Here is a 57,671-nt window from a genome sequence, read left to right on the forward strand (position 1 = left end):
ACCGAGCGCTCGGCCATCGAGCACGAGCTGCATCACTACGAAGACCCGCGCGCGGCGTCGATCGAAGCCTTGAAGATCGTCCAGAAGGAACGTGGCTGGGTGCCCGACGGCGCGCTCTACGCCATTGGCGAAATCCTCGGCATCCCGGCGAGCGACGTTGAAGGGGTGGCGACGTTCTATAGCCAGATCTTCCGTCAGCCGGTCGGCCGCCACATCATTCGCGTCTGCGACAGCATGGTCTGCTTCATCGGCGGCCACGAGTCGGTGGTCAGCGAAATCCAGAGCAAGCTCGGCATCGGCCTGGGTGAAACCACCGCCGACGGTCGTTTCACCCTGCTGCCGGTCTGCTGCCTCGGCAACTGCGACAAGGCGCCGGCGTTGATGATCGACGACGACACATTCGGTGATGTGCAGCCTGCTGGCGTCGCCAACTTGCTCGAGGGCTACGTATGACCCTGACTTCCTTCGGTCCTGCCAACCGCATCAAGCGTTCGGCCGAGACTCACCCGCTGACCTGGCGCCTGCGTGACGACGGCGAGGCCGTGTGGCTCGACGAGTACCAGGCCAAGAACGGTTACGCGGCGGCGCGCAAGGCTTTCGCCGACATGGCCCAGGACGACATCGTCCAGACCGTGAAAGACGCCGGCCTGAAAGGTCGCGGCGGTGCAGGCTTCCCCACGGGCGTGAAGTGGGGCCTGATGCCCAAAGACGAATCCATCAACATCCGCTACCTGCTGTGCAACGCGGATGAAATGGAGCCAAACACCTGGAAAGACCGCATGCTGATGGAGCAACTGCCCCATCTGCTGATCGAAGGCATGCTGATCAGTGCCCGCGCGCTGAAAACCTACCGTGGCTACATCTTCCTGCGTGGCGAATACACCACCGCCGCCAAGCACCTGAACCGTGCCGTGGAAGAAGCCAAGGCAGCCGGTCTGCTGGGCAAGAACATCCTGGGTAGCGGCTTCGATTTCGAGCTGTTCGTCCACACTGGCGCCGGGCGTTACATCTGCGGTGAAGAAACCGCACTGATCAACTCCCTCGAAGGCCGCCGCGCCAACCCGCGCTCCAAGCCGCCCTTCCCTGCCGCCGTTGGCGTGTGGGGCAAGCCGACTTGCGTGAACAACGTTGAAACCCTGTGCAACGTCCCGGCGATCATTGCCGACGGCGTGGACTGGTACAAATCGTTGGCCCGCGAAGGCAGCGAAGACATGGGCACCAAGCTCATGGGCTTCTCCGGCAAGGTCAAGAACCCGGGCCTGTGGGAATTGCCGTTCGGCATCACCGGTCGCGAGCTGTTCGAAGACTACGCCGGCGGCATGCGCGACGGCTTCACGCTCAAGGCCTGGCAACCAGGCGGCGCCGGTACCGGCTTCCTGTTGCCGGAACACCTCGACGCACAAATGTACGCCGGCGGCATCGCCAAAGTGGGCACCCGTATGGGTACCGGCCTGGCCATGGCGGTGGACGACAGCGTCAACATGGTGTCCCTGCTGCGCAACATGGAAGAGTTCTTCTCCCGCGAGTCGTGCGGCTTCTGCACCCCGTGCCGTGACGGTCTGCCATGGAGCGTCAAGCTCCTGCGCGCCATCGAGAACGGTGAAGGGCAAGCCGGCGATATCGAGACCCTGCTGGGTCTGGTCGGTTTCCTCGGCCCTGGCAAGACCTTCTGTGCTCACGCACCGGGCGCCGTGGAGCCATTGGGCAGCGCAATCAAATACTTCCGCCATGAGTTCGAAGCCGGCATCGCGCCAACCAGCGCCGTCGTCCCGCCTCTGGCAAGGCCGATCGTAGTCGGCGCGTAAACGCTTAAAAAGGCGAAGGGTCCGTGCCCTTCGCCTTCTCGTTCGATGACGCCTTTATGGGCTGTTTGGATTCGGACGAATAACAAGATTCCATTAGCCACGCCCGCTGACACCGGGCCAACGAAGAACTTTGAACCATGGCCACTATCCACGTAGACGGCAAAGAGCTCGAAGTCGATGGGGCAGACAACCTGTTACAGGCATGTCTGTCGCTAGGCCTCGATATCCCTTATTTCTGCTGGCACCCCGCCCTTGGCAGCGTTGGCGCTTGCCGCCAGTGCGCGGTCAAGCAGTACACCGACGCCAACGACACCCGTGGTCGGATCGTCATGTCCTGCATGACCCCCGCCACCGACGGCAGCTGGATCTCCATCGAAGACGAAGAGGCGAAAGTATTCCGCGCCAGCGTCGTCGAATGGTTGATGACCAACCACCCCCACGACTGCCCGGTCTGTGAGGAAGGCGGTCACTGCCACCTGCAAGACATGACGGTAATGACCGGCCACAACGAGCGCCGTTACCGCTTCACCAAGCGTACCCACCAGAACCAGGATCTCGGCCCGTTCATTGGTCACGAGATGAACCGCTGCATCGCTTGCTACCGCTGCGTGCGCTTCTATAAGGACTACGCCGGCGGCACCGACCTCGGCGTGTTCGGCGCCCACGACAACGTGTACTTCGGTCGCGTTGAAGACGGCACCCTGGAAAGCGAGTTCTCCGGCAACCTCACCGAGGTCTGCCCGACCGGTGTGTTCACCGACAAGACTCACTCCGAGCGCTACAACCGCAAGTGGGACATGCAGTTCTCGCCGAGCATCTGCCATGGCTGCTCCAGCGGTTGCAACATCTCCCCGGGCGAACGCTACGGTGAACTGCGTCGGATCGAAAACCGTTTCAACGGTTCGGTCAACCAGTACTTCCTGTGCGACCGTGGCCGTTTCGGTTACGGCTACGTCAACCGCGAAGACCGCCCGCGTCAGCCATTGCTGGCCAATGGCGCCAAGCTGAGCCTCGACGAAGCGCTGGATAAAGCCGCCGACCTGCTGCGCGGTCGCAACATCGTCGGTATCGGTTCGCCCCGCGCCAGCCTCGAAAGCAACTTCGCGTTGCGCGAACTGGTCGGCGCCGAGCACTTCTACTCCGGTATCGAAGCCGCCGAGCTGGAACGCATTCGCCTGGTGATGCAGGTGCTGAAAGACAGCCCGCTGCCGATCCCGAACATGCGCGACATCGAAGACCACGACGCGATCTTCGTCCTCGGTGAAGACCTGACCCAGACCGCTGCCCGTATGGCGCTGTCCCTGCGTCAATCGGTCAAGGGCAAGGCCGAAGACATGGCCGACGCCATGCGCGTTCAGCCGTGGCTCGACGCTGCGGTGAAGAACATCGGTCAGAAAGAACTGAACCCGCTGTTCATCGCCAGCCTGGCTGAAACCAAGCTCGACGACATCGCCGAAGAATGTGTCCACGCTGCCCCGGACGATCTGGCCCGCATCGGTTTCGCCGTGGCTCACGCCCTCGACGCCAGCGCACCAGCGGTTGAAGGCCTCGATACTGAAGCCCTCGACCTGGCCAAGCGCATTGCCGACGCCCTGCTCGCTGCCAAGCGTCCGCTGATCATCGCCGGTACTTCGTTGGGCTCCAAAGCCTTGATCGAAGCTGCCGCGAACATCGCGAAAGCCTTGAAGCTGCGCGAGAAGAACGGTTCCATCAGCCTGATCGTGCCAGAGGCCAACAGCCTCGGCCTGGCCATGCTCGGTGGCAACTCAGTCGATGACGCGCTGCAAGCGGTGATCGATGGCAAGGCCGACGCCATCGTCGTGCTGGAAAACGATCTGTACACCCGTACCGACAAAGCCAAGGTTGATGCTGCCCTGAACGCCGCGAAAGTGGTGATCGTGGCGGACCATCAGAAAACCGCCACCAGCGATCGCGCGCACCTGGTTCTGCCAGCCGCCAGCTTCGCTGAAGGCGACGGTACCTTGGTCAGCCAGGAAGGCCGCGCCCAGCGCTTCTTCCAGGTCTTCGACCCGAAATACATGGACGCGAGCATCCTGGTTCACGAAGGCTGGCGCTGGCTGCACGCCCTGCGCGCAACCCTGTTGAACCAGCCGATCGACTGGACCCAACTGGACCACGTCACCGCTGCCGTCGCTTCGAGCACGCCGCAACTGGCGCGTATCGTTGATGCCGCACCGTCCGCCGCGTTCCGCATCAAGGGCATGAAGCTGGCCCGCGAACCGCTGCGTTACTCCGGTCGTACCGCCATGCGCGCTGACATCAGCGTGCATGAACCGCGTACCCCGCAAGACAACGACACCGCGTTCAACTTCTCGATGGAAGGTTACTCGGGCTCGGTCGAACCGCGTCAGCAAGTGCCATTTGCCTGGTCTCCGGGCTGGAACTCGCCGCAGGCCTGGAACAAGTTCCAGGACGAAGTCGGTGGTCACATCCGCGCTGGCGACCCGGGCACCCGCCTGATCGAAAGCACCGGTGACTCGCTGAACTGGTTCGCCAGTGTTCCACGTGCGTTCAACCCGGCGCCGGGCACCTGGCAAGTCGTGCCGTTCTTCCACCTGCTCGGCAGCGAAGAGAACTCTTCCAAAGCCGCACCGGTTCAGGAACGCATCCCGGCCGCCTACGTCGCCCTGGCCAAATCCGAAGCCGATCGCCTGGGTGTCAATGACGGTGCCCTGCTCAGCGTGAACGTGGATGGCCAGACCTTGCGTCTGCCGCTGCGTATCAACGAAGAGTTGGGCGCTGGCCTGGTGGCGTTGCCTGCGGGTATCGCCGGCATTCCAGCGGCGATCTTTGGCAAAACCGTTGACGGTCTGCAGGAGGCAGCTCAATGACCTGGTTCACGCCTGAAGTGATTGACGTGATCATCGCGGTCCTCAAGGCCATCGTGATTCTGCTCGCCGTGGTGGTGTGCGGCGCGCTGCTGAGCTGGGTCGAGCGTCGTCTGCTCGCCCTCTGGCAGGACCGTTACGGTCCGAACCGCGTCGGCCCGTTCGGCGCGTTTCAGATCGCGGCCGACATGATCAAGATGTTCTTCAAGGAAGACTGGACCCCGCCGTTCGCCGACAAGATGATCTTCACCCTGGCACCGGTAGTCGCCATGAGCGCCCTGCTGATTGCCTTCGCGATCATCCCGATCACCCCGACCTGGGGCGTGGCGGACATCAACATCGGCATCCTGTTCTTCTTCGCCATGGCCGGTCTGTCGGTCTACGCGGTGTTGTTCGCCGGCTGGTCGAGTAACAACAAGTTCGCCCTGCTGGGCAGCTTGCGGGCCTCGGCACAAACCGTGTCGTACGAAGTGTTCATGGGCCTGTCGCTGATGGGCATCGTGATCCAGGTCGGCTCGTTCAACATGCGCGACATCGTTGAATATCAAGCGCAGAACCTGTGGTTCATCATCCCGCAGATCTTCGGTTTCCTGACCTTCTTCATCGCTGGCGTCGCCGTGACTCACCGTCACCCGTTCGACCAGCCGGAAGCGGAACAGGAACTGGCCGACGGTTACCACATTGAATACGCCGGCATGAAATGGGGCATGTTCTTCGTGGGTGAGTACATCGGCATCGTGTTGATTTCGGCGCTGCTGGTGACCCTGTTCTTCGGTGGCTGGCACGGTCCGTTCGGCATTCTGCCGCAGATCCCGTTCATCTGGTTCGCGCTCAAAACCGCGTTCTTCATCATGATCTTCATCCTGCTGCGCGCCTCGATCCCGCGCCCACGGTATGACCAAGTGATGGATTTCAGCTGGAAGTTCTGCCTGCCGCTGACCCTCGTCAACATGCTGGTGACCGCTGCGATCGTGTTGCTCAACACGCCCGCCGTCGCGGCTCAGTGAGGATAGAGAATCATGAAGTACATATTTGACATCGTGCATGGCTTCTTCACCCAGCTTCGCAGCCTGGTGATGATCTTCGGCCACGCCTTCCGCAAGCGCGACACGCTGCAGTACCCGGAAGAAGCCGTGTACCTGCCGCCGCGCTACCGTGGCCGTATCGTCCTGACCCGCGACCCTGATGGCGAAGAGCGTTGTGTTGCCTGCAACCTGTGCGCCGTGGCGTGCCCGGTCGGTTGCATCTCGCTGCAGAAAGCCGAAACCGAAGACGGTCGCTGGTACCCGGACTTCTTCCGCATCAACTTCTCGCGCTGCATCTTTTGCGGCCTCTGCGAGGAAGCCTGCCCGACCACTGCGATCCAGCTGACACCGGATTTCGAGATGGCCGAGTTCAAACGTCAGGACCTGGTTTACGAGAAAGAAGATCTGCTGATCTCCGGCCCCGGCAAAAACCCTGATTACAACTTCTATCGTGTTGCAGGTATGGCGATTGCCGGGAAGCCGAAAGGCTCCGCGCAGAACGAAGCCCAGCCGATCAACGTGAAGAGCTTGCTGCCTTAAGGAAGAAAGATGGAATTCGCTTTCTATTTCGCATCGGGTATCGCGGTTGTGGCCACGCTTCGCGTGATCACCAACACCAACCCTGTGCACGCCCTGCTCTACCTGATCATTTCGCTGATTGCCGTGGCGATGACCTTTTTCGCCCTCGGCGCGCCGTTTGCCGGTGTGCTGGAAGTGATCGCCTACGCTGGCGCCATCATGGTGCTGTTCGTGTTCGTGGTAATGATGCTCAACCTTGGCCCGGCCTCGGTTCAGCAAGAGCGCGTCTGGCTCAAGCCCGGCATCTGGCTCGGTCCGGTGATTCTCGGCGCCCTGCTGCTGGCTGAACTGCTGTACGTCCTGTTCAGCCACTCCAGCGGTCAGGCCGTCGGCCACACCACCGTAGACGCGAAGGCCGTGGGCATCAGCCTGTTCGGTCCGTACCTGCTGGTGGTCGAACTCGCCTCGATGTTGCTGCTCGCCGCAGCCGTCACGGCGTTCCACTTGGGCCGCAACGAAGCCAAGGAGCAATGACGATGCCTGCTATCCCTATGGAGCATGGTCTGGCGGTCGCCGGCATCCTGTTCTGCCTCGGTCTGGTCGGCCTGATGGTCCGGCGCAACATTCTCTTCGTGCTGATGAGCCTGGAGGTCATGATGAATGCCTCCGCGTTAGCGTTCATCGTCGCCGGTAGCCGCTGGGGCCAGCCGGATGGACAGATCATGTTCATCCTGGTGATCAGCCTGGCAGCCGCCGAGGCCAGTATTGGCCTGGCGATTCTGTTGCAGCTGTATCGCCGCTTCCACACTCTCGATATCGACGCTGCCAGCGAGATGCGCGGATGAATCTTCTCTATCTGACTTTCGTATTCCCTCTCATAGGTTTCCTGCTGCTGTCGTTCTCTCGCGGCCGCTTCTCGGAAAACCTGTCGGCGCTGATTGGCGTCGGCTCCATCGGTCTGTCGGCGATTGTCGCCGCTTACGTGATCTGGCAATTCAACGTCGCCCCGCCGGAAGGCGGCCACTACACGCAAGTGTTGTGGCAGTGGATGGCGGTTGAAGGCTTCACGCCGAACTTCGCCCTGTACCTGGATGGCCTGTCGGTCACCATGCTCGGTGTGGTGGTCGGCGTCGGCTTCCTGATCCACCTGTTCGCGTCCTGGTACATGCGCGGTGAAGACGGTTACTCGCGCTTCTTCGCCTACACCAACCTGTTTATCGCCAGCATGCTGTTCCTGATCCTGGGCGATAACCTGTTGTTCCTGTACTTCGGCTGGGAAGGCGTGGGCCTGTGCTCGTACCTGTTGATCGGTTTCTACTACAGCAACCGCAACAACGGTAACGCGGCACTCAAAGCCTTTATCGTGACCCGGATCGGCGACGTGTTCATGGCCATCGGCCTGTTCATCCTGTTCCAACAGTTGGGCACGCTGAACGTCCAGGAACTGCTGGTGCTGGCACCGCAGAAGTTCCAGGTCGGCGACTTCTGGATCGTCCTGGCGACCCTGATGCTGCTGGGCGGCGCTGTGGGTAAATCCGCGCAACTGCCGCTGCAAACCTGGCTGGCGGATGCGATGGCCGGTCCTACCCCGGTTTCGGCACTGATCCACGCCGCAACCATGGTGACCGCAGGCGTCTACCTGATTGCCCGGACCCACGGCTTGTTCGCCCTGGCTCCGGATATCCTGCACCTGGTCGGCGTTGTCGGTGGCGTGACCCTGGTTCTCGCCGGTTTTGCCGCGCTGGTCCAGACCGACATCAAACGTATCCTCGCCTACTCGACCATGAGCCAGATCGGCTACATGTTCCTGGCACTGGGCGTTGGCGCATGGGATGGCGCGATTTTCCACCTGATGACCCACGCCTTCTTCAAGGCGCTGCTGTTCCTGGCGTCCGGCGCGGTGATCGTTGCCTGCCACCACGAGCAGAACATCTTCAAGATGGGCGGCCTGTGGAAGAAACTGCCGCTGGCCTACACCAGTTTCATCGTCGGCGGCGCGGCCCTGTCTGCCCTGCCACTGGTGACCGCAGGCTTCTACTCCAAGGACGAAATCCTCTGGGAAGCGTTCGCCAGCGGCAACCACGGTCTGCTCTACGCAGGTCTGGTCGGCGCGTTCATGACTTCGCTGTACACCTTCCGCCTGATCTTCATCGCGTTCCACGGTGAAGCGAAGACCGAAGCCCACGCCGGTCACGGCATCGCTCACTGGCTGCCACTGTCGGTGCTGATCGTGCTGTCGACCTTCGTCGGCGCGATGATCGTGCCACCGCTGCACGGCGTGTTGCCAGAGAGCGTCGGCCATGCCGGCGGCGAAGCCAAGCACAGTCTGGAAATCGCCTCGGGCGCCATCGCCCTGGCCGGGATCCTGCTGGCCGCGCTGCTGTTCCTCGGCAAGCGTCGTTTCGTCACTGCAATCGCCAACAGCGGCATCGGCCGCTTCCTTTCGGCCTGGTGGTTCGCTGCCTGGGGCTTCGACTGGATCTACGACAAACTGTTCGTCAAGCCATACCTTGCGATCAGCCACGCACTGCGCAAAGACCCGCTCGATCAGACCATCGGTTTGATCCCGCGTATGGCCAAGGGCGGCCACACCGCCCTGAGCCGTACCGAAACCGGTCAACTGCGTTGGTACGCGGCCTCGATGGCAGCCGGCTCCGTGCTGGTCATCGGCGCCATCGTGCTGGTAGCGGTCTGAATATGAACCTTGCGAACTTGCGAAAGGAATTGAGCCCGTCATGATTCTGCCTTGGCTAATCCTGATCCCCTTCATCGGCGGCCTGCTGTGCTGGATGGGTGAGCGCTTCGGCGCCACCCTCCCCCGCTGGATTGCGCTGTTGACCATGACCCTGGAACTCGCACTCGGCCTCTGGCTGTGGGCCCACGGTAACTATTCATTTGCTCCGGCGCCTGGCGCCGATCCGGTCTGGGCGCTTGAGTTCAAGCACATCTGGATCCAGCGCTTCGGCATCAGCGTGCACCTGGCCCTCGATGGCCTGTCGCTGCTGATGATCCTGCTGACCGGTTTGCTGGGTATCCTCTCGGTACTCTGCTCGTGGAAAGAGATCCAGCGTCACGTCGGCTTCTTCCACTTGAACCTGATGTGGATCCTGGGCGGTGTGGTCGGCGTGTTCCTCGCCCTCGACCTGTTCATGTTCTTCTTCTTCTGGGAAATGATGCTGGTGCCGATGTACTTCCTCATCGCGCTCTGGGGTCACAGTTCTTCGGACGGCAAGAAAACCCGGATCTACGCGGCGACCAAGTTCTTCATCTTCACCCAGGCTTCCGGCCTGATCATGTTGGTGGCGATCCTGGGTCTGGTGCTGGTCAACTTCAACAGCACCGGCGTGATCACGTTCAACTACGCCGACCTGCTGAAAACCAAGATGTCGCTCACCACCGAGTACATCCTGATGCTCGGCTTCTTCATCGCCTTCGCGGTGAAGCTGCCGGTCGTACCGTTCCACTCCTGGCTGCCTGATGCTCACGCCCAGGCGCCAACGGCGGGTTCGGTCGACCTGGCCGGTATCCTGTTGAAGACGGCGGCTTACGGTCTGCTGCGTTTCGCCCTGCCGCTGTTCCCGAATGCCTCGGCCGAGTTCGCGCCGATCGCCATGACCCTCGGTCTGGTCGGGATCTTCTACGGTGCGTTCCTGGCCTTCGCCCAAACCGACATCAAGCGTCTGATCGCCTATTCCTCCGTTTCCCACATGGGCTTCGTGTTGATTGGCATCTACTCCGGCAGCCAACTGGCGCTGCAGGGCGCGGTCATGCAGATGCTGGCGCACGGTGTTTCGGCGGCAGCACTCTTTATCCTCAGTGGTCAGTTGTACGAACGCACCCACACCCGCGACATGCGTGAGATGGGTGGCCTGTGGTCGAAGATCGCTTACCTGCCGGCTATCAGCCTGTTCTTCGCGGCCGCGTCCCTGGGCTTGCCGGGTACCGGTAACTTCGTCGGTGAGTTCCTGATCCTGATCGGCACCTTTGCCGCTGCGCCGTGGATCACCGCGATCGCGACGTCGGGCCTGGTGTTCGGTTCGGTCTACTCGCTGATCATGATCCACCGTGCCTACTTCGGCCCGTCCAAGTCGGACGCGGTGTTGCACGGCATGGATGGTCGCGAACTGATCATGGTGGTCGGCCTGGCGGTACTGCTGATTTACATCGGCGTGTACCCGCAGCCGTTCCTCGACACTTCTGCCGCGACGATGCATGGCGTGCAGCAGTGGCTCGGTACCGCCTTCACTCAACTCGCTTCGGCCCGGTAAGAGCGCTATGGAATTCACGACTCAACACTTTATCGCGCTCGCGCCGTTGTTGATCACCACCGCCACGATCATCGTGGTGATGCTGGCCATCGCCTGGCGCCGCAACCACTCGCAGACCTTCCTGATTTCCGTGGCGGGTTTGAACCTGGCGTTGCTGTCGATCCTGCCAGCCTTGAAGGTCGCGCCCCTGGCCGTGACCCCGCTGCTGCAGATCGATAACTTCGCTTGCTTGTATATGGCGCTGATCCTGGTCGCCACCCTCGCTTGTGTGACCCTCGCCCACGCCTACCTCGGCGATGGCGGCACGGGTTACCCGGGCAACCGCGAAGAACTGTACCTGCTGATCCTGATGGCCGCCGCCGGTGGCCTGGTTCTGGTCAGCGCGCAACACCTGGCCGGGTTGTTCATCGGTCTGGAACTGTTGTCGGTGCCGGTCTACGGTCTGGTGGCGTATGCCTTCTTCAACAAGCGTTCGCTGGAAGCCGGTATCAAGTACATGGTGCTGTCGGCCGCCGGCTCTGCGTTCCTGTTGTTCGGTATGGCCCTGCTCTACGCCGACTCCGGCAGCCTGAGCTTCGTCGGTATCGGTCAAGCGCTGGCGGCCACTGGCCTGCCAAGCTCCCTGGCGCAAATGGGCCTGGGCATGATGTTGATCGGCCTGGCGTTCAAGCTGTCGCTGGTACCGTTCCACCTCTGGACCCCGGACGTTTACGAAGGGGCTCCGGCACCGGTTGCAGCGTTCCTCGCGACCGCTTCGAAAGTCGCCGTGTTTGCCGTGATGGTGCGTCTGTTCCAGATCTCCCCTGCCGCAAGCAGCGGTGTCCTGAGCGACGTGCTGACCATCATCGCCATTGCGTCGATCCTGTTCGGCAACCTGCTGGCACTGACCCAGAGCAACCTCAAGCGTCTGCTGGGTTACTCGTCCATTGCCCACTTCGGTTACCTGCTGATCGCCCTCGTGGCGAGCAAGGGTCTGGCCGTGGAAGCCATCGGCGTGTACCTGGTCACCTACGTGATCACCAGCCTTGGTGCGTTCGGTGTAATCACCCTGATGTCCTCGCCGTACAAAGGCCGTGACGCTGACGCCCTGTACGAATACCGCGGCCTGTTCTGGCGTCGTCCGTACCTGACCGCCGTGCTGACCGTGATGATGCTGTCCCTGGCCGGCATCCCGCTGACCGCGGGCTTCATCGGCAAGTTCTACATCATCGCCACCGGCGTCGAGTCGCACCAATGGTGGCTGGTGGGTTCCCTGGTACTGGGCAGCGCCATCGGCGTCTTCTACTACCTGCGCGTGATGGTCACCCTGTACCTGATCGAGCCGAACCTGCGTCGCCACGATGCGCAACTGCACTGGGAACAAAAGGCAGGCGGCGTGATGCTGCTGGCCATCGCCGCCCTGGCGTTCTTCCTGGGGCTGTATCCGCAGCCGTTGCTGGTCCTGGTTCAACAGGCTGGGTTGGCGGGTTGATCGTTTAGCGGTAATCGGTAGAAAACAGAAACGGCACCTTCGGGTGCCGTTTTTGCGTTTTAGGGTTTCAAGATCAAAAGATCGCAGCCTTTGGCAGCTCCTACAGAACGCACGCCGTCCCTATGTAGGAGCTGCCGCAGGCTGCGATCTTTTGATCTTATTGCTCTCCCCTCTCTCGGAAAATGCCTGCGTGGCAGTAGGCATCGGCTGACATCCGACTCAAGGCATTTGCCATTAACTTCGTTGATTGGATATCGAGAGAGATCAAACAATGAAGCGTGATATTTTTGCCGAACTCATGGACGGCTTGGAGTTTCTTGCAAAAAATCGGCAACAACAGGTGATCAGTGTTTTTGAGGATAGGGTTCGAGCAGGAGAAGTCTGTTGCCTGTGCCGCAGCCTTCGCGAGCAAGCCCGCTCCCACAGTGGTTCTGTGGCGAACATATTATTTGTGACAACCCCGAACCACTGTGGGAGCGGGCTTGCTCGCGAACGCGGTCCATCAACCACAAATAAAAACGGCACCTTCCGGTGCCGTTCGCCTTTCTCAGTACAGAAGCTTACTTACGCGCATCCGCCCACGATTTCAGCAGTTCGTTGTAGCTGACCGTCTCACCTTTAGGCTTCTCATTCGCCAACTTAGGCTTCGGCGCCCCCGGTTGATCGAACCAGTACTGCGCATCCCGTTCCGGGTTCATTTTCGGGCCGCACACCGGTTGCACCTTGGAGCGTTCAAGCCGCGTCATGATGGCGTCCTGGTCCTTGGCCAGACCATCGAGTGCCTGTTGCGGGGTTTTCTCGCCGCTGGCGGCTTCGGCGATGTGGCTCCACCACAGTTGTGCCAAACGTGGATAATCCGGCACGTTGGTCCCGGTCGGGGTCCATTGCACACGGGCCGGGCTGCGGTAGAACTCGACCAGGCCACCGAGTTTCGGCGCCAGATCGGTCATGGCTTGCGAGTTGATGTCCGACTCGCGAATCGGCGTCAGGCCGACGATGGTTTTCTTCAGGGATACGGTTTTCGAGGTCACAAACTGCGCGTAGAGCCAGGCTGCGAGTTTCTGTTTCTCAGGCGTGGACTTCATGAACGTCCAGGAACCCACGTCCTGATAGCCCAGTTTCATACCCTCCTCCCAATACGGTCCGCGCGGGGACGGCGCCATGCGCCATTTCGGCGAGCCATCGGCGTTGACTACGGGCAGACCCGGCTTGGTCATGTCGGCGGTAAACGCGGTGTACCAGAAGATTTGCTGGGCGATGTTGCCCTGGGACGGCACCGGCCCGGACTCGGAGAAGGTCATGCCCGCCGCTTCCGGTGGCGCGTAGGCCTTGAGCCAGTCGACGTATTTCTGCGTCGCGTAGACCGCCGCCGGGCCGTTGGTGTCGCCGCCACGGGTGATGCTGGAACCCACCGGGTGGCAGTCCTCGACGCGAATCCCCCACTCGTCCACCGGCAAGCCGTTCGGGATGCCTTTGTCGCCGGCACCGGCCATGGAGAACCAGGCATCGGTGAAGCGCCAGCCCAGGGACGGGTCTTTCTTGCCGTAGTCCATGTGCCCGTAGATGCGTTTGCCGTCGATTTCCTTGACGTCTTCGCTGAAGAACTTGGCGATGTCTTCATAGGCCGACCAGTTCACCGGCACGCCCAATTCGTAACCGTACTTTTCCTTGAACTTGGCTTTCAGCTCCGGCCGCTCGAACCAGTCGGCGCGGAACCAGTAAAGGTTGGCGAATTGCTGGTCGGGCAGCTGATAGATCTTGCCGTCCGGCGCGGTGGTGAAGGAAATGCCGATGAAGTCCTTGATGTCCAGGGTCGGCGAGGTGAAGTCCTTGCCTTCGTTGGCCATCAGGTCGGTGATCGCCTCGGTCTTGCCGTAGCGAAAGTGCGTACCGATCAGGTCCGAGTCGTTGACCCAGCCGTCATAGATGCTCTTGTCCGACTGCATCACGGTTTGCAGCTTCTCCACCACGTCGCCTTCTTGCAGCAAATCGTGGGTGACCTTGATCCCGGTGATCTCGGTAAAGGCCTTGGCCAGGACCTTGGACTCATATTCGTGAGTGGTCAGGGTTTCCGAGACGACCTTGATGTTCATCCCGCGAAACGGCTGGGCGGCTTTGATGAACCACTTCAATTCCTCGAGCTGCTGATCGGCCGTCAGGGTGGACGGTTTGAATTCGCTGCCGATCCATTTTTTTGCCGCGTCTTCGTAGGCATCGGCCCAGGCCGTCGCGCTCAAACCGCTGAGTGCCAGCAGGGCTGCCAATGAAATGCTATGTCGCAGCTTATTGTTTTTGTCGAACATAGAGACCTCCTGTTTAAGTTTCGGAGCAACTTTGCCGAGCGATTCGACTAGCCCCAACGCATCACAGCCAACAGCCACACCAGGGACAACGCGGACGCCACCCAGATGCTCCAGTCGGTGACGCCGATTACCAGCAGATGCAGGTAGGCGCTGCCGAGAAGACCGATAAATAAGCGATCGCCACGGGTGGTGGCAATCGGCAACAAACCTCGCCGAAGGATGCTCGGCGAGCGCAACTCCCAGGTCGTCATGCCCACCAGAATCAGGCCAATGACGATGAAAAACACCGCTGTCGGGGCGGTCCAGCTCATCCATTCCATCATCAGTTCCTCAGACCCGGCCCAGGGCAAAGCCCTTGGCCACGTGGTTGCGAACAAACCAGATCACCAGCATGCCCGGCAGGATGGTCAACACCCCTGCCGCCGCCAGTACGCCCCAATCGATGCCGGACGCCGAGACCGTGCGCGTCATCACCGCCGCGATGGGTTTGGCGTTGACCGACGTCAGGGTCCGCGCCAGCAGCAACTCGACCCAGGAGAACATGAAGCAGAAAAACGCCGTGACACCGATCCCGGAACCGATCAGCGGGATGAAAATCTTCACGAAGAACTTCGGAAAACTGTAGCCATCGATGTAGGCCGTTTCGTCGATTTCCTTGGGCACCCCGGACATGAAGCCTTCGAGGATCCACACCGCCAACGGCACGTTGAACAAGCAGTGCGCCAGGGCCACGGCGATGTGGGTATCGAACAACCCGATGGACGAATACAGCTGGAAGAACGGCAGCAAAAACACCGCCGGAGGCGCCATGCGGTTGGTCAGCAGCCAGAAAAACAGGTGCTTGTCGCCGAGGAAGCGATACCGCGAGAACGCATAAGCCGCCGGCAGCGCCACGCTCAGGGAAATCACCGTGTTCAGGCTCACGTAGTACAGCGAGTTCAGGTAACCGGTGTACCAACTCGGGTCGGTGAAAATCACCTTGTAGTTGGCCAAGGTGAAATCCTGAGGAAACAGCGTCAAACCGCCGAGGATTTCGGTGTTGCTCTTGAAGGACATGTTCAGCAGCCAGTAGATCGGCACCAGCAGGAACAGGATGTAGATCAGCAATGGAATGAGCTTTCTTTTACTCATGGCAGACCTCAGCGGTTGGCGTCAGAGTGAGTCATGGCCGTGTAGAACAGCCAGGACACCAACAGGATGATCAGGAAATACACCAGCGAGAAAGCCGCCGCCGGGCCGAGGTCGAATTGTCCTACGGCCATTTGGGTCAAGGTCTGACTCAAGAAGGTCGTGGCATTCCCCGGACCGCCGCCGGTCAGCACGAACGGCTCGGTGTAGATCATGAAACTGTCCATGAAGCGCAACATCACCGCGATCAGCAGCACGCTCTTGAGCTTGGGCAACTGGATATGCCGGAACACCGCCCAGGACGACGCGCGGTCAATCCGCGCGGCTTGGTAGTACACGTCGGGAATGGCCCGCAACCCGGAGAAACACAACAGCGCCACCAGCGAGGTCCAGTGCCAGACGTCCATCACCAGCACCGTGACCCAGGCGTCCATGGTGTTCGACGCGTAGTTGTAGTTAATGCCCATGGCATTCAGGCTGGAACCGAGCAAACCAATATCGGCGCGGCCGAAGATCTGCCAAATGGTGCCGACCACGTTCCACGGGATCAGCAGCGGAATCGCCAGGATGATCAGCACCAGCGACGACCAGCGGCCCTTGGTGGGCATGGTCAGGGCGATGGCGATGCCCAGGGGGATTTCGATCAGCAGCACGCAGCCGGAATAGATGAACTGGCGCAGCAATGAGTCGTGCAACCGAGGATCGAGCAGCACCTGCTTGTACCAGTCGGCACCGACGAAGTAGCGGCTGGACTGGTCGAAGATGTCCTGTACCGAGTAGTTGACCACGGTCATCATCGGGATCACCGCACTGAATGCCACCAGCAGGAACACCGGCAGGACCAACCACCAGGCCTTGTTGTTTTGCACCTTGTTCATGGCTGCACCTCCAGTAGGTAATCGTCGGCATAGACCATCAACCACTGCGCCGGAAAACTGATGTACGCCGTGCCTTCGGGCACCGGTTTGTCTTCGGCCAGGCGCACTTTCAGCGGTGCGCCGTCGAGGTTCAGGGTCATGATCTTGTAGGTGCCGAGGTCTTCGATGTGTACGACTTGTGCCTGCATCGCGTCATCAAACGGCTCGTCCCACACATGCACGAACTCCGGGCGGATGCCGACCTTCAGGGTTTTCCACGGCTTGTCGGCGATTTGTTGCTGCATCGCGTCAGACAAAGGCAAGTGCGTCGAGGCGAAACCGACCCCACCGGGTTGCGGCTTCACGTCGATCAGGTTCATCCCCGGGCTGCCGATGAAATAGCCGACAAAGGTGTGGCTCGGCCGTTCGAACAATTCCCGTGGCGTGCCGAACTGTACGATCTGCCCGCCGTACATCACCGCGATCTTGTCGGCGAAGGTCGAGGCTTCGAGCTGGTCGTGGGTGACGTAGACCATGGTGATGTTGAATTGCTCGTGGATCTGCTTGAGCTTGCGCCGCAGTTTCCACTTCAGGTGCGGGTCGATCACGGTCAGTGGTTCGTCGAACAGGATCGCCGACACGTCATCGCGCACCAGCCCACGACCCATGGAGACTTTCTGTTTTTCGTCGGCGGTGAGGTTACGTGCCTTTTTGCTGAGCAGGGCCTGGAGGTCGAGCACCTCGGCAATTTCCTGCACCTTGCTGTGAATTTTCGCCTCGTTCATGCCCTGGTTTCGCAGGGGGAAGGCCAGATTGTCGAACACCGTCATGGTGTCGTAGACCACCGGAAACTGAAAAACCTGGGCGATGTTGCGCTTTTCCGGGGTCAGGTCGTTGACCACTTTGCTGTCGAACAGCACCTGGCCCTGGGACGGGCTGAGCAGCCCGGAAATGATGTTGAGCAAGGTCGACTTGCCGCAGCCCGACGGACCCAGCAAGGCATAGGCGCCACCCTGCTCCCAGATGTGGTCCATCTCGCGAATCGCGTAATCCTCGGGACCTGTCGGCGTGCGGGTGTAGCTGTGGGCGAGGTTCTGCAAACGGATTTCGGCCATCAGGCAACCCTCGCGATACGGCGACCGGGCGCCTGGACCAGCCGCCCCTGCGTATCGAACACAAACAGTTTATGGGTCGGGATATAGATGCGAATCGGCGCATCAACGTCGTATTCGTGGACGCCCGGCAAGTGCAGCACCAACAGGAAATGCTCGTTGCGTACGTGCAGGAAGGTTTCCGAACCGCTGATCTCGGCCACCTCGACCGTCACGGCGAGTTCCAGGTCGTCGTCGTTGCTCGGCACCAGCGAGATATGGCTGGGGCGCACACCAAAGCGGAACTCGCCCTCGCCCACCGGGCGCAGGTCGACGTTCAGCGGGAAGTGCACGAAGTTGGCGAAACTGACTTCGTTGCCGGCAATCCGCCCCGGCATCAGGTTGATCGGCGGTTCGGAGAACAACTCCGCCGCCAGCACCGTTTGTGGTTGGTGATAGACCTCGGAGGACTTGCCGCTCTGGATCACCCGGCCTTCGTGAAGAATGGTGGTGGTGCCGCCCAGGGCCAGGGCTTCGTTGGGCTCGGTGGTGGCGTAGATGGCGATGGTGTGCCGCGCCTTGAACAGCTCGCGCATTTCCTGGCGCAGTTCTTCGCGCAATTTGTAGTCGAGGTTGACCAGCGGTTCGTCGAACAGGATCAGCTCCGCATCCTTGACCAGCGCCCGGGCCATGGCCGTGCGTTGCTGCTGGCCGCCGGACAGTTCCAGCGGATGGCGCTGGAGGAATTTTTCGATGCGCAGCATCTTCGCGGTTTCCAGCACTTTGCTCTGGATCACTTCGTTGGAGACACCGCCCTGGCGCAACGGCGAGGCGATGTTCTCGAACACCGTCATGGTCGGGTAGTTGATGAACTGCTGGTAGACCATCGACACGTTGCGCAGGCGCACCGGGCGTTGGGTGACGTCGACGCCGTTCATCAGGATGCGCCCGCTGTCGGGCTTGTCCAGACCGGCCATCAGGCGCATGAGGCTGGTTTTGCCGGACAGCGTGCGCCCGAGCAAAACGTTGAAGGATCCGGGTTCGAAAACAAGGCACGCATCGTCGATCCAGGTCTGGCCCTCGACGGTACGGCTGACGTGCTCCAGGGTGAGTGACATGGCTCGGCCTTTTTTATTATTTGGAGTCAAGCGACCGTAGCGATAGAGCGACATTCGTGCCAGAAATCACAAGCCTTTGATCCGGCTTGAAAATCCTGAAAAACCGGCAAAAACCGCGTTCGTTGCTGAACAGAAATGAACAATCCGGACTGAACAATTGAACAGTTCGACGGTTGACAATGAACAATAGTGAACAACACTCTATTAGCACTTTTGTGCCATCTGTTGCCCTTGTAGGAGCCAGGCTTGCCGGCGAAGGCGATCTCCCTGACGCCTTCGCGGGCAAGCCTCGCTCCTACAGGGTGATGTGGCGCATCAAATGCTTTGTAACACCCATAAAAACAATAAAAGCTTTGCTCAGAGATCGACTGCCATGGCCGTACCTGCCTCGCCGCTCTCCCACGACGCCATCATCCAGGACTCCTGGTCCCGTTGCCGCGCGTTCGGGCTTGATCACCACAGCGTGCCCACCTTCGATCAACTGCCCGCCGACGGCATCGCGCAGTTGCTGGAGAGCCAGCACTCGCTGGTGCAGACCACCCATCAGGAAGTCCTGCCGTATTACGAGAACATCCTGAGCAACTCCAATTGCCTGATCATGCTCGCCGACAACCAGGGCCAGGTGCTGACGTCCTGGGGCACCCAGCGCTTTATCGAGCCGAGCCTGACCCGAGGTTTCAGCGCCGGGGCCAGTTGGATGGAGCGTTGCAGCGGCACCAATGCCATCGGCACCGCCCTGGCCTGCGAGCAAGCGGTGCACATTGAGCACGATGAACATTTCCTCAAGGCCAACCGTTTCATGACCGGTTCCGCCGCGCCGATTTTCGATGCCGAGCGCAAGGTGATCGCGGTGCTGGATGTGTCCAGCGACAGCTACCTGCCGCCGTCCCACACCCTGGGCATGGTCAAGATGATGAGCCAGACCGTGGAAAACCGGCTGATCCTCAATCTGTTCCATGGCCAGCATTTCCAACTGACGTTCAATACCGGGTTGAGCAACCTCGACAGCCAGTGGGCCGGGCTACTGATTTTCGATGAGACCGGGCAAGTGCTGTCGGCCAATCGCCGGGCTGACAATCTGCTGGGGATCAGCCTGTCGCGGGTCAGTGTCGAAAGCTTGTTTAAAGTCTCGCTGCTTGAGTTGTTGAACCAGCCCGACGGCCTGCCGTTTGCCTTGCAAGCCTCGGGGCGCAACCGTTTCCAGTGCTTGTTGAAGCGGCCGAAACAGGTGCCGATTCAGCCGCGAGTGTTTGCAGAACCAAGCGTTGCAACGCCAACAGCGATCAACCTGAACACCCTGCACTTCGGCGACAGTCGCGTGGAAAAAGCCGTGCGTCAGGCAGAACGTTTATTGGAGAAAGACATTCCGCTGCTGATCCACGGCGAAACCGGGGTCGGCAAGGAAGTCTTCGTCAAAGCCCTGCACCAGGCCAGTTCCCGCAGCAAACAACCGTTCATCGCCGTCAACTGTGCGGCGATCCCCGCCGAACTGGTCGAGTCCGAGCTGTTTGGCTATGAGAAAGGCGCGTTCACCGGTGCCAACCAGAAAGGCAGCATCGGGCTGATCCGCAAGGCTGACAAAGGCACCCTCTTCCTCGATGAAATCGGTGACATGCCGCTGCCGACTCAGGCTCGGCTACTCAGGGTTTTGCAGGAACGTTGCGTGCAACCAGTGGGCAGCAGCGAGTTGTTCCCGGTGGATATCCGGATTATTTCCGCAACCAACCGTTCGTTGCGCGAACAGGTCCAGCTCGGGCGCTTCAGGGAAGATCTCTACTACCGGATCGGCGGTTTAACTCTGGAACTGCCGCCATTACGGGAACGCAGCGACAAACAGGCACTGTTCAAGCGCTTGTGGGAGCAGCACCGGGAGCCGTCGCAATGGGCCGGATTAAGCCGTGAAGTCATGGAATTGTTCAGCCGCCATCCATGGCCGGGGAATTTGCGCCAAGTCAGCAGCGTGATGCAGGTGGCGCTGGCCATGGCCGAGGAGCAACCGGTGCGGCCCGAGCATTTACCGGATGATTTTTTTGTCGATCTGGAGATGGAACCGGTGGAGACGCCGGAGCCGTTAGCGGCGGATTTGAATGATGCCGAGGATTTGAATCGGTTGTTGCAGGCGGCCGGGGGGAATATTTCGCATTTGGCTCGCAGGTTAGGCGTTAGCCGAAACACTTTGTACAAGCGTCTGCGGCAGTGATCGTTCCCACGCGCGCGTGGGAACGATCAACGACACAATTGTAGGAGCGAGGCTTGCCCGCGAAGGCGTCAGCCCTGCCACCACCGCACTTGGAACCTGCACATAAACAAAAACCCGCACAAGGCGGGTTTTGTTCGTAACGAATTTGATCGTTCCCACGCTCTGCGTGGGAATGCAGCCCGGGACGCTCCGCGTCCCTTCCAAAGCCGAACGCAGAGCGTCCGTTGAGGCATTCCCACGCAGAGCGCGGGAACGATCATCAGTCGGCCAACCGCCAGGTCGTGCCGCCCTTGCCGTCTTCCAGCACCACGCCCATGGCGGTGAGCTGGTCGCGGATGCGGTCGGATTCGGCCCAGTCTTTACCGGCACGCGCCGCCAGACGCGCGGCAATCAGCGCATCAACCTCAGCCGCATCCACCCGGCCTTCAGCGCCGGCCTGCAAGAAGTCATCGGCTTCGAGCTGCAACACGCCCAGCACACTGGCCAGTTCTTTCAAACGCGCCGCCAGACCGGCCGCTGCATTGAGATCGCTCTCACGCAAACGGTTGATCTCGCGCACCATCTCGAACAGCACCGCGCAGGCTTCCGGCGTGCCGAAGTCGTCGTTCATCACCTGGGTGAAGCGCTCGACAAAGGCTTCGCCGCCGGCCGGCGCCACGCTCGGCAGGCCTTTCAACGCGTGGTAGAAACGTTCGAGTGCGCCCTTGGCGTCCTTGAGGTTGTCTTCCGAGTAGTTGATCGCGCTGCGGTAGTGGCTCGACACCAGCAGGTAACGCACGACTTCCGGGTGGTACTTTTCCAGCACGTCGCGAATGGTGAAGAAGTTGTTCAAGGACTTGGACATCTTCTCGCCATTGATGCGAATCATGCCGCAATGCATCCACGCGTTGGCGTAGGTCTTGCCGGTGGCCGCTTCGCTCTGGGCGATTTCGTTTTCGTGGTGCGGAAACTCCAGGTCACTGCCGCCACCATGAATGTCGAAAGTCTCGCCCAGGCAGCAGGTCGACATCACCGAGCACTCGATGTGCCAGCCCGGACGACCGTCGCCCCACGGCGAAGGCCAGCTCGGCTCGCCCGGCTTGGCGCCTTTCCACAGCACGAAGTCCAGCGGGTCCTGCTTGGACTCGTCGACTTCGATCCGCGCACCGATACGCAGGTCTTCAATTTTCTTGCGCGACAGCTTGCCGTAGCCCATGAACTTGGCGACGCGGTAGTACACGTCGCCATTGCCCGGGGCGTAGGCGTAACCCTTGTCGATCAGGGTCTGGATCATGGTCTGCATGCCAGCGATGTGATCGGTGGCCCGCGGCTCCATGTCCGGCTTGAGGATGTTGAGGCGCGCCTCGTCCTCGTGCATCGCGGTGATCATGCGTTCGGTCAGCACGTCGAACGGCTCGCCGTTCTCCTTGGCCCGATTGATGATCTTGTCTTCAATGTCGGTGATGTTGCGCACATACGTCAGGTTATAACCGCTAAAACGCAACCAGCGGGTCACCAGGTCAAACGCGACCATGCTGCGGCCGTGGCCAATGTGGCAGTAGTCGTACACGGTCATCCCGCAGACGTACATGCGCACATTGTTGCCATCCAGCGGCTTGAACACTTCTTTGCTCTTGGTGAGCGTGTTGTAGATCGTTAGCACTTTATTTGTTTCCTTGAATCACTGGCCCCACGAATCACGCAAGGTCACGGTACGGTTGAAAACCGGAGCGCCCGGTTTCGAGTCCTTGATATCCGCGCAGAAGTAACCTTCGCGCTCGAACTGGAAACGGTCTTCCGGCTGTGCATTGCCCAGCAAGGGTTCAGCACGACAACCGGTGAGAACTTGCAGCGAGTCAGGGTTGATGTTGTCCAGGAAACTGGCGCTGTCTTCCGCCTTTTCAGGGTTCGGCGAACGGAACAGACGATCGTACAGGCGCACTTCGCACTCGATGCTGGCCGCTGCCGGCACCCAGTGCACCACGCCTTTGACCTTGCGGCCTTCAGGATTCTTGCCCAGTGTTTCCGGATCGTAGGAGCAACGCAGTTCGACGATGTTGCCATCGGCGTCCTTGATCGCTTCATCGGCACGGATCACGTAGCTGCCGCGCAGACGCACTTCGCCGTTCGGCTCCAGGCGCTTGTAGCCTTTTGGCGGCTCTTCCATGAAGTCATCGTGGTCGATGTAGATTTCACGGGCGAACGGCAACTGGCGCACGCCCAGTTCTTCTTTCTGCGGATGACGCGGCAGTTCGAGGTTCTCGACCTGGTCTTCCGGATAATTGGTAATCACCACTTTCAACGGACGCAGCACGCACATGGCGCGCGGAGCGTTCTGGTCCAGATCCTGACGGATGCTGAACTCGAGCATGCCGAAATCGACGACGCCGTCAGAACGGTTGGTGCCGACCATGTCGCAGAAATTGCGGATCGACGCAGGCGTGTAGCCACGGCGGCGGAAGCCCGACAGCGTGGACATGCGCGGATCGTCCCAGCCGAACACGTGCTTTTCATCGACCAGTTGCTTGAGCTTGCGCTTGCTGGTGATGGTGTAGTTCAGGTTCAAACGGCTGAATTCGTACTGGCGCGGGTGCGCCGGCACTGGCAGCGCGTCGAGGAACCAGTCGTACAGCGGACGGTGGCTTTCGAACTCCAGGGTGCAGATCGAGTGGGTGATGCCTTCGATGGCGTCCGACTGACCGTGGGTGAAGTCGTAGTTCGGGTAGATGCACCACTTGTCGCCGGTCTGGTGGTGATGGGCGTGGCGGATGCGGTACATGATCGGATCGCGCAGGTTCATGTTCGGCGAGGCCATGTCGATCTTGGCCCGCAGCACGCGTGCGCCGTCCTGGAATTCGCCGGCCTTCATGCGGGCGAACCAATCCAGGTTTTCTTCCACGGAACGGTCACGGAACGGGCTGTTCTTGCCCGGCTCGGTCAGGGAGCCGCGGTATTCCTTGGCTTGCTCCGGGCTCAGGTCATCGACGTAGGCCTTGCCGGCCTTGATCAGCTCGACGGCCCAGTCGTGCAACTGGTCGAAATACTGCGAGGCGTAGCGCACTTCACCGGACCATTCGAAGCCCAGCCATTTGATGTCGCTTTCGATCGCGTCGATGTATTCCTGGTCTTCCTTGGCCGGGTTGGTGTCGTCGAAACGCAGGTGCGTGACGCCGCCAAATTCCTGGGCCAGGCCGAAGTTCACGCAAATCGACTTGGCGTGACCGATGTGCAGGTAGCCGTTGGGCTCAGGCGGGAAACGGGTGACGATCTGCGTGTGCTTACCCGAGTCCAGGTCCGCCTGGATGATCGGGCGCAGGAAATTGACCGGCACGGCAGGGCCAGTCTTGGAATTCGAGGTAGGGTCGACAGTGGGCTTGCTCATAGGATCCTTGAACGTACGAGTGCGCGGCCGGAACTAAAGGCCTGACAAAACAAAGCCGCTATCATAGCCGATGCTGTCAAGCCGCTGACAGAGCAGGCCCTAAATCAGGTGCGTTTAATCCACCTGTTTTGAAAAACTGCCTCGAAATTAACGCCTGTCGCGCTAAACTGCGCACCTTGGTTGATACCGACCAGACCGGTTGCGGGCTCAAATGCCCCGAAACCCACGAATTTCTTGAAAGAGTGCCGATCATGACCCAAGTCAAACTGACCACCAACCACGGCGACATCGTCCTGGAACTGAACGCTGAAAAAGCACCGGTTACCGTTGCCAACTTCATCGAATACGTCAAAGCCGGCCACTACGAAAACACCGTTTTCCACCGTGTAATCGGCAACTTCATGATCCAGGGCGGCGGTTTCGAGCCAGGCATGAAAGAAAAGAAAGACAAGCGCCCAAGCATCCAGAACGAAGCCGACAACGGTCTGCCGAACGAGAAGTACAGCGTGGCCATGGCTCGCACCATGGAGCCGCATTCGGCGTCCGCCCAGTTCTTCATCAACGTGGCTGACAACAGCTTCCTGAACCACAGCGCCAAGACCACTCAGGGCTGGGGCTACGCGGTCTTCGCCAAAGTGGTTGCCGGCACTGAAGTCGTGGACAAGATCAAAGGTGTTTCCACCACCATGAAATCCGGTCACCAAGACGTACCAGCAGACGACGTGATCATCGAGAAAGCCGAGATCATCGAAGCGTGATACTGCTGATTTCAGACTTGCATCTGGAAGAGGAGCGCCCGGACATTACCCGGGCGTTTCTGGATTTGCTCGCCGGACGCGCCCGCTCGGCGAGTGCGTTGTACATCTTGGGTGACTTTTTCGAGGCGTGGATTGGCGACGATGCCATGACGCCCTTTCAGCGTTCCATCTGCCAGGCCCTGCGCGATCTCAGCGACAGCGGCACGGCCATTTTTCTGATGCACGGCAATCGCGACTTCATGCTCGGCAAGGCCTTTTGCAAACAGGCCGGCTGCACGCTGTTGAAGGACCCGAGTGTCGTGCCGTTTTACGGCGAGCCGGTGCTGTTAATGCACGGCGACAGCCTCTGCACCCGCGACGTCGGCTATATGAAGCTGCGTCGCTATCTGCGTAACCCCGTCACCCTCTTTATCCTCCGGCACCTGCCCCTGAGCACCCGGCATAAACTGGCGCGCAAACTGCGTAGCGAAAGCCGGGCGCAGACGCGGATGAAGGCCAATGACATTGTCGATGTCACGCCCGAGGAAGTGCCGCGGGTCATGCAGGCGTTCGGCGTGAAAACCCTGATTCACGGGCATACCCACCGTCCCGCGATTCACAAGCTGCAGATTGGCGAACAAGCGGCCAAGCGCATTGTGCTGGGGGATTGGGATCGTCAGGGGTGGGCGTTGCAGGTGGATGAGCAAGGGTTTGCGCTGGCGCCCTTCGACTTCGCCCCGCCACCGCAATTGGCAGCCCCTTCTGTGTGATCGTTCCCACGCAGAGCGTGGGAACGATCATCCGCGGCGTGCTTAGTGACCGCTGGCAGCAGGCCCGGCTTTCGCCGCAAACGGTGGCTTGGCCAGCCACACAATCAGCATCAACCCCATGAACCCCCACCCAAGCAACGTGAAGTAATCCACGGTGGAGAGCATGTACGCCTGGCTGGTCAGCACGTGATCGAGCTGCGCATACGCCGGGGTACTCGCCCCGCCCAGGGTGTTCAAGGCATCCCGGGTCGGTTGGTCGTAGGTAGTGATGCTTTCGCTCAAGTAAGCGTGGTGTTGATCCGCCCGACGAATCCAGATCCACGTAGTCAACGACGCCGCAAAACTACCGCCCAAGGTCCGCAGGAAGGTCGCCAGGCCCGCGCCGTCGGCGATCTGGCTCGGCGGCAGGTCCGACATCAAAATGCTCAAGGTCGGCATAAAGAACAACGCCACGCCAATCCCCATGAACAGTTGCACTAGGGCGATGTGCTGGAAGTCCACTTCGTTGGTGAAGCCGGCGCGCATGAAGCAGCTCAAGCCAATCGCCAGGAACGCCAGCCCGGCCAGCAGGCGCAGGTCGAATTTGTGCGCGTACTTGCCGACAAACGGCGACATCAGCACCGGCAGAATCCCGATCGGCGCCACCGCCAGGCCCGCCCAGGTGGCGGTGTAGCCCATCTGGGTTTGCAACCATTGCGGCAGGATCAGGTTGATGCCAAAGAACCCGGCGTAGCCCAGCACCAACACGATGGTGCCGATGCGGAAGTTGCGATAAGCGAACAACCGCAGGTTCACCACCGGGTGCTTGTCGGTCATTTCCCAGATGATGAACACCGCCAGGGCAATCACCGAAATCGCCGCACCTATGATGATGAAGTTCGATTCGAACCAATCCAGGTCGTTGCCTTTATCGAGGATCACCTGCAACGCGCCGACGCCAATGATCAGCGTGATCAACCCCACGTAATCCATCGGCTGGCGACTGGTTTCCACCGGACGCGCCTTGAGCTGGGACCGCACCACCATCACCGCGAAAATCCCGATCGGCACGTTGATAAAGAAGATCCACGGCCAGCTGTAACTGTCAGTAATCCAGCCACCCAGGATCGGACCGGCAATCGGCGCCACCACCGTGACCATCGCCAGCAACGCCAGGGCCATGCCGCGCCTGGCCGGGGGGTACACCGCGATCAGCAGCGTCTGGGTCATCGGGTACAACGGCCCGGCCACCAGGCCTTGCAGCACACGGAAACCGATCAGTTCCGGCATCGAGGTCGAGATACCGCAGAGAAACGAGGCCAGCACAAACAGAATCGTGGCCCAGAGAAACAGTTTCACTTCGCCGAAACGCCGACTGAGCCACCCGGTCAGCGGCAGCGCAATCGCGTTGCTCACGGCAAACGAAGTGATCACCCAGGTGCCCTGCTCCGAACTCACGCCCAGGTTGCCGGAAATCGTCGGCAAGGCCACGTTGGCGATGGTGGTGTCGAGCACTTGCATGAAAGTCGCCAGCGACAAGCCAATGGTGCTGAGCAGCAGGCTGGGCGGCGTGAAAGACGCGTTATTGCTCATCGCTAATCCTATGGAACCGGGTGGGCGCGGCGCCTGTTAAAGTCGCAGCTGACCTTGTGGGAGCCTTTGTGGCGAGGGAGCTTGCTCCCGCTGGGTCGCGAAGCGGCCCCAAAAGCTTTACGACTGCTTCGCAGTCGAGCGGGAGCAAGCTCCCTCGCCACAAAAGCCTGCTCCCACAGGGTTAGTGTCAGCGTTGCGCGGTCTTGCTGACCGCTGCGCTGTTGTCGTGGATCAACTGCGTGATCATCGCGTCGGCCTCGGCCAACTGACGGTCATAGACGTTGGTGCTGAACGAGGCCTTTTGTGGTGGCTGTTGCGCCAGCACCGGGCCGCTCTGGTCGTGCAGGTTCACATCCACCTGAGTCGACAGGCCAACCCGCAATGGATGCTTGGCCAGTTCTTCGGCGTTGATATGAATCCGCACCGGCACACGCTGCACGATCTTGATCCAGTTACCGGTGGCGTTCTGCGCGGGCAGCAAGGCAAACGCACTGCCGGTGCCGGCACCGAGGCTGTCGATGGTGCCGCTGAACTTCACGTCGCTGCCGTACAGGTCGGCTTCGATGTCCACCGGTTGCCCGATGCGCATGTCACGCAGTTGGGTTTCCTTGAAGTTGGCGTCGATCCACAGTTGATCCAGCGGGATCACCGCCATCAGCGCGGTACCTGGTTGAACTCGCTGACCCAGTTGCACCGAGCGCTTGGCCACGTAACCGGTGACCGGCGCAATCAAGGTGCTGCGGGAGTTGTTCAAGTAGGCCTGACGCAATTGCGCGGCGGCGGACATCACGTCCGGGTGCGAGGAAACCACCGTGTCATCCACCAAAGCGCTGGTGGTCTTGAGCTGTTGCTGAGCATTGGCCAGGGCGTTTTGCGCCGAGGTCAGGTCGTCGCGGGCGTGGGACAGTTCTTCCTGGGAAATCGCGCCGCCGGCGGCGAGGTTTTTCCGGCGGTTGAAGTTGTCCTGGGCTTTTTGCACGTTGGCCTGCTGGGCATTGACCTGGGCGCGCATGCCGTCGACGTTGCTGTACAAGCCACGCACCTGACGTACGGTGCGGGCCAGGTTGGCCTGGGCACTTTGCAAACCGACTTCGGCGTCGTTCGGGTCGAAGTTGACCAGCACCTGGCCTTCGTGGACCAGATCGCCATCATCGGCGCCGATGCTGACCACGGTGCCGGTGACCAGCGGCGTGATTTCCACCACGTTACCGTTCACATAGGCGTCGTCGGTGCTCTCGTTCCAGCGCCCGTAGAGTTCGTGATAAGCCCAGACGCCGAGGCCCGCGAGGATCACCAGGATCGCCAGCACGGTCAGCATGACTTTGCGTTTGCGTGGGTTGCTCGTGTCTTGAGCGTTTTCAGGAGCATTTGTAGTTTCGGCAGTGGCCATGACAAGTACCTTGAATTAGTTGTTCAGCTTGGCTGAAGCTGGATTGGCCGAGGCGAGGGTTTCAGCCTGGAAGCCGCCACCGAGCGCCTGCATCAGTTGGATCGACAGGTCGATCTGCTCGGCATTCAGGTTCGCCAGTTGGCGCTGGGCCTGGAGCAATTGCTGTTCGATGCTGAGCACGTCCAGGTAATTGCCGATGCCGGAACCGTAGCGCTGGACCACGGTGTTGTAAGAGTCCTGGGCAATTTCGGTGGCGTGTTGCTGGGCACCGATCTGCCGGCCGATATCGCGCAACTGGTTGATGGTGTCGCTGACATCCCCCAGCGCCTTGACCAGGCTCTTGTTGTACTGCGCCACCGCCAGGTCGTAATCGGCATCGCGGGCATCGAGGTTGGCGCGCAGGCGGCCGCCGTCGAAGATCGGCACCGAAATGGTCGGGGCAATGTTGAAGAAGCGACTGGCCGAACCGAACATCGCGTCACCCAATAAGGATTCGGCACCGGCGGCCGCCGTCAGGTTCAAGTTGGGATAGAACTGGGTCTTGCTCGCGGCGATGTCCTTGCTCGCGGCTTCGACCCGCCAGCGTGCGGCGACCAAGTCCGGGCGACGACCGAGCAATTCCGCCGGCAGCACCGACGGCAACGCCACGGCGCTGGCCTGAAGGATTTTCGGCCGGGCGATTTCATTGCCGCGATCCGGGCCTTTACCGAGCAGCACGGCCAAGGCGATTTTCGCGCTGTTCAGGCGTTTTTCCGCATCGATCAGGCTGGCTTCGGAGCTGGCTTCCAGGCTTTCGGTTTGCTGGAACTGGTACTGGCTGTCAATCCCGGAACTCAGGCGCCGCTGGCTCAGGTCGAGCATTTGTTTGGTGCGCTTGAGGTCTTCGCTGGCCAGGTCATACACGATGTGCGCCTGGCCCAGATCGCTGTAGGCGCGGGCGACGTCGGCGGACAAGGTCAGTTGCGCGGCCTGCTGGTCGACTTCGGCAGCGCGGGCCTGGCCCAACGCGGCTTCCCAGGCGTCACGCTGACCGCCCCAGAGGTCGAAGTTGTAATTGAAACTGGCGCTGATGTTACGCACGGTGGCGTAGGCATCGCCCTGCCCGCGCGGGTCTTGATCCTTGGCCAGACGCGAGCGGCTGACACCGGCGCTGGCATCGAGGGTCGGCATGCGCGCAGCATCGGCAGCATAGGCAGCGGCGCTGGCCTGGTGCGCGCGGGCTTCGGCGATTTGCATGTCCGGGCTGTCGTGCAGGGCTTCGCGGATCAGGCCGTCGAGCTGTGGGTCGCCGAGGCTTTTCCACCAGTCGCTTTTCGGCCAGGCTGCCGGGGACAGGGTCACGCCGCTCAGGGATTGCCCGGCCTTAAGGGTTTTCGCATCGACACTTTTGCCTTCGGTGTTCAGGCCGCTGTAGCTGGCGCAACCGGCCAGGATCATCGAGACCAGCACCAGGCTCAGGCCTGTACGCAAGGTTTTACTGCTCATTTGTCACCTACCCGCAGCAAAGTGATCGAGTCACCGGCTGCCACCAAGATTTTCTTCAGGATCCGTTCCAGGGTTTGCAACTCGTCCGGGGTGATGGCGCCGGCCAGTTCGTTCATGGCATCGGCGCCGATGTCCGGCAGGCGGTCAGTCAACTGCTGGCCTTGTTCGGTCAGCACCAGTTGCACCTGTCGGCGGTCGGCTTCGGAGCGTTGGCGGGCGAGGAAACCTTTCTGTTCCAGGCGATCAAGCATGCGCGTCATCGAACCGCTGTCCAGGGACAGGTGCCGGCAGAGTTCGGCCGGGGTATCGACGCCGAACTGGGCCATGATGATCAGCACTTTGAACTGCGCGGCGGTGATGCCGTGGGGTTCCATGTGCGTGTCGATGATCCGGTCCTTGAGCAACGCGGCGCGCCCGAGCAGGAGGCCGAGATGGCAATGCTTGAATTGTTCAGGGGTGAAATGCTTCATCTGACCACCAATTAGCTGCCTAGGCAGAGAATGTATGTCGAGATGTTACTGCCTAGGCAGCGAATGTCAACGTAATAGTTAGGATGCTTTGTATTTAGCTGATAAATGGCAGACGTGCAGACGCCGCAAACACCCGTGGCGAGGGGGCTCGCCCCCGTTCGGCTGCGCAGCAGTCGTCGCTTTGATCGTTCCCACGCTCTGCGTGGGAATGCAGCCAGTGACGCTCTGCGTCACGATTCAAGAACGGAACGCGGAGCGTCCCGGGAGGCATTCCCACGCAGAGCGTGGGAACGATCAGGTGTGAGGGGTTTAGAAATCCCGTTTGTAGAAGATGTCCAGCGAACTCGCCACGCCACCGGCGGCTTCGAGATACACCTTCTTGCTCAGCTTGTAACGCAGGGCAATGGTGTTGGCCGGCTCAAACACGCCAACGCCATAGCGCAAGCTGAGCTTCTCGGAGATGTTGCCGCTGGCCACCACGCTGGTGGTGTTGCCGCTGCCCTGGGTGTCGAGCTGGAAGTCCTGAATGCCCAGGTCCTTGGCCAAACCGCTGGTCACCCCCGAACTGCCCATCAACCCTAAGCCAAGGGCGGCCTGGGCGAGCATGTTGTTGTCTTCGCCGGTGGTGCTCAACGGACGCCCGAGCACCAGATAGGACAACGCCTGCTCCTGGCTCATGGCCGGTTCGGAGAAGATCTGGGTGGTCGGCTGCTCGGCGCTGCCGCTCAGGCGAATACCGGCGATCACATCATCCGTCTGGCGAATTGCTTCGATGTCCAGGTACGGTTGATCCAGCGGCCCGGCAAACAGCAGTCGCGCACGTCGCACCGTCAGGCGCTGGCCATACGCGCGATACCGACCATCGTTGAGCCAGAGTTCGCCGCGAGTGTCCATGTTGTCGCCGATGTGCACGTGCCCTTGCAGGTTCGCGGTCAGGCCAAACCCGGCAAAGCTGAGTTTGTCCTCGCCAACCACCACATCGATGTCCATTTTCATGGCGACGGGCGGTTTGCCTTCCTCGGTCTGCGCACCGACGATGATCGTGTCGTCGGAGACTTTGACCGTCGATGGCGGCAACTCGCGCACGGTGATTTCGCCCTTGGGCACCAGCACTTTGCCGGCGATGGCCAGTTCGTCGCCTTTCATCGAAATCTTCAAATCCGGTGCCACTTCGAGCTTGGCGTAAGGCTCGACGATGACCGGCAATTGCGTGCCTTTGAGCGCCAGATCCACCACCAGCGCCTGACCCCAGGCGATGTTGCCGTTCAAGCTGCCCTGCCCGCTCTTGCCGCTTTTCCAGCCGCCATTCAATTGCACGGTTTCGCCGGCAATCACCGCTTTCACCTGCAAGTCTTGCAGCTCCATCGGCAATTCAGCCCCGGATACTTCGCCATCACTGAGCAGCAGATTGCCGTTGACCAGCGGCGCCAGCAGCCCGCCGGACAAGGTGCCGCTGCCATTCAAACGCCCGGTGAGCTTCTCGACCATCGGCACAAACGGCCGCGCCACCGAGAGGTCCAGACCGTTGAGGCGGAACGAGCCGGTCAGCGGTTTGTTCTTGGCCAGCGGGTTGATCTGCGCCTGCACCATCAACTCGCCGAGCTTGCCGCCAACGAAGTTGAGGTCGGTGTCGATGCGTTTTGGCGTGAGTTTGCTGGTGAGTTTCAGGGTCTGGTACGGGAAGTCCAGCCACTGATCCTTCTCTTTCATGCGCAAGGTGCCGCCGCTGGCATCGATGCTGATTTGGCCGTTGGGCCCGCTGGCCGGCAGGTCCAGTTGCAGGTCGGCGTTGAGTTTGCCCTTCCAGGCAAAGTCCTTGGGCAACCACTGGGCGAGGCTGTCGATCGGGAATTGCTTGAGGTGATAACGCAGCTTCGGTTCCGGCATCAGCCGTTGGTCTTCACCGCAAAAGCTGGCCGGACCGGACATCCAGCAATGGGCGCCGAAGTTGATTTTGCCGTCGGCCAATCGCTCAAGCTTGGCCGGGCCTTGCAGCTTCCAGTCCTGGCCGCCGGCCTGGATATCGCCGCTGGCCAGGCGTCCGCGCCAGCTACCCTTGTCCAGCGCGCCGTCGAGGCCGAGGGCCAGTTTCAACTGGGGGCCTCGCAGGTCGAGGCTGAGTTTCTGGTTCTTGATATCGCCCTGGCCGCTGGCGGTCAGCGTCCCGAGCGAAGTTTCACCCGCCTGAATGCCGCTGCCCTTGAGGTCGATCTTCGCCCGTTGGGCACTGTCGAGGGTGGCGTCGAGGTTCAGGCTTTGCAGGCGATTGTCTTCGAAGGCCAGTTGCGAACCTTGCAGGCCGAGCTTGCCTTGAGGTGCCTTGAGTGTGCCGGCGACATCGACCCGGCCGTTGAGCTGACCGCGCAGTTGCGGCCAGAGCTGAGCCAGGCGCGGCAGCTTGATATCGATCTGCCCGGCGAGTTTCTGTTGCAGACTGCCCTTGCCGTTGATGCTGTTGTCACCGAGGCGAATCTGCAAGGCATTGAGGTTCCACTGCTCGCCGGCGCCATCGGCCTTGGCCTGGATCACCGCCGGTTGGCCGCGCAGTTTGCCTTTCAAATCGAGGTCAGCGCTCAGGCTGAGTTGTTCATTCTTCATCTCGCCTTTACTGCGCAACGGCCCGGCCAACGTACCCGGCAATTCCGCCATCCAGTACGCCGGGTTGATCGCCGACAGGTCCAGCGCCGTGTCCCAGGCAATGCCATCGGCAAATTGCAGGTTCAGGTGCCCTTCGGCCTTGCCCTGCCCGGCTTCGAGCTGGAATTGTTGCAGGTAGATTTTCGTCAGGTCGCCGGCGAACGGACTGCTCATCGTGAACGCCCCGGCCGGGCCATCCAGTGCGGCTTTGAAGTTACCCAGGTATTGGCCGTCGGTGTAGGAGACTTCGCCGTTGAAGCTGCGCAACGCGACTTGCGGCTCGTCGATCAGCGGATAGAGGCGATGCCACGGGAAGTCCAGCCAGTCGATTTTCGCTTGCGCGGTAAGCCCTTTGCTCCAGTCGAGGTTGCCCGTGAGCTTGAGACTTTGCTTGTCGTTGGCGGTCAGGTCGAGCCCGGCAATCTGCGCGCCCTTGGCGTCGACCTTGCCTTGCAACAACAGCGCGACCGGGCCTTGTTCGGCGGGCAGCGTGGCTTTGCCGAGCAGTTGATAACCGTTTTTCAAGTCACCGACCCCGGTGAGTTCCAGTTGATTGAGTTGCAAGGTGTCCGGCAGATCGGCGGCGGGTTTGAAGCCGTCGGCGGTGATTCGCACCTTGGCCGGCAGGTTTTCCACCAGCGGTTGCAGTTCGCCGGTCAGTTGCCCGTCCAGATAACCGCTGCTGTCAGCTTTCAGGTTCAGGGTTTTCAGCAGATCGCCGTCGACTTTAAGCGCCAGGGTCCAGGGCGCGGGGGTGGCCAGGGTCAGTTTGCCTTCAGCGCTCAACGGCCAGTTACCGCCGGGTTGCAGCGAACCGGAGAGGTTCAGGCTCAGGTCGTCGCGCTGCAATTGCACCGAGTCGATCTGCATGCCCTTTTCGGTCCAGTGCGCCGCCAGTTGCAAGCCCCGCAGTTCTTCGCTGCCGTTGAACAGCAGGCTGCCAACCTTGACGTCGCCCAGCTCAATCGCCAGCGGCAGTTTCAAATCCGGAAGCGTGATCGGGCCGCTGCTTTCTTCCTCGGCGCCCGGCGGGAATTGCAGGCTAACCTGATCGGCCTGCAATTGCTCGATGCACAGGGTCATGCGCGTCAGGCACAGCGGCGACCAGGCGAAAATCACCTGCTTCAGCTCAACCCGGCTGCTGTCCTGCTGCCACAGCAGATGATCGGCGCTCCACTGCCCGCCCAAGCGGCCCTGGAAATTCTCCACGGTCAAACCCGGCACAAAACCCAGTGCCCAGCGACTGCCGGTCGCCGTGCCGAGCACCGTGGCGATGGCCAACACGATCAGCATCAGCAGCGCCAGGAGCGCGGCCAACGATATTTTCAAACCACGCTTCACAACTCAGGCCCCATGGAAAAGTGCAGTCGAATGCCGCCGTCGTCGTCCATCGCGTGGGCCAGGTCGAGGCGGATCGGCCCTACCGGCGAGACCCAGCGCACGCCGATACCGACACCGGTCTTGAGGTTCGGCAATTCGAGTGTGTTGAAGGAGTTGCCCTGGTCGATGAACGTCGCGACCCGCCATTTTTCGGCGATGGAATATTGATACTCGACGCTGCCGGCAATCATGTAACGACCACCGATGCGGTCGCCCTCGGAGTTTTCCGGGGACAGGCTTTGATAGTCGTAGCCGCGCACGCTCTGGTCGCCACCGGCGAAGAAGCGCAACGACGGCGGCACCGATTTGTAGCCGTTGGTGGCGCTGCCGCCGACCTGAACTCGCCCGAGGAATCGGTGTTTGTCGAACACCGTGGTCAAGCCTTTGACCAGCGCGGTGCCGTACAGCAGGTTGGTGTCCGAGCCCAGCCCTTCCTTGGCGACTTTGGTTTCGAAAGTCAGGCGATAGCCGTTGTGCGGGTCGATGCGGTTATCGCTTTTCAGATAGGAATAGCTGACGCCCGGCATCAGCAAGGTGCTCAGGCCCGAGTCATCGCCGAGGGTGTATTCCTCGCGCTGCCATTTGAGCGACACCACCCGTTGCCAGCCGCTGGGCAACTTGCTGTGCCACTCGGGGCCGAGGGTCAGCAGCTTGCTCAGGCTGTCGGTGTCGGCGATTTCTTCATATTGATAACCGGCGGCCCAGCGCAGTTTGTCGGTGAGCGGTGGGTCCAGGGGAATGTCGTAGAACACCCCGACGTTCTGCCGTGGCGCCGACAGTTCGGCTTCCCAGCCATAGCTGTCGCCCTGGGGGTTGACCCAGTGCCGGGTCCAGTTGGCCTTGATGCGTGGGCCGACGTCGGTGGAGTAACCCAGGCCGAGGCCCATGGTGCGCGGCTTGCGGGTGTCGAGTTTGACCGCCACCGGGATCACATCGTCCTTGGACGCCGTCGGTGCTGCGTCCACCCGCACGCCTTCGAAATAGCCGCTCGATTGCAGGGCCTGGTTGAGTTCGGCGATCAGTTCGGAGTCATAGGGCGCGCCGGCCTTGAATGGGACCATGCGTTGCAGCAGGTCTTCGTCGAACGGCGTGTCGCCTTCGAACGTGACTTTGCCCAGGGCGTAGCGCGGGCCGCTGTCGTAGATCAGCTCGACGTCGGCCACACCGGCACGCGGGTCCACCAATAGTTTCTGGCTGGTGAAGCGTCCGCTGAAAAAGCCGAAGCGCGAGGCCTGGTTCTGGATCAGGCGCTTGGCGTCTTCGTAATGACCGTGATTGAGCACCGCGCCCGGCTTGAGCAGCTCCGGGGGCGGTGCACGAAAAGATTTGAGCGAGGCGGCAGGCCCGTCGATGCGCACGGTAACGTTGCGCAAATGGATCGGTTCGCCGGGATCGATGTTCAGGGTCAGGCGCGGCTTCTCGCCGCCCTTCACTTCGCTGTCGATTTGCGGCTGGTAATAGCCCAAGGCCTGGGCGGCCTTGCGCGCCTGTTCCTCGGCGCCGCGACTGAAGCGCAGCAAAGCTTCTTCGTCACGATCGCCGAGGCTGCCGATATAGCCCTCTATATTGGCTTTCAGTTCATCGTTGGACGGTTTGATCCGCACCGCCAATTCACTTTGCGCCAGCGCCGTGCAGCTGGATAACAGCATGAGCACGCCACTGGTAAATCTTCCTGGAAACTTCATAGGCGCGGATGCTATCACGAGCTTGGGAGCGTGATAGAGCCTGGGGTGCCGGGAAAGTTCTACCGTTAAGCCGTTGCTGTTTGTAACACCTGGGGATTGGCGTGAAAAAACACGTGCTCGCGGATCGGTCCTACCGCCACTTCGCCGATTTCCTCATAGCCCTGACGCTTATAGAACTCCAGATAGCGAGGATTCCCAGTGTCGAGGATCACACCTTGAGAGTTTTCATCCACGGCGCACCAGTTGTGGACGGCTTGCAGCAGTTGTTCGCCGAAGTGTTTGCCCTGGAATTGCGGGTGAATCCCCAGCAATGGCAGCATGTGCACCGCATCGGATGGCGCGCAGGCGCTGACGGCTTCGTGGTATTCGAGGTAGCGTCGGGTGCAGCGAAAACCGGTGCTGAGCACCATGCGCAGGCGCCAGGCCCAGCTTTCGGTGATGCCCAGGCGACGTTGCGGCGGCGCGATCAGGGCGATGCCGATCAAGCGGTCATTGACCAGCAGGCCGATGGCGGGCAGATCCTGGAGAAAATGTTGTTTGACCAGTTCGCGCACGGTGGCACGTACGCGCTGTTCGTAGCCGGGGCGCTCGGCTTCGAACAGGTAGCCGAAAGTCGGCTCATGCCGGTAAGCCTGGTACAGCAAGGAGCGCGCTTCGCGGGAGTAGCCGCTGTCGAGCATGTGGATATCGGCAATGGCGGTCGAGGTTTCAGGCATATCGGTAAATCTCCCCGGGGCACCGTTCAAATGACGGCACTCTTCTGGTTACGAGCCTATAGCGCTGCCACAGTTCCTTGCTGATCCGAATCAGTGTTGCGGCTTGGAGCCGGCCCGCTCCCACACAGGTATAGACCATAACCTGCCGCCAAACACGAATCCCCTTACCCCAACACTGGCCCCATTCCTACATGTCAGCTAGCATCGCCCTTTTGCCAGGACTGCCGACCATGAAGATCGTCTCCTTCAACATCAACGGGCTGCGCGCTCGCCCGCATCAGCTGGCGGCGCTGATTGAAAAGCATCAACCGGACGTCATCGGCCTGCAGGAAACCAAGGTCCACGACGACCAATTCCCGCTGGCCGAGGTTCAGGCCTTGGGCTACCACGTGTATTTCCACGGGCAAAAGGGCCATTACGGCGTCGCCCTGCTCTCGCGCCAGGAACCGATTGCCCTGCATAAAGGCTTCGCCACCGATGAAGAAGACGCGCAGCGGCGCTTTATCTGGGGCACGTTCGCCGACGCCAATGGCGTGCCGGTGACGATCATGAACGGCTATTTCCCCCAGGGCGAAAGCCGCGACCACCCGACCAAGTTCCCGGCCAAGCAACGTTTCTACAACGATTTGCAGCACCTGCTGGAAAGCCAGTTCACGAATGAACAGCCGCTGGTGGTGATGGGCGACGTGAACATTTCCCCGGAAGACTGCGACATTGGCATCGGCCCGGACAACATGAAACGCTGGCTGAAAACCGGCAAGTGCAGCTTCCTGCCGGAAGAACGCGAGTGGATGGCGCGCCTGAAGAACTGGGGCCTGGTGGACAGCTTCCGCCACCTGAACCCGGACGTGGCCGACCGTTTCAGCTGGTTCGACTACCGCAGCCGCGGGTTTGAAGACGAGCCAAAACGCGGGTTGCGGATCGACGTGATCATGGCGTCCCACGGGTTGATGCCGCGGGTGAAGGATGCGGGGGTGGATTACGATCTGCGGGCGATGGAAAAACCTTCGGATCATGCGCCGATCTGGCTTGAATTGAGCTGATCCGGTTCGACTGATCGCTCACACGCTCTGCGTCACATTCAACAGCGGAACGCGGAGCGTCCCCGGATGCACTCCCACGCAGAGCGTGGGAACGATCAGTGTCATCTTTCGGAAACCTTACTGACTTATTCTCCCGGCACTTCCTTTGGCTTATTAAGGTGCCGGCATGACGCTGCGCGTAATGTTCCTGTTAATGGTGTGTCTCAGCGTGCCGTTAACGGCCACCGCCAGTGAGTTGCCGACGCCCGACCACGGCCCGGTGCTACGCATCCAGGGTTCCAACACCATTGGCGCAGACCTGGGCCCGGCGCTGGTCGAAGGGCTGATGCAGGAACAAGGCCTGCTCAAGGTGCACAGCGAAACCCCGGACAAGGCCAACGAACAAAGGATCGTCGGGCAAACGGCCCAGGGTCGCCGGGTGGTGATCGAAGTCGCAGCCCACGGTTCCAGCACCGGTTTTACCGCCCTGAAAAACGCTACCGCCGACCTGGCCGCCTCGTCCCGGCCGATCAAAGACAGCGAACTGGCAGACCTCAAATCCCTGGGCGACCTGAAAAGCCCCAGCGCCGAGCAAGTCATCGCCATCGATGGCCTGGCAATCATCCTGCACCCGCAAAACCCGCTGAATCAGCTCAACACCGAACAACTGGCGCGCATCTTCAGTGGCGAGGCCAGCACGTGGGAAGAACTCGGCGGTATCGGTGGGACGATTCATCTGTATGCGCGGGATGATCAGTCGGGCACCTACGACACGTTCAAGGAACTGGTCCTCAGCCGGCGTGGGAAAAGTCTGAGCAGCGCGGCGAAACGTTTCGAGTCCAGCGAGCAACTGTCCGATGCGGTCAGCCTCGATCCGCAAGGTATCGGGTTTATCGGCCTGCCCTACGTGCGCCAGGCCAAAGCCGTGGCCATCGTCGATGGGCAATCCCAGGCGATGCTGCCACTCAACAGCTTGATTGCCACCGAGGACTATCCGCTGTCCCGGCGACTGTTCTTTTACCTGCCACCGAACGGGAAAAATCCCTGGGCCGAGGCGCTGGTGGCGTTCGCGCAAAGCAGCAAGGGCCAGGCGATTGTCGCGGCGAATGGCTTTATCGCCCAGACCGTGCAAGCCATGGCGGTCACGCCCAATGCTCTGATGCCCGAGGGTTATCAGGCTATTAGCCGGCATGCCCAGCGTTTGACGGTGAATTTTCGCTTCGAAGAAGGCAGCGCGAGCCTGGATAACAAGGCTCGGCAGGATCTGTCGCGGGTGCTCGACTATATAAAGCAGCACGACAAGAGCAACCGCGAGGTAACGCTGGTGGGGTTTGGCGATGCCAAGAGCGACTCGGCGCGGGCCGACCTGCTGTCGAAACTGCGGGCCATGGCTGTGCGGCGGGAACTGGTGAAAAGCGGCGTGGTGTTTCGCGAGATTCGCGGCTTTGGCGCCGAGATGCCGGTGGCGGCCAATAGCGCGGATGAGGGGCGAATCAAGAATCGGCGGGTTGAGGTATGGGTGTATTGAGCTCTGTGGCGAGGGAGCTTGCTCCCGCTCGGCTGCGAAGCAGTCGTAAAACCAGACAACCCGGTACATCTGAAACAGCCGGATTGCCTGGCGTCTTTTAGGGCCGCTTCGCGCCCCAGCGGGAGCAAGCTCCCTCGCCACAAAAGCTCATAAGGATCAATGCCCGCTACGCATCATCTCCTTCGGCACATATTTACCAATCTCGAACTTGCCAATCGCCGCGCGGTGCACTTCGTCCGGGCCGTCGGCCAGGCGCAGGGTGCGTTGCATGGCGTACATGTAGGCCAGCGGGAAGTCGTTGGACACCCCGGCCCCGCCATGGATCTGGATCGCCCGGTCGATCACTCGCAGAGCGACGTTCGGTGCGACAACCTTGATCTGGGCAATTTCGCTCTTGGCGATTTTGTTGCCCACGGTGTCCATCATGTACGCCGCTTTCAACGTCAGCAGCCGCGCCATGTCGATTTCCATCCGCGAGTCGGCAATCTTATCGATGTTGCCGCCCAGTCGTGCCAGCGGTTTGCCGAATGCGGTACGGCTGACCGCACGCTTGCACATCAACTCCAATGCGCGCTCGGCCATGCCGATGGATCGCATGCAGTGGTGAATCCGGCCAGGGCCAAGGCGACCCTGGGCGATTTCGAAGCCACGTCCTTCGCCCAGCAGGACGTTTTCGTACGGCACCCGAACATTTTCAAACAGCACTTCGGCGTGACCGTGGGGTGCGTCGTCGTAGCCGAACACCGGCAGCGGTCGCACGATCTTCACGCCCGGTGTGTCCACCGGCACCAGAATCATTGAGTGCTGGGCGTGGCGCGGCGCATCGGGGTCGCTCAGGCCCATGAAGATCAGGATCTTGCAGCGTGGATCGCAGGCGCCCGAGGTCCACCATTTCTTGCCGTTGATCACCCATTCGTCGCCATCACGCACGGCGCGGGCGGCCATGTTGGTGGCGTCGGACGAGGCCACGTCCGGCTCGGTCATGGCGAACGCCGAGCGGATTTCGCCGCGCAGCAGCGGTTCGAGGTAACGCTGCTTCTGTTCTTCGTTGGCGTAACGCACCAGCACTTCCATGTTGCCGGTGTCCGGCGCCGAGCAGTTGAACGGCTCGGGACCGAGCAGCGAGCGGCCCATGATTTCGGCCAATGGTGCGTATTCGAGGTTGGTCAGGCCGGCGCCGAGTTCGGATTCCGGCAGAAACAGGTTCCACAAGCCTTCGGCCTTGGCCTTGAGTTTGAGCTCTTCCATGATCGCCGTCGGCTGCCAGCGATCGCCTTCGGCGACCTGACGCTCGAACACGGCTTCAGCGGGATAAACGTAGGTGTCCATGAACGCGGTCACGCGCTCACGCAGTTCTTGCACCTTGGGCGAATAAGCGAAATCCATGGGCAGCTACCTTCTTTTGGGAGGTTGTTCAGGGCATGCAATCGATGCTAGAACAGCGTTGATAATTTACCTAGCCTATTCTCGGCGTGTATTAACATTCATCACCGATATATGATCGGGTGATTGAGAACCAACAAGAAGAGTGCAGCGCAATGAATCTGAGCAAGGTCGACCTCAACCTTTTCATCGTCTTCGACGCGATCTACACCGAAGCCAACCTGACCCGCGCCGGGCAGATTGTCGGCATTACCCAGCCTGCGGTTTCCAACGCCCTGGCCCGCCTGCGCGAGACCTTTAACGACCCGTTGTTCGTGCGCACCGCCCAGGGCATGGTGCCCACGCCCATGGCGCAGAACATCATCGGCCCGGTACGCAATGCGCTCTCATTGCTGCGGGTGTCGGTACAGGAAAGCCGCATTTTCAACCCGCTGCAAGCGGTCAAGACCTACCGCATCAGCATGACCGACCTCACCGAAGCGGTGATCCTGCCGCCGCTGTTCCAGCGCCTGCGGCGCCTGGCGCCGGCGGTGATCATCGAGAGCTTCCTGTCCAAGCGCCGCGAGACCACCAAGGAACTGGCGGCCGGTCGCCTGGATTTCGCGGTGGATGCGCCGCTCAACACCGACCCGCAAGTGCGCCACGTCAAGTTGATGGAAGACCGTTACGTGTGCGCCATGCGCAAGGGCCATCCACTGGCGGGCAAAGAGAAATTCAGCCTCGATGATTACCTGTCCCTGACCCACATCCACATTTCCAGCCGTCGCAGTGGCTTGGGGCATGTCGACCTGGCGCTGGGGAAGATGGGGATTCAGCGCAAGATCGCCCTGCGTTCCCAGCATTATTTGATGGCGTCCCAGGTGTTGCAGCAGACCGACATGGTCATGACCGTGCCGGAACGCTTCGCCCGTCGCCATGATTTGCACGCGTTCAACCTGCCGGTCAATGATGTGCCGCCAGTGGAAACGCACTTGTATTGGCACGAAAGCACTGACCAGGACCCGGCCAACCGCTGGATGCGCGAGCAGATGATCGAGTTGTGCCAGCAGGTGACGGCGCATGAGAAGAAGCTCGATAAAGCGTAGGACTTGGACCGCGTTATCGTTCTTCGCGGGCAAGCCTTGCTCCTACAGGATTTGAGTTGTACCCAAATGTCGTGAACGACATCAAACCTGTAGGAGCGAGGCTTGCCCGCGAAGAGGCCCGCAAGAATACTGAAAACCCCTGCCACTTGACGTAAACGTCAACCTGACATTAGCTTAGCGCCATGACCTTTTTCGAGCGCGCCCATGAGCAGCCAGACCTACAGCATTTCCGACCTCGCCCGCGAGCTCGACATCACCACCCGGGCCATCCGCTTTTATGAAGAGCAAGGCCTGCTCAGCCCCGAGCGCCGTGGCCAGGAACGCATCTACTCGCCCCGGGACAAGGTCAGCCTCAAGCTGATCCTGCGGGGCAAACGCATCGGCTTTTCCCTGGCCGAATGCCGCGAACTGATCGAACTCTACGACCCCACCGGCGGCAACCAGAAACAACTGCAAACCATGCTGACCAAGATCGCCGAACGCCGTGACCAACTGGAGCAGCAGATGCTCGACATCGAGCAGATGAAGCTGGAACTGGACACCGCGCAAGAGCGCTGCACCCAGGCGCTGGAACAGACGATCAAAAGCCAGCAACCGGTTCAATAAACACTGACGCGTTGATCGTTCCCACGCTCCGCGTGGGAATGCAGCCCGGGACGCTCCGCGTTCCTACCGAAGCGGACGTAGAGCGTCCATTGAGGCATTCCTACGCAGAGCGTGGGAACGATCTCTAACAGACAGGTGAATTGTTATGCCCCTCCCCACCCACGTACGCTTGATCGAAGTCGGCCCCCGCGACGGTCTGCAAAACGAAGCCCAGCCCATCAGCGTTGCGGACAAGGTGCGGCTGGTCGACGCCTTGAGCGCCGCCGGCTTGGGCTATATCGAAGTCGGCAGTTTCGTCTCGCCCAAGTGGGTGCCGCAAATGGCCGGTTCCGCCGAGGTCTTCGCACAGATCCAGCGCAAGTCCGGCGTGACTTACGGTGCATTGGCGCCAAATCTGCGCGGGTTTGAAGACGCCCTCGCCGCCGGGGTCAAGGAAGTCGCGGTGTTCGCCGCCGCCTCCGAGGCGTTTTCCCAGCGCAACATCAACTGCTCGATCAGCGAAAGCCTGGCGCGTTTCCTGCCGATCATGGACGCGGCCAAGCAACACGGCGTGAGCGTGCGTGGTTACGTGTCCTGTGTGCTGGGTTGTCCTTATGAAGGTCACGTTGCGCCGGAGCAAGTCGCCCTGGTTGCCCGCGAGTTGTATGCCATGGGCTGCTACGAGGTGTCCCTGGGCGACACCATCGGCACCGGCACCGCTGGCGCGACCCGCACAATGTTCGAAGTGGTGTCGAAAGAGGTGCCGCGAGACAAACTGGCCGGGCATTTCCACGACACCTATGGCCAGGCCATGGCCAATATCTACGCCAGCCTGTTGGAAGGCATCGCGGTGTTCGACAGCTCTATCGCCGGCCTCGGCGGCTGCCCGTACGCCAAGGGCGCCAGCGGTAACGTCGCCACCGAAGACGTGGTGTACCTGCTCAATGGCCTGGGGATTCAGACCGGTATCGACCTGGACGCCTTGATTCTGGCGGGCCAACAGATTTGCACTGTGCTGGGGCGAGCCACCGGTTCGCGCGTGGCCAAGGCGCGCAGTGCCCAGTAACGGCGTGGATGTGTCCGGGTGTTACCGCACTGTCTGAAGTGCGGGTACAAAACGAGTAACACGGAAACAAATTGTCGAATCTGAGCCGAGCGAAAAATCCTACTAAATCTCAACTAGTTGATTTTAAAGGACTTTACAAAGTTGGCACGGCTCCTGCTATCTCTATGGCATAACAAGAATAAAAAGCAGCAAACCAATAAAAATAAGACGTAACGACTCTGACATAACAAGAACAACACGGCAGAGACGCAGCTAACAGATTTTTTTGGAGAAGGTGTGCTTTTCAGGGTGCTTTTCGGAGTAACCCGCAACCGGGCAGAGAACAATAAAACTACCTTCAGGTAGCTCCCGAACTGGTTGGATCGCTTGGCGAAAAAGTAGATCAGCGCTCAAAAAAATACGTTTGCTCTTGACCCCGGATGGGGGTCGACTAAAACAGCGGTAAAGGGCCACGGTTGCCAAAAACAACAACAGACCGCCCCTCAATAATAAAAAAAGAGCACGCGCAACGAAAAATTAAAGGGGAGCTTCGGCTCCCCTTTGTGCTTTCTGGCGTTTTCCCCCCGCCTACATTCCTGCTGCCCCCGTTTTGCCGTTATTCTCTGGTCTTTTTCCGGGAATACCGACGCTTTTGGACATGTTCCAGGCCATGCAGATCTACACCCAGGTAGTCGACACCGGCAGTTTCAAGAATGCCGCCGACGCCTTGCAACTGCATCGCCCAGCCATTACCAAAGCCATCCAGCATCTGGAAAAGACCCTCGAAGTGCGCCTGCTTAACCGCACCACGCGCAAAATCAGCATGACCGCCTAAGGCGAGCGCTTCTATGAACAGTGTTCGAAAATCCTCGGCGACGTCGCCTCGACCCTGGCCACGTTTTCCCACGACGCCGAGAGCCCGAAAGGCAAACTGCGCCTGGCCCTGCCGGTAACACTGGCCAAGGAAGTGATCATCCCCGCCCTGCCGGCCTTTCGCGCGCGTTACCCGGATATAGAGCTAGTGGTGGGCTGCGGGGATCAAGCGGTGGACATGATCAATGAAGGCATCGACTGCGTGGTGCGCCTGGGCGAGCTATCGGATTCGAGCAGCATTGCCCGGCGTATCGGTGCCGTGCCGATGTTGACCTGCGCGTCCCCGGCCTACCTGGCCCGGGAAGGCATGCCCACCCAGCTGTCGGACCTGAACCGGCATCTAGCGGTGAATTACTTTTCCGGGCCCACGCGAAAGATCATGGACTGGCAATTTTGCATCGATGGCGAAACGGTGCTTATCCGTTTGAAAAGCGGGATTCAGGTCAATGATTCCGAGGCTTTTCTCGCCTGCGGCCTGGCGGGATTGGGCTTGGTGCACGGCTCTGATATTCCTTGTAGGAGCGAAGCTTGCCCGCGAAGGCGTCATGTCAGCCAACATCAATGTTGAATGGCACGACGCCTTCGCGGGCAAGCCTTGCTCCTACAGGGTTGGTGTTTAGCCGTTGGTTTCGCGTAGCTCTTCGATACTGATCTCGCGCATCCGGAATTTCTGGATCTTGCCCGTCACCGTCATCGGAAACTCTTCCACAAACTTGAAATACCGCGGCGTCTTGAAGTGCGCAATGCGCGACTTGCACCAGGTTTTCAGCTCGTCTTCGGTGGCACTGTGGCCCGGATGAAACTTGATCCAGGCGACGATCTCTTCGCCGTAACGCGAGCAGGGAATGCCGATCACTTGCACATCCGCCACCGCCGGGTGGGTAAAGAAGAACTCTTCCAGCTCTCGCGGATAAACGTTTTCGCCGCCACGGATGATCATGTCCTTGTTGCGCCCGGCGATGCACACGTAGCCTTCGTCATTCATGCTCGCCAGGTCGCCGGTGTGCATCCAGCCGGCCTGATCGATGGCTTCTGCTGTGCCCTGCGGGTTGTTCCAGTAACCGAGCATCACGCTGTAGCCCCGGGTGCACAGCTCGCCAATCGTGCCGCGCGGCACCAGGTTGCCGGCCTCGTCGATGATTTTGCTTTCCAGTTGCGGCTGGGTGCGGCCGACGGTGGTGACGCGCAGTTCCAGTTCGTCTGACGGACCGGTCTGCAAAGACACGGGGCTGGTTTCCGTCATGCCGTAGGCGATTTGCACTTCGCTCATGTGCATTTCATTGATGACCCGGCGCATCACTTCGATCGGGCACGTCGCCCCGGCCATGATCCCGGTGCGCAAGGTCGACAGATCGAATTGCGCGCGTTGCGGATGATCGAGCATGGCGATGAACATGGTCGGCACACCGTAAAGCGCGGTGGCTTTCTCTTCGGCGACGGTGGTCAGGGTCAGCAATGGATCGAAGGCGTCGTTGGGGTAAATCATCGCGCTGCCGTGGGTGATGCAGCCGAGGTTGCCCATGACCATGCCGAAGCAGTGATACAGCGGCACCGGGATCACCAGCCGATCATCGGCGCTCAGACCCAGGCTTTCGCCGACCATGTAACCGTTGTTGAGAATGTTGTAGTGGCTGAGGGTCGCGCCTTTGGGGAAACCGGTGGTGCCGGAGGTGTACTGGATGTTCACCGGTTGGTCGAAATGCAGGCTGCGTTGGCGTTCGTGCAGCTGCTCGACCGAGACGCTGGCCGCCAGATCGGCGAGTTGCGACCACGGCAGGAAACCCGAAGGTGGCTGGGCGTCCAGGCTGATGACGCCGCGCAGGTCCGGCAATCGTTCACTGTGAAGTTGACCGATGGATTGCTCTGCCAGCTCTGGCGCAAGGCCTTGCAGCATCCCGTGATAGTCGGAGGTCTTGAAGGCCCCGGCGCAGACCAGCCATTGGCAGCCGGACTGCTTCAGTACGTATTCGAGTTCGGAACTGCGATAGGCCGGGTTGATGTTGACCAGGATCACGCCGATCTTCGCGCTGGCGAACTGGCTGATGCACCACTGCGCACAATTCGGCGCCCAGATGCCGAGGCGGTCGCCGGTCTGCAAACCCAGCGCCAGCAGTGCCCGGGCGTGCAGGTCCACGGTTTCGGCCAGTTGCTGCCAGGTGTAGCGCAGCTGTTGATGACGCACGACCAGCGCCTCCCCGTCCGGGTATTGCGCGACCGTGTGATCGAACTTTTCACCGATGGTCATCGCCAGCAAGGCTTTGTCCTGGGAACCACGGGTGTAGCTGCGCTGCGGGTTTGCACTGGGTTGATCCATGACGACCCCTATTGTCTTTATTGTAGGAGCATGGCTTGCCTGCGATAGGAGCACTGCGGAGTCACTGTAAGACCGCGTTATCGTTCTTCGCGAGCATGCTTTGCGCCTACAGAGTCGCTCAAGTTGACGTTAACGTAAAGGGTGATTGACAGCCATTCGTCACAGGCTTACGTTAACGTAAAGGTGAGAGCTGAATCACTGCCCTCCCCACCCTACAAAAAAGCCAAAAGGTGACCCATGAGCTACCCATCCCTGAACTTTGCCCTCGGTGAAACCATCGACATGCTGCGCGATCAGGTTCAGTCCTTCGTCGCCAAGGAGATCGCCCCGCGCGCGGCCCAGATCGACATCGACAACCTGTTCCCTGCGGACCTGTGGCGCAAATTCGGTGACATGGGCCTGCTCGGCGTCACCGTGCCGGAAGAGTACGGCGGCGCTGGCCTGGGTTACCTGGCCCACGTAGTGATCATGGAAGAAATCAGCCGTGGCTCGGCGTCGGTGGCGTTGTCCTACGGCGCCCATTCCAACCTCTGCGTGAACCAGATCAACCGCAACGGCAGCCACGAACAGAAAACCAAATACCTGCCCAAACTGATCAGCGGCGAGCACATCGGCGCCCTGGCCATGAGCGAACCGAATGCCGGTTCCGACGTGGTTTCGATGAAACTGCGCGCCGACAAACGCGGCGACAAGTACGTGCTCAACGGCAGCAAAACCTGGATCACCAACGGCCCCGACGCCAACACCTACGTGATCTACGCCAAGACCGACCTGGAAAAAGGCCCCCACGGCATCACCGCTTTCATCGTTGAACGTGATTCAAAAGGCTTCAGCCGCAGCAACAAGTTCGACAAGCTCGGCATGCGCGGCTCCAACACTTGCGAGCTGTTCTTCGACGACGTCGAAGTGCCGGAAGAAAACATCCTCGGCGTGCTCAACGGCGGCGTGAAAGTGCTGATGAGCGGCCTCGACTACGAGCGCGTCGTGCTCTCCGGCGGCCCGACCGGGATCATGCAGTCGTGCATGGACCTGATCGTGCCGTACATCCACGACCGCAAGCAGTTCGGCCAAAGCATCGGCGAGTTCCAACTGATCCAGGGCAAAGTCGCCGACATGTACACCCAACTCAACGCCAGCCGCGCTTACCTCTACGCGGTGGCCCAGGCCTGCGAGCGCGGCGAAACCACGCGCAAGGACGCCGCGGGCGTGATCCTCTACAGCGCCGAACGCGCCACGCAAATGGCCCTCGACGCGATCCAGATTCTCGGCGGCAACGGCTACATCAATGAATTCCCGGCGGGTCGTCTGCTGCGTGACGCCAAGCTGTACGAAATCGGCGCCGGCACCAGTGAGATCCGTCGCATGCTGATCGGTCGCGAACTGTTCAACGAAACGAAATAAATTTCGTTAGCGGCAAGCGGCAAGTTTCAAGCTGCAAGAGGACCACGCTCTTCTTCAACTTGTAGCTTGTAGCTTGCAACTCGAAGCTGCTACGGAGTAGCCCCCATGATCCTGCATACCCAGCTCAACCCCCGTTCGGCGGAGTTCGCCGCCAACAGCGCGGCGATGCTCACTCAAGTCGACGCCCTGCACACCCTGCTCGCCCAAGTGCAGCAAGGTGGCGGCCCGAAGGCGCAAGAACGCCACACCTCACGAGGCAAATTGCTGCCCCGTGAGCGGATCAACCGCCTGCTCGATCCGGGCTCGCCGTTCCTGGAAATCAGCCAACTCGCGGCCTACGGCGTGTACGGCGAAGACGTGCCGGCCGCTGGCGTGATTGCCGGGATCGGCCGGGTCGAAGGCGTCGAATGCATGATCGTTGCCAACGACGCCACGGTGAAAGGCGGCTCGTATTACCCGCTGACCGTGAAAAAACACCTGCGCGCCCAGACCATCGCCCAGCAAAACCGCTTGCCGTGCATCTATCTGGTGGACTCCGGCGGCGCCAACCTGCCGCGTCAGGATGAAGTGTTCCCGGACCGCGAGCACTTCGGGCGGATCTTCTTCAACCAGGCGAACATGAGCGCGATGGGTATTCCGCAGATTGCCGTGGTCATGGGTTCATGCACCGCTGGCGGCGCGTATGTGCCGGCGATGGCTGACGAAGCGATCATGGTGCGCAACCAGGCGACGATTTTCCTCGCCGGCCCGCCGCTGGTGAAAGCCGCGACCGGCGAAGTGGTCAGCGCCGAAGACCTGGGCGGGGCCGATGTGCACTGCAAGGTGTCCGGGGTGGCCGACCATTACGCCGAGAGCGATGAACACGCCTTGGCCATTGCCCGACGCAGCATCGCCAACCTCAACTGGCGCAAGCTCGGCGAGTTGCAACAACGTGCGCCGATCGCGCCGCTGTACGGCAGCGATGAGTTGTATGGCGTGGTCTCGGCGGACGCCAAGCAGCCGTTCGACGTGCGCGAAGTGATTGCGCGATTGGTCGACGGTTCGGTGTTCGATGAATTCAAAGCATTGTTCGGGACCACATTGGTCTGCGGCTTTGCTCACCTGCACGGCTACCCGATCGCGATCCTCGCCAACAACGGCATCCTGTTCGCCGAAGCCGCGCAGAAAGGCGCGCACTTTATCGAACTGGCCTGCCAGCGCGGCATTCCATTGCTGTTCCTGCAGAACATCACAGGGTTCATGGTCGGCCAGAAATACGAGGCCGGCGGCATCGCCAAGCACGGTGCCAAACTGGTGACCGCCGTGGCCTGCGCCAAGGTGCCGAAATTCACCGTGATCATCGGCGGCAGCTTCGGCGCCGGTAACTACGGCATGTGCGGGCGGGCCTACGATCCGCGCTTCCTGTGGATGTGGCCGAATGCGCGGATCGGCGTGATGGGCGCCGAACAGGCGGCTGGCGTGCTGGTGCAGGTCAAGCGCGAGCAGGCCGAACGCAGCGGCCAGGCTTTCAGCGCCGAGCAGGAAGCCGAGATCAAGCAACCAATCCTCGACCAATACGAAGAGCAGGGTCACCCCTACTACTCCAGCGCACGGCTGTGGGACGACGGCGTCATCGACCCGGCACAGACCCGAGATGTACTGGCGCTGGCCTTGTCCGCGTCGCTGAACGCGCCAATCGAACCGAGCCGCTTCGGCGTGTTCCGGATGTGATCGGGAGAACATCATGACCGACTTCAACACCCTCGAACTGCTGACCGACCCACGGGGTTTCGCGACCCTGTGGCTCAGCCGCGAAGCCAAGAACAACGCGTTCAACGCCCAAATGATCCGCGAATTGATCCTCGCCTTGGACAAAGTCGCGGGCGATGCCAGCCTGCGATTCCTGCTGGTGCGTGGCCGCGGCAAGCATTTCAGCGCCGGCGCCGACCTGGCCTGGATGCAGCAATCGGCCGAACTCGATTACCACACCAACCTCGACGACGCCCGGGAACTGGCGGAGTTGATGTACAACCTGGCCAAGCTGAAAATCCCGACCCTGGCCGTGGTGCAAGGCGCGGCCTATGGCGGCGCACTGGGCCTGATCAGTTGCTGCGACATGGCCATCGGTGCCGATGACGCGCAATTCTGCCTGTCGGAAGTGCGCATCGGCCTGGCGCCCGCGGTGATCAGCCCGTTCGTGGTGCAAGCCATCGGCGAACGCGCGGCGCGGCGTTATGCCCTGACCGCTGAGCGATTCGGCGGGCAACGGGCGCGGGAAATCGGCTTGTTGTCGGAGAGTTATCCGGTGGCCGAGCTGGAGCAGAAGGTCGAACAGTGGATCGACAACCTGCTGCTCAACAGCCCGGCGGCGATGCGTGTCAGCAAGGACTTGCTGCGCGAAGTCGGCCACGGCGCACTAACTCCGGCGCTGCGGCGCTACACCGAAAACGCCATCGCGCGCATTCGGGTCAGCCCTGAAGGCCAGGAAGGCCTGCGCGCCTTTCTGCAAAAACGTCCGCCGAACTGGCAAGCCGAAACCACCAAGGAGCCCCGTTGATGAGCGCACCTGTCCTCACCACCCTGCTGGTGGCCAACCGCGGCGAGATTGCCTGCCGCGTGATGCGCACCGCCAAGGCCTTGGGCCTGACCACCGTCGCCGTGCACAGCGCCACCGACCGTGACGCCCGCCACTGCCGCGAAGCGGATATCCGCGTGGATTTGGGCGGCAGCAAAGCCGCCGACAGCTACCTGAAAATCGACAAAATCATCGCCGCCGCCCAGGCCAGTGGTGCCCAGGCGATCCATCCGGGCTACGGTTTCCTCTCGGAAAACGCCGGATTCGCCCGCGCCATCGAAGCCGCCGGCCTGATCTTTCTTGGCCCGCCCGCCTCGGCCATCGACGCCATGGGCAGCAAATCCGCAGCCAAAGCCTTGATGGAAACCGCCGGCGTGCCGCTGGTGCCGGGTTATCACGGCGAAGCCCAGGACCTCGACACTTTCCGCGACGCCTGCGAACGCATCGGTTACCCGGTGCTGCTCAAGGCCACGGCCGGTGGCGGCGGTAAAGGCATGAAAGTGGTCGAGGACGTCAGCCAACTGGCCGAAGCCCTGGCCTCGGCCCAGCGTGAAGCGCAGTCGTCGTTCGGCGATTCGCGGATGCTGGTGGAAAAGTACCTGCTCAAGCCGCGCCACGTGGAAATCCAGGTGTTTGCCGATCAGCACGGCAACTGCCTGTATTTGAATGAACGGGATTGCTCGATCCAGCGCCGGCACCAGAAAGTCGTCGAAGAAGCGCCGGCCCCAGGCCTGAGCGCGGAACTGCGGCGCGCCATGGGCGAAGCGGCGGTACGTTCGGCCCAGGCGATTGGCTATGTCGGTGCCGGTACCGTGGAGTTTCTGCTGGATTCGCGCGGCGAGTTCTTCTTTATGGAGATGAACACGCGCCTGCAAGTTGAACACCCGGTCACCGAAGCCATCACCGGCCTGGACCTGGTGGCCTGGCAGATTCGTGTGGCGCGCGGTGAGGCGTTGCCGATGACCCAGGATCAGGTGCCGCTGATCGGCCATGCGATTGAAGTGCGGCTGTATGCCGAAGACCCCGGCAATGATTTTCTGCCGGCGACCGGGCGGCTGGATTTGTACCGCGAATCGGTCGAAGGGCCGGGGCGCCGGGTGGACAGCGGTGTCGAGGAAGGTGATGAGATCTCGCCGTTCTATGACCCGATGCTCGGCAAGCTGATTGCCTGGGGCGAGGACCGTGAACAGGCACGTTTGCGGTTGTTGAGCATGCTCGATGAGTTCGCCATCGGCGGGCTCAAGACCAACATCAACTTTCTGCGGCGTATCGTCGGCCATCCGGCGTTTGCGGCGGCGGAGCTGGATACCGGGTTCATTCCCCGTTATCAGGAGCAACTGCTGCCAGCACCTTCGGACCTCAGCGATGAATTCTGGCAAGCGGCGGCCCAAGCGTTTGCGCAGGGGCAACCGTCGGTGTTGCGGGCCGATGACCCGAGTTCGCCGTGGGCGATCAACAGTGGCTTGCGTGCCGGGCTGCCGAAAGAAATCAACCTGCATTTGAGTTGCGAAGGCCAGGATCGCGCCTTGACCTTGGGCGATGTGAGCACCGCGCAACTCAAGGGCGATCACTTGGTGATCGAACACAACGGCGTGCGCCGCCAGCATCGGGCGATCCGCCGTGGCGACGTTTTGTATCTGCAGTGGGAAGGAGAATTGCGCCGGGTCGAGACTTACGACCCGATTGCTGCTGTCGAATCCAGTCACAGCCACCAGGGCGGCCTGACTGCGCCCATGAATGGCAGCATCGTGCGGGTATTGGTGGAGGCCGGGCAAACGGTCGAAGCCGGGGCGCAACTGGTGGTGCTGGAAGCGATGAAGATGGAACACAGCATTCGTGCGCCCCATGCCGGGGTGATCAAGGCACTGTATTGCCAGGAAGGCGAGATGGTCAGCGAAGGCAGTGCGTTGGTGGAGCTGGAAGAAGCGTGAAATGACGATCGGTCCTACGCGTTGCGAGGACCGATCTGATTAGAATTTGGCGGATGCCTGAACCACTACGCCGATAATTCGGCACTCGTCGGTGAACAGGGCCTTCGGATAGGTCGGATTGAGCGGGACCAGGTAACGCTGCCCGCCCTCTTCGATCAGCTTGCGAAAGGTCGCCTCGGCGCTGTCCGGCCACTGGGCGATCACCAGTTTTCCGGGTTCCGGCACGATGGCCGGGTCCACGAGGATCATCATGCCCTCGGCAATGCTGATGCCGGTGGGGGCGGTCATCGCGTCGCCCACCACGCTCAGCCAGAAGGCCGGGCCTTGGGCGTGATAGTCGGTCAGCTCGTAGCGTTCGTCCTTGCGATACACCGTCAGCTCACCGTCGCGCAGCTGCGCCGGCTCCTTCCAGTCACTGACCGGGTAGCGGAAGTAGGGGTTGTACTTAAGCGCAAGCGGCATCTCCTCCTCTTCCAGAATGAGCCGTTCGCGGATCACCAGCGCCACTTCGAGAAAGTCCATGCCCAGCGCCTTCAACACGCGGTTCATGTTGACGATGCCAGGATCGCGGCGTTTGTTCAGCCAGTGGCCGACGCCGCCCTGGGACATCCCGAGGCGATCTGCGAGTTCGTCTTGAGTGACGCTGAGCTCACTCATTTTGGCCTTGACCAATTCAATCCATTTATCCATGTGCGGCACGATACGTGGACGCCTCCGGCCATCAAAACACAAATTGTAGTATTTAAATTCTGGTCACAAATACAGTTAGTACTAGGATGTGTTCACGGATCTGAATCACTCACACGGAGTTCACCCAGTACCATGACCAACCCCAGCCACGACGTGCCAGACATGCAGTTCGACACCACTTTCACCTCGCCAAAAGGCTGTGCCGCCGCGCAGCGGGCGCTGGACTATTACTTGAAACCAACTGTTTCAGAAGTGGAAATCCCGGCGCGCTTTTTCGACGTCAACCGCAACATCAGCAGTGAAGAAGCGTTGGTTCATGCCTCCGACCTGCTGCGCTGTGCCGCCGCTACCGCCCAGGAAGCCGCCGACAACCAGCAAGGCGCAAAACGGGCGCTGGCGTTTTCGGTGGTGCACATGATTGATATGGCGCAGGCGATGGTCGATCGATCCCTGGATGGCGATCAGAACGAATGAAACGAACGTGTTTTCGAGGAGGACAGGAAAGAATTTTCCTATCGCGCAAATAAAATCATTTGACTTGCAAACGAGAATGATTATTATTGCACGCAGCTGGTCGCGAGATCAGTCGATGGACCAGAGGACCTTAGGTCGGTCTCCTGGACTATCTCCTCATCAGGCTAATCACGGTTTTTGACCCGGCTTTTTGCCGGGTCTTTTTTTTTGCCAGTTATTCTGGCTTTGGCTTCAGGCTAATGAAGACTGTAGGTGCTGCTAATTCGATGGGCGGAATGATATCAAAAGAATATCTGCTGGCAAGAGAAGCCCGGCTACATTGGGCCAAACTAATCCAAATTAGCACTTGAGAATCAATCACACAGTCTCTAAGCTGCTTCCGCGTCAAGGAGGACGCCCCCCGCTTCACCCCGTAATTTCCCCCGATTCATCCCCGCCTTGCGTGTAAAGTAGCAGCCATAAAATCATAATCAGGAACCGACTATGACCGTGGCTAAATCCTCTTTCGACATCAGTGCCAATTTCGACAGCGGCAACATTGAAGTGCTGGACATCAGCAATCCGTTGCAAGCCTTGCTGGCGATCAAACCAGACACCCGCAGCCAGCATTTCCAGTGGTTCCACTTCAAGGCCAGCGGTCTGCATGTCGGTCAAGAGCATTGGTTTCGCCTGAACAACGCCAGCAAATCCTCGTACCACAAAGCCTGGGACGGTTATCAAGCCGTGGCGTCCTACGACCACGTCAACTGGTTCCGGGTGCCGACCATTTTCGAAGGCGACTGCCTGCGCTTCAGCCTCGAAGCCACCGCCACCCACGCCTGGTTTGCCTACTTCGAACCTTATAGCCGCGGTCGCCATGACTGGCTGATCGAGCAGGCGCTGACCAAGGCCGGCACCGAGTTGCTGGCCACCGGTAAAAGCGCCGAGGGTCGCGACATTCAACTGCTGCGCAAAGGCACCGGGGCCGAAGGTCAGCGCAAAGTCTGGATCATCGCGCAACAGCATCCGGGCGAGCACATGGCCGAGTGGTTCATGGAAGGCGTGATCGAGCGCCTGGAAAAACACGACGACCCTGTACTGAATAAACTCCTGGCCAGCGCCGACCTGTACCTGGTGCCGAACATGAACCCGGACGGCGCCTTCCACGGTCACTTGCGCACCAACGCCATGGGCCAAGACCTCAATCGTGCCTGGCAGAGCGCCAGCCCGGAAATCAGCCCGGAAGTCTTTTTCGTACAGCAGCAAATGGAAAAGTACGGCGTCGATCTGTTCCTCGACATTCACGGCGACGAAGAAATCCCCTACGTGTTCACCGCCGGTTGCGAAGGCAACCCAGGCTATACGCCGCGACTCGAGAAGCTCGAAACCGACTTCCGCGATCACTTGAAACACCTGACCAAAGACTTCCAGACCAAGCATGGCTACACCCGCGACTTGCCGGGCAAAGCCAACATGACGCTGGCCTGCAACAGCGTTGGCCAGAAGTTTGACTGCCTGGCGCTGACCCTGGAAATGCCGTTCAAGGACAACAACGATGCGCCGAATGCGCTGACGGGTTGGTCAGGCAAGCGCTCCAAGCAGTTGGGTAAAGACGTTTTGACGACCATTGCGGAGATGGTTGATACCCTGCGCTAAGACCAAAAGATCGCAGCCTTCGGCAGCTCCTGCGAAGGCGCGATCTTTATTCGGCCGCCACCCGCACACAATCCTCCGGCCCCAACAACCGCCCGTCCTCGGCGCGCAATTCCAATGGCCGCACCGGCCGCCCCTGTTCACGATCCACCACCCGTGAATGCGCATCCCCCGCCTCAAAGAAAAACGCCTCGCCCCATTGCCGCAAACCGATGATCAACGGAAACAGGCCTTTGCCCTTCTGCGTCAGCACGTATTCCTGATACGCGCTGCCATCCGACGCCGGCACCAAATCAAAAATCCCGTGGGCCACCAACGTGCGCAGGCGCGCCGAGAGGATGTTCTTGGCCATGCCCAGATTGCGCTGGAACTCGCCAAACCGGCGAATACCGTCAAACGCATCGCGCACGATCAGCAACGACCACCAATCGCCGATGGCATCCAGTGAGCGGGCGACCGGACATTCGGCGCCTTCCATGCTTGTACGTTTGACCATGATTGCGCTCGCTGCCAACAAATGTGGTTGCAATATAAAACCAGCCTCTCTACCGTACAAGTGGTTTTATTTTGAAACCACATAAGGAGTCTGGCATGAAGCCTAACCAACCCTTGAACAGCGGCGTGGTGCTGCTGTTCGCTGTCGCTTGCGGCCTGGCCGTCGGCAACGTGTATTACGCCCAACCGCTGCTCGATGCCATGGCCGAGGCTTTCTCCATGAACCCGGCAACCGTCGGCATCGTCGTCACCCTGACTCAAGTCGGTTACGGCGTGGGCCTGTTGCTGCTGGTACCGCTGGGGGATCTGCTCAATCGGCGGCGTCTGATCGTCATGCAAACACTGTTGTCGGCGCTGGCGTTGCTGATGATCGCGCTGGCGCAGAACAGCGTTTGGCTGCTGATCGGCATGGCGTTGACCGGTTTGCTCGCGGTAGTGACGCAGGTGTTGGTGGCGTACGCAGCAACCCTGGCGATTCCCGCCCAGCGCGGACGCGTGGTGGGCGTGGTCACTAGCGGCATCGTTGTCGGCATTTTGCTCGCGCGCACCGTGGCGGGCGGCATGGCCGATCTGGCCGGCTGGCGCTCGATTTATCTGCTGTCGGCGGGGTTGACCTTATTGATGGCGCTGCTGTTGTTTCGCGTCCTGCCCAAACAGGAAAACGCACAAACCAGCCAGTCTTACAGCGCGCTGATCGGCTCGGTCTTCACTTTGTTCAAGGAAGAACCGGTGCTGCGTCAACGGGCGATCCTCGCCCTGCTGACCTTCGCCAGCGCCATGGTGTTGTGGACGCCGATGGTGTTGCCGCTCAGCGCCCCGCCGTTGTCGTTGTCCCACACACAAATCGGATTATTCGGACTGGCCGGCGCGGCGGGTGCACTCGCGGCGGCTCGCGCGGGTCATCTGGCTGATCGTGGCTTGGGGCAATGGACCAGCGGCCTTTCGCTGTTACTGATGCTCGCGTCGTGGCTGCCGATCGCCTTCACCCAATCCTCATTGTGGGCGCTCCTACTTGGGGTGATTACTCTGGATCTGGGCTTGCAAGCGGTGCACGTCACCAGCCAGAGCATGATCTACAGCGTGCGCCCCGAAGCGCAAAGTCGACTGACGGCCGGGTACATGCTGTTTTATTCGATCGGCAGCGCGTTGGGCTCGATTGGCTCGACGGCGATGTATGCGTGGGGCGGATGGATGGGTGTGTGCTGTTTGGGTGCCGGAATCAATGCCGTGGCGCTGATCTATTGGTGGCGAACGCTGCCCGCCAAGACACCTCAATCCTGTGGCGAGGGAGCTTGCTCCCGCTCGACTGCGCAGCAGTCGTAACCCCATGCAACGCGGTGTTTCAGATACACCGCGCTGTCTGGTTTTGGGGCCGCTTCGCAGCCCAGCGGGAGCAAGCTCCCTCGCCACAATGGTTCAGCAAGAGGCCTTTCAGCTGCGATCCTTACCCCGCAACATGCTGTCCAGCACGTCATCACGACGCACCCAGCCATGAAACAACGCCGCCGCCAGATGCAGCAGTACCGTCAAAAACAGCAGATACGCCAGATACCCATGGGCCTTGCGCAGCACCGCAAACACCTGAGCATTCGCCGGCACAATCGACGGCAATTGCAGTGAAGTGCTGAGCATCACCGGGTCCCCCGCCGCCGAAATCATCGCCCAGCCCAGCAGCGGCAAAATCAGCATCAAGGCGTACAGCAAGACATGGGATGCCTTGGCCGCCAGCACCTGCCAACCCGGCAGGTCCGCCGGCAGCGGTGGCTGTTGGGTAGAAAAGCGCACGGCCAGGCGCACGATCACCAGCAGCAGAATCGCAATG

47 protein-coding genes (2 of these 47 only partly in view) are annotated in these 57,671 nt (G+C 60.6%); 27 read left to right on the plus strand and 20 right to left on the minus strand.

The window, feature by feature from the left end; all coding sequences use genetic code 11:
• From nuoE to nuoN, 10 genes are all read left to right on the plus strand, one after another.
• Nucleotides 1–453: the 3' portion of an NADH-quinone oxidoreductase subunit NuoE gene (nuoE, locus tag ACY4LX_RS22565; protein WP_463257904.1), read on the plus strand. 45 nt of this gene lie to the left of the window's left edge; only the last 453 of its 498 coding nucleotides appear in the window; its start codon lies beyond the left edge, outside the window; its stop codon occupies nt 451–453.
• Entirely contained in the window at nt 450–1,805 is a 1,356-nt protein-coding gene (gene nuoF, locus ACY4LX_RS22570) for an NADH-quinone oxidoreductase subunit NuoF (protein ID WP_123403075.1), read from the plus strand. The genes nuoE and nuoF overlap by 4 nt, the downstream gene beginning before the upstream one ends.
• Before the next feature lie 137 nt (nt 1,806–1,942).
• Nucleotides 1,943–4,657: an NADH-quinone oxidoreductase subunit NuoG gene (gene nuoG / locus ACY4LX_RS22575; protein ID WP_149659920.1), complete on the plus strand. Its 2,715-nt coding sequence runs from the start codon at nt 1,943–1,945 to the stop codon at nt 4,655–4,657.
• Nucleotides 4,654–5,661, plus strand: a complete 1,008-nt coding sequence (gene nuoH, locus ACY4LX_RS22580; protein WP_028623953.1) for an NADH-quinone oxidoreductase subunit NuoH — start codon at nt 4,654–4,656, stop codon at nt 5,659–5,661. Before nuoG ends, nuoH begins: the two co-directional genes overlap by 4 nt.
• Nucleotides 5,662–5,673: 12 nt before the next feature.
• Entirely contained in the window at nt 5,674–6,219 is a 546-nt protein-coding gene (nuoI, locus tag ACY4LX_RS22585) for an NADH-quinone oxidoreductase subunit NuoI (protein WP_007946418.1), read from the plus strand.
• Nucleotides 6,220–6,228: 9 nt separating this feature from the next.
• Nucleotides 6,229–6,732: an NADH-quinone oxidoreductase subunit J gene (gene nuoJ / locus ACY4LX_RS22590; RefSeq protein ID WP_149659922.1), complete on the plus strand. Its 504-nt coding sequence runs from the start codon at nt 6,229–6,231 to the stop codon at nt 6,730–6,732.
• A 2-nt stretch (nt 6,733–6,734) separates the two neighbouring features.
• The gene (gene nuoK / locus ACY4LX_RS22595) at nt 6,735–7,043 is read left to right on the plus strand and encodes an NADH-quinone oxidoreductase subunit NuoK (protein ID WP_133838688.1); all 309 of its coding nucleotides are present in this window, start codon (nt 6,735–6,737) and stop codon (nt 7,041–7,043) included.
• Nucleotides 7,040–8,893 (plus strand): NADH-quinone oxidoreductase subunit L, encoded by a 1,854-nt coding sequence (gene nuoL / locus ACY4LX_RS22600; RefSeq protein ID WP_149659923.1) that lies wholly within the window; start codon nt 7,040–7,042, stop codon nt 8,891–8,893. Before nuoK ends, nuoL begins: the two co-directional genes overlap by 4 nt.
• A 40-nt stretch (nt 8,894–8,933) precedes the next feature.
• Nucleotides 8,934–10,466, plus strand: a complete 1,533-nt coding sequence (gene nuoM, locus ACY4LX_RS22605; protein ID WP_123403083.1) for an NADH-quinone oxidoreductase subunit M — start codon at nt 8,934–8,936, stop codon at nt 10,464–10,466.
• 7 nt (nt 10,467–10,473) lie between these two features.
• Nucleotides 10,474–11,937 carry an NADH-quinone oxidoreductase subunit NuoN gene (gene nuoN, locus ACY4LX_RS22610; RefSeq protein ID WP_123403085.1) on the plus strand — a complete coding sequence of 488 codons (1,464 nt, stop codon included), beginning with the start codon at nt 10,474–10,476 and terminating at the stop codon, nt 11,935–11,937.
• Between the two features lie 560 nt (nt 11,938–12,497).
• On the opposite strand, the gene ACY4LX_RS22615 is transcribed toward nuoN, so the two are convergent.
• From ACY4LX_RS22615 to ACY4LX_RS22640, 6 genes are read right to left on the minus strand one after another with little or no spacing between them, the layout of a single operon-like run.
• Nucleotides 12,498–14,240 carry an ABC transporter substrate-binding protein gene (locus tag ACY4LX_RS22615; protein WP_149659926.1) on the minus strand — a complete coding sequence of 581 codons (1,743 nt, stop codon included), beginning with the start codon at nt 14,238–14,240 and terminating at the stop codon, nt 12,498–12,500.
• Nucleotides 14,241–14,287: 47 nt separating this feature from the next.
• Nucleotides 14,288–14,560, minus strand: coding sequence for a DUF2160 domain-containing protein (locus tag ACY4LX_RS22620; RefSeq protein WP_149659927.1), 273 nt, complete (start codon nt 14,558–14,560; stop codon nt 14,288–14,290).
• Between the two features lie 10 nt (nt 14,561–14,570).
• The gene (locus ACY4LX_RS22625) at nt 14,571–15,371 is read right to left on the minus strand and encodes a carbohydrate ABC transporter permease (RefSeq protein WP_003232361.1); all 801 of its coding nucleotides are present in this window, start codon (nt 15,369–15,371) and stop codon (nt 14,571–14,573) included.
• Nucleotides 15,372–15,379: 8 nt separating this feature from the next.
• Nucleotides 15,380–16,246: a carbohydrate ABC transporter permease gene (locus ACY4LX_RS22630; protein ID WP_123403091.1), complete on the minus strand. Its 867-nt coding sequence runs from the start codon at nt 16,244–16,246 to the stop codon at nt 15,380–15,382.
• A complete protein-coding gene (locus ACY4LX_RS22635; protein WP_149659928.1) occupies nt 16,243–17,340 on the minus strand; it encodes an ABC transporter ATP-binding protein in 1,098 nt (365 codons plus the stop codon). The genes ACY4LX_RS22630 and ACY4LX_RS22635 overlap by 4 nt, the downstream gene beginning before the upstream one ends.
• A complete protein-coding gene (locus ACY4LX_RS22640; protein WP_123403095.1) occupies nt 17,340–18,434 on the minus strand; it encodes an ABC transporter ATP-binding protein in 1,095 nt (364 codons plus the stop codon). Before ACY4LX_RS22640 ends, ACY4LX_RS22635 begins: the two co-directional genes overlap by 1 nt.
• 373 nt (nt 18,435–18,807) lie before the next feature.
• On the opposite strand from ACY4LX_RS22640, the gene ACY4LX_RS22645 reads away from it, so the two are divergent.
• Nucleotides 18,808–20,634 carry a sigma-54-dependent Fis family transcriptional regulator gene (locus ACY4LX_RS22645; protein ID WP_463257905.1) on the plus strand — a complete coding sequence of 609 codons (1,827 nt, stop codon included), beginning with the start codon at nt 18,808–18,810 and terminating at the stop codon, nt 20,632–20,634.
• A 259-nt stretch (nt 20,635–20,893) separates the two neighbouring features.
• Here the strand turns inward: ACY4LX_RS22645 and cysS are convergent, their stop codons facing one another.
• Both cysS and ACY4LX_RS22655 read right to left on the minus strand, forming a co-directional pair.
• Nucleotides 20,894–22,276 (minus strand): cysteine--tRNA ligase, encoded by a 1,383-nt coding sequence (cysS, locus tag ACY4LX_RS22650; protein WP_008146072.1) that lies wholly within the window; start codon nt 22,274–22,276, stop codon nt 20,894–20,896.
• 18 nt (nt 22,277–22,294) lie between these two features.
• Complete coding sequence (locus tag ACY4LX_RS22655) at nt 22,295–23,995, minus strand: glutamine--tRNA ligase/YqeY domain fusion protein (RefSeq protein WP_463257906.1); 1,701 nt, start codon at nt 23,993–23,995, stop codon at nt 22,295–22,297.
• A 251-nt stretch (nt 23,996–24,246) separates the two neighbouring features.
• Between ACY4LX_RS22655 and ACY4LX_RS22660 the strand changes: the two genes are divergently transcribed.
• The gene (locus ACY4LX_RS22660) at nt 24,247–24,753 is read left to right on the plus strand and encodes a peptidylprolyl isomerase (protein WP_149659933.1); all 507 of its coding nucleotides are present in this window, start codon (nt 24,247–24,249) and stop codon (nt 24,751–24,753) included.
• Entirely contained in the window at nt 24,750–25,502 is a 753-nt protein-coding gene (lpxH, locus tag ACY4LX_RS22665) for a UDP-2,3-diacylglucosamine diphosphatase (protein WP_463257907.1), read from the plus strand. The genes ACY4LX_RS22660 and lpxH overlap by 4 nt, the downstream gene beginning before the upstream one ends.
• 42 nt (nt 25,503–25,544) lie before the next feature.
• On the opposite strand, the gene ACY4LX_RS22670 is transcribed toward lpxH, so the two are convergent.
• The 7 genes from ACY4LX_RS22670 to ACY4LX_RS22700 form a co-directional block, all read right to left on the minus strand.
• On the minus strand, nt 25,545–27,074 hold the full coding sequence (locus tag ACY4LX_RS22670) for a DHA2 family efflux MFS transporter permease subunit (protein ID WP_149659935.1): 1,530 nt from the start codon (nt 27,072–27,074) through the stop codon (nt 25,545–25,547).
• A gap of 187 nt (nt 27,075–27,261) precedes the next feature.
• Nucleotides 27,262–28,464: an HlyD family secretion protein gene (locus ACY4LX_RS22675; protein ID WP_149659936.1), complete on the minus strand. Its 1,203-nt coding sequence runs from the start codon at nt 28,462–28,464 to the stop codon at nt 27,262–27,264.
• 15 nt (nt 28,465–28,479) lie between these two features.
• On the minus strand, nt 28,480–29,949 hold the full coding sequence (locus tag ACY4LX_RS22680) for an efflux transporter outer membrane subunit (protein ID WP_149659937.1): 1,470 nt from the start codon (nt 29,947–29,949) through the stop codon (nt 28,480–28,482).
• Nucleotides 29,946–30,419, minus strand: a complete 474-nt coding sequence (locus tag ACY4LX_RS22685; protein WP_123410053.1) for a MarR family winged helix-turn-helix transcriptional regulator — start codon at nt 30,417–30,419, stop codon at nt 29,946–29,948. Before ACY4LX_RS22685 ends, ACY4LX_RS22680 begins: the two co-directional genes overlap by 4 nt.
• Nucleotides 30,420–30,728: 309 nt before the next feature.
• Nucleotides 30,729–34,397, minus strand: a complete 3,669-nt coding sequence (locus ACY4LX_RS22690) for a translocation/assembly module TamB domain-containing protein (RefSeq protein WP_463257908.1) — start codon at nt 34,395–34,397, stop codon at nt 30,729–30,731.
• Nucleotides 34,394–36,121, minus strand: coding sequence for an autotransporter assembly complex protein TamA (locus tag ACY4LX_RS22695; RefSeq protein WP_463257909.1), 1,728 nt, complete (start codon nt 36,119–36,121; stop codon nt 34,394–34,396). Before ACY4LX_RS22695 ends, ACY4LX_RS22690 begins: the two co-directional genes overlap by 4 nt.
• A 65-nt stretch (nt 36,122–36,186) precedes the next feature.
• On the minus strand, nt 36,187–36,837 hold the full coding sequence (locus tag ACY4LX_RS22700) for a GNAT family N-acetyltransferase (RefSeq protein WP_149659940.1): 651 nt from the start codon (nt 36,835–36,837) through the stop codon (nt 36,187–36,189).
• A gap of 230 nt (nt 36,838–37,067) precedes the next feature.
• Here ACY4LX_RS22700 and xthA point away from each other — a divergent pair, with 230 nt between their 5' ends.
• On the plus strand, nt 37,068–37,880 hold the full coding sequence (gene xthA / locus ACY4LX_RS22705) for an exodeoxyribonuclease III (protein WP_463257910.1): 813 nt from the start codon (nt 37,068–37,070) through the stop codon (nt 37,878–37,880).
• Nucleotides 37,881–38,046: 166 nt separating this feature from the next.
• Nucleotides 38,047–39,387, plus strand: a complete 1,341-nt coding sequence (locus ACY4LX_RS22710; RefSeq protein ID WP_463257911.1) for a substrate-binding domain-containing protein — start codon at nt 38,047–38,049, stop codon at nt 39,385–39,387.
• Between the two features lie 156 nt (nt 39,388–39,543).
• On the opposite strand, the gene ACY4LX_RS22715 is transcribed toward ACY4LX_RS22710, so the two are convergent.
• Entirely contained in the window at nt 39,544–40,773 is a 1,230-nt protein-coding gene (locus ACY4LX_RS22715; protein WP_149659943.1) for an acyl-CoA dehydrogenase, read from the minus strand.
• Between the two features lie 152 nt (nt 40,774–40,925).
• Here ACY4LX_RS22715 and ACY4LX_RS22720 point away from each other — a divergent pair, with 152 nt between their 5' ends.
• From ACY4LX_RS22720 to ACY4LX_RS22740, 5 genes are all read left to right on the plus strand, one after another.
• A complete protein-coding gene (locus ACY4LX_RS22720; protein WP_133838709.1) occupies nt 40,926–41,855 on the plus strand; it encodes a LysR family transcriptional regulator in 930 nt (309 codons plus the stop codon).
• Nucleotides 41,856–42,059: 204 nt separating this feature from the next.
• On the plus strand, nt 42,060–42,461 hold the full coding sequence (locus tag ACY4LX_RS22725) for a MerR family transcriptional regulator (RefSeq protein ID WP_133838710.1): 402 nt from the start codon (nt 42,060–42,062) through the stop codon (nt 42,459–42,461).
• Between the two features lie 145 nt (nt 42,462–42,606).
• Nucleotides 42,607–43,506, plus strand: a complete 900-nt coding sequence (locus tag ACY4LX_RS22730) for a hydroxymethylglutaryl-CoA lyase (protein ID WP_463257912.1) — start codon at nt 42,607–42,609, stop codon at nt 43,504–43,506.
• A 637-nt stretch (nt 43,507–44,143) separates the two neighbouring features.
• Entirely contained in the window at nt 44,144–44,320 is a 177-nt protein-coding gene (locus ACY4LX_RS22735; protein WP_463257913.1) for a helix-turn-helix domain-containing protein, read from the plus strand.
• A gap of 54 nt (nt 44,321–44,374) precedes the next feature.
• On the plus strand, nt 44,375–44,926 hold the full coding sequence (locus tag ACY4LX_RS22740; protein ID WP_463260636.1) for a LysR substrate-binding domain-containing protein: 552 nt from the start codon (nt 44,375–44,377) through the stop codon (nt 44,924–44,926).
• 48 nt (nt 44,927–44,974) lie between these two features.
• On the opposite strand, the gene ACY4LX_RS22745 is transcribed toward ACY4LX_RS22740, so the two are convergent.
• Nucleotides 44,975–46,672 (minus strand): AMP-binding protein, encoded by a 1,698-nt coding sequence (locus tag ACY4LX_RS22745; RefSeq protein ID WP_463257914.1) that lies wholly within the window; start codon nt 46,670–46,672, stop codon nt 44,975–44,977.
• A gap of 237 nt (nt 46,673–46,909) precedes the next feature.
• Here ACY4LX_RS22745 and ACY4LX_RS22750 point away from each other — a divergent pair, with 237 nt between their 5' ends.
• The 4 genes from ACY4LX_RS22750 to ACY4LX_RS22765 all read left to right on the plus strand — a co-directional run bounded on the left by ACY4LX_RS22750 (nt 46,910) and on the right by ACY4LX_RS22765 (nt 52,558).
• Nucleotides 46,910–48,073: an isovaleryl-CoA dehydrogenase gene (locus ACY4LX_RS22750; RefSeq protein ID WP_463257915.1), complete on the plus strand. Its 1,164-nt coding sequence runs from the start codon at nt 46,910–46,912 to the stop codon at nt 48,071–48,073.
• A gap of 105 nt (nt 48,074–48,178) precedes the next feature.
• The gene (locus ACY4LX_RS22755; RefSeq protein WP_149661940.1) at nt 48,179–49,783 is read left to right on the plus strand and encodes a carboxyl transferase domain-containing protein; all 1,605 of its coding nucleotides are present in this window, start codon (nt 48,179–48,181) and stop codon (nt 49,781–49,783) included.
• Nucleotides 49,784–49,796: 13 nt separating this feature from the next.
• On the plus strand, nt 49,797–50,609 hold the full coding sequence (locus tag ACY4LX_RS22760) for a gamma-carboxygeranoyl-CoA hydratase (RefSeq protein WP_149661941.1): 813 nt from the start codon (nt 49,797–49,799) through the stop codon (nt 50,607–50,609).
• Nucleotides 50,609–52,558, plus strand: coding sequence for an acetyl/propionyl/methylcrotonyl-CoA carboxylase subunit alpha (locus tag ACY4LX_RS22765; protein WP_463257916.1), 1,950 nt, complete (start codon nt 50,609–50,611; stop codon nt 52,556–52,558). The genes ACY4LX_RS22760 and ACY4LX_RS22765 overlap by 1 nt, the downstream gene beginning before the upstream one ends.
• A gap of 39 nt (nt 52,559–52,597) precedes the next feature.
• On the opposite strand, the gene ACY4LX_RS22770 is transcribed toward ACY4LX_RS22765, so the two are convergent.
• On the minus strand, nt 52,598–53,248 hold the full coding sequence (locus tag ACY4LX_RS22770) for a LexA family protein (RefSeq protein WP_463257917.1): 651 nt from the start codon (nt 53,246–53,248) through the stop codon (nt 52,598–52,600).
• Between the two features lie 132 nt (nt 53,249–53,380).
• On the opposite strand from ACY4LX_RS22770, the gene ACY4LX_RS22775 reads away from it, so the two are divergent.
• Both ACY4LX_RS22775 and ACY4LX_RS22780 read left to right on the plus strand, forming a co-directional pair.
• The gene (locus ACY4LX_RS22775) at nt 53,381–53,722 is read left to right on the plus strand and encodes a DUF6124 family protein (protein ID WP_149661944.1); all 342 of its coding nucleotides are present in this window, start codon (nt 53,381–53,383) and stop codon (nt 53,720–53,722) included.
• A gap of 483 nt (nt 53,723–54,205) precedes the next feature.
• Nucleotides 54,206–55,357 carry a M14 family metallopeptidase gene (locus ACY4LX_RS22780; protein WP_463257918.1) on the plus strand — a complete coding sequence of 384 codons (1,152 nt, stop codon included), beginning with the start codon at nt 54,206–54,208 and terminating at the stop codon, nt 55,355–55,357.
• 46 nt (nt 55,358–55,403) lie between these two features.
• On the opposite strand, the gene ACY4LX_RS22785 is transcribed toward ACY4LX_RS22780, so the two are convergent.
• Nucleotides 55,404–55,850 carry a winged helix-turn-helix transcriptional regulator gene (locus tag ACY4LX_RS22785; RefSeq protein ID WP_463257919.1) on the minus strand — a complete coding sequence of 149 codons (447 nt, stop codon included), beginning with the start codon at nt 55,848–55,850 and terminating at the stop codon, nt 55,404–55,406.
• A gap of 95 nt (nt 55,851–55,945) precedes the next feature.
• Here ACY4LX_RS22785 and ACY4LX_RS22790 point away from each other — a divergent pair, with 95 nt between their 5' ends.
• Nucleotides 55,946–57,172 (plus strand): MFS transporter, encoded by a 1,227-nt coding sequence (locus ACY4LX_RS22790; protein WP_463257920.1) that lies wholly within the window; start codon nt 55,946–55,948, stop codon nt 57,170–57,172.
• A gap of 108 nt (nt 57,173–57,280) precedes the next feature.
• Here the strand turns inward: ACY4LX_RS22790 and ACY4LX_RS22795 are convergent, their stop codons facing one another.
• Nucleotides 57,281–57,671, minus strand: the 3' portion of a protein-coding gene (locus tag ACY4LX_RS22795) for a cytochrome b (RefSeq protein WP_463257921.1). It continues 155 nt past the right edge of the window; only the last 391 of its 546 coding nucleotides appear in the window; the start codon falls outside the window, past its right edge — the gene reads right to left on this strand; the stop codon is at nt 57,281–57,283.

The sequence above is a fragment of the Pseudomonas sp. Emmai genome (assembly GCF_055179735.1).

Coding starts and splice junctions, on each gene's coding strand:
- nuoF (WP_123403075.1), top strand. CDS start 450: ATGACCCTGACTTCCTTCGGTCCTGCCAACCGCATCAAGCGTTCGGCC.
- nuoG (WP_149659920.1), top strand. CDS start 1,943: ATGGCCACTATCCACGTAGACGGCAAAGAGCTCGAAGTCGATGGGGCA.
- nuoH (WP_028623953.1), top strand. CDS start 4,654: ATGACCTGGTTCACGCCTGAAGTGATTGACGTGATCATCGCGGTCCTC.
- nuoI (WP_007946418.1), top strand. CDS start 5,674: ATGAAGTACATATTTGACATCGTGCATGGCTTCTTCACCCAGCTTCGC.
- nuoJ (WP_149659922.1), top strand. CDS start 6,229: ATGGAATTCGCTTTCTATTTCGCATCGGGTATCGCGGTTGTGGCCACG.
- nuoK (WP_133838688.1), top strand. CDS start 6,735: ATGCCTGCTATCCCTATGGAGCATGGTCTGGCGGTCGCCGGCATCCTG.
- nuoL (WP_149659923.1), top strand. CDS start 7,040: ATGAATCTTCTCTATCTGACTTTCGTATTCCCTCTCATAGGTTTCCTG.
- nuoM (WP_123403083.1), top strand. CDS start 8,934: ATGATTCTGCCTTGGCTAATCCTGATCCCCTTCATCGGCGGCCTGCTG.
- nuoN (WP_123403085.1), top strand. CDS start 10,474: ATGGAATTCACGACTCAACACTTTATCGCGCTCGCGCCGTTGTTGATC.
- ACY4LX_RS22615 (WP_149659926.1), bottom strand. CDS start 14,240: ATGTTCGACAAAAACAATAAGCTGCGACATAGCATTTCATTGGCAGCC.
- ACY4LX_RS22620 (WP_149659927.1), bottom strand. CDS start 14,560: ATGGAATGGATGAGCTGGACCGCCCCGACAGCGGTGTTTTTCATCGTC.
- ACY4LX_RS22625 (WP_003232361.1), bottom strand. CDS start 15,371: ATGAGTAAAAGAAAGCTCATTCCATTGCTGATCTACATCCTGTTCCTG.
- ACY4LX_RS22630 (WP_123403091.1), bottom strand. CDS start 16,246: ATGAACAAGGTGCAAAACAACAAGGCCTGGTGGTTGGTCCTGCCGGTG.
- ACY4LX_RS22635 (WP_149659928.1), bottom strand. CDS start 17,340: ATGGCCGAAATCCGTTTGCAGAACCTCGCCCACAGCTACACCCGCACG.
- ACY4LX_RS22640 (WP_123403095.1), bottom strand. CDS start 18,434: ATGTCACTCACCCTGGAGCACGTCAGCCGTACCGTCGAGGGCCAGACC.
- ACY4LX_RS22645 (WP_463257905.1), top strand. CDS start 18,808: ATGGCCGTACCTGCCTCGCCGCTCTCCCACGACGCCATCATCCAGGAC.
- ACY4LX_RS22655 (WP_463257906.1), bottom strand. CDS start 23,995: ATGAGCAAGCCCACTGTCGACCCTACCTCGAATTCCAAGACTGGCCCT.
- ACY4LX_RS22660 (WP_149659933.1), top strand. CDS start 24,247: ATGACCCAAGTCAAACTGACCACCAACCACGGCGACATCGTCCTGGAA.
- ACY4LX_RS22670 (WP_149659935.1), bottom strand. CDS start 27,074: ATGAGCAATAACGCGTCTTTCACGCCGCCCAGCCTGCTGCTCAGCACC.
- ACY4LX_RS22675 (WP_149659936.1), bottom strand. CDS start 28,464: ATGGCCACTGCCGAAACTACAAATGCTCCTGAAAACGCTCAAGACACG.
- ACY4LX_RS22680 (WP_149659937.1), bottom strand. CDS start 29,949: ATGAGCAGTAAAACCTTGCGTACAGGCCTGAGCCTGGTGCTGGTCTCG.
- ACY4LX_RS22685 (WP_123410053.1), bottom strand. CDS start 30,419: ATGAAGCATTTCACCCCTGAACAATTCAAGCATTGCCATCTCGGCCTC.
- ACY4LX_RS22695 (WP_463257909.1), bottom strand. CDS start 36,121: ATGAAGTTTCCAGGAAGATTTACCAGTGGCGTGCTCATGCTGTTATCC.
- ACY4LX_RS22700 (WP_149659940.1), bottom strand. CDS start 36,837: ATGCCTGAAACCTCGACCGCCATTGCCGATATCCACATGCTCGACAGC.
- xthA (WP_463257910.1), top strand. CDS start 37,068: ATGAAGATCGTCTCCTTCAACATCAACGGGCTGCGCGCTCGCCCGCAT.
- ACY4LX_RS22710 (WP_463257911.1), top strand. CDS start 38,047: ATGACGCTGCGCGTAATGTTCCTGTTAATGGTGTGTCTCAGCGTGCCG.
- ACY4LX_RS22715 (WP_149659943.1), bottom strand. CDS start 40,773: ATGGATTTCGCTTATTCGCCCAAGGTGCAAGAACTGCGTGAGCGCGTG.
- ACY4LX_RS22720 (WP_133838709.1), top strand. CDS start 40,926: ATGAATCTGAGCAAGGTCGACCTCAACCTTTTCATCGTCTTCGACGCG.
- ACY4LX_RS22725 (WP_133838710.1), top strand. CDS start 42,060: ATGAGCAGCCAGACCTACAGCATTTCCGACCTCGCCCGCGAGCTCGAC.
- ACY4LX_RS22730 (WP_463257912.1), top strand. CDS start 42,607: ATGCCCCTCCCCACCCACGTACGCTTGATCGAAGTCGGCCCCCGCGAC.
- ACY4LX_RS22735 (WP_463257913.1), top strand. CDS start 44,144: ATGTTCCAGGCCATGCAGATCTACACCCAGGTAGTCGACACCGGCAGT.
- ACY4LX_RS22745 (WP_463257914.1), bottom strand. CDS start 46,672: ATGGATCAACCCAGTGCAAACCCGCAGCGCAGCTACACCCGTGGTTCC.
- ACY4LX_RS22750 (WP_463257915.1), top strand. CDS start 46,910: ATGAGCTACCCATCCCTGAACTTTGCCCTCGGTGAAACCATCGACATG.
- ACY4LX_RS22755 (WP_149661940.1), top strand. CDS start 48,179: ATGATCCTGCATACCCAGCTCAACCCCCGTTCGGCGGAGTTCGCCGCC.
- ACY4LX_RS22760 (WP_149661941.1), top strand. CDS start 49,797: ATGACCGACTTCAACACCCTCGAACTGCTGACCGACCCACGGGGTTTC.
- ACY4LX_RS22765 (WP_463257916.1), top strand. CDS start 50,609: ATGAGCGCACCTGTCCTCACCACCCTGCTGGTGGCCAACCGCGGCGAG.
- ACY4LX_RS22770 (WP_463257917.1), bottom strand. CDS start 53,248: ATGGATAAATGGATTGAATTGGTCAAGGCCAAAATGAGTGAGCTCAGC.
- ACY4LX_RS22775 (WP_149661944.1), top strand. CDS start 53,381: ATGACCAACCCCAGCCACGACGTGCCAGACATGCAGTTCGACACCACT.
- ACY4LX_RS22780 (WP_463257918.1), top strand. CDS start 54,206: ATGACCGTGGCTAAATCCTCTTTCGACATCAGTGCCAATTTCGACAGC.
- ACY4LX_RS22785 (WP_463257919.1), bottom strand. CDS start 55,850: ATGGTCAAACGTACAAGCATGGAAGGCGCCGAATGTCCGGTCGCCCGC.
- ACY4LX_RS22790 (WP_463257920.1), top strand. CDS start 55,946: ATGAAGCCTAACCAACCCTTGAACAGCGGCGTGGTGCTGCTGTTCGCT.